Raw genomic sequence first — 57,671 nt, forward strand, 5'->3', positions numbered from 1 at the left:
TCAGGTGATCATCAAGGAGATCGACGGTGTCAAACACGAGCCGGTAGAACAGCTGACAGTGAATCTGCCTGAGGAATGCGCCAGCAAGATCATTGACGTGGTGACGAAGCGCAAAGGCGAAATGATGTCGATGGAAAGCAAGAACGACCGTGTTTTTCTTGTCTTCACCATACCTTCGCGCGGTATCATCGGACTGAACAACCTCGTGCTTACTCTCTCGGCCGGTGAGGCGATCATGGCACATCGCTTCCTCGAGTTTCAGCCGTGGAAAGGGCCTATCGAGCGTCGGCAGAACGGCTCTATCATCGCCATGGAGACGGGCAACGCGTTTGCCTACGCGCTCAATAACCTGCAATCGCGCGGACGATTTTTTATCGCACCCGGCGACGATGTATATGCCGGTCAGGTGGTCGGCGAACATACGAAAGAAGGCGATCTGGTCGTGAACGTTACCAAATCGAAAAAACTGACAAACATGCGCGCCTCCGGCTCGGACGAGAAGGTGGCGTTGGCACCCCCGACCGTATTCAGCCTCGAAGATGCGCTCGAATACATCAAGGCCGACGAATACGTCGAGGTGACGCCTCATTTTATGCGCATGCGCAAAATCCTTCTCGACGAAAACGAACGCAAGCGTCAGCAAAAAGCGTCGGCTGGATAAGTCAAAACACGTCGCGGCAGAAAAGAACTGCACGCGAAGTTCCCGAGACTGTTCGATCGCCGTCGAAAGTCTCCGGGAAATTTGCGAGGACTTTTGATCCTCGGCGAGAGTCTCGGCAAAGTTCGCGAAAACTTCTGTTCCTTGACGGAAGTCTCCGCGAAGCTCGCGCGAATCTCCGATCTTCAACGAAAGACTTCATGCAATGCGCGAGAATGTTTGATCTTCAACGGAGGACTTGGCGAGATTCGCCGGAAATTTCCACCTTAAAAATAACTAAAAAATACTCCATTGTCACATAGGTGACATTTGGAGAACGCGTACATCCGGATATTTGCACCATGAAATTTATAGACGTTACATTGCAAAATTGAAGGATATGGATGCTAAAATGTTTTGTTTCCAATGTCAGGAAACGGCCAAGGGAACCGGCTGCACGGTTCAGGGTGTATGCGGTAAGAAGAGCGATCTCTCCGCTATGATGGATATGCTGATGTTTGCCGTTCGCGGCATCGCTGTATTGGCTACCGGCCTGCGACGGTCCGGAAAGGAAGTGGATCGTGAAGTCGATCACTTGGTGCTCGACGCGTTGTTTTCGACGATTACGAATGCGAACTTCGATAAAACGAGTATCGAGGCTCGGGTAGACCGTGCTTTCGCAGTGCGCGACAAACTGAAACAACAAGCTGCCGATGCGGGATTGCCTTCGTACAATGCCGAAGAGGTCGTATGGACACCTGTAGCCGACGAATATGAGGAGAAAGGGTTTTCCGAAGGAATCTTACGCGAGACGAATGCTGATGTGCGTTCGCTCAAAGAACTCGTGATCTATGGCCTCAAAGGAATGGCGGCCTATGCCGAGCACGCCATGCGTCTGGGCTATGAAGACGACGAGATTTATGCGTTCATGGAACGCGCGCTGAGCGACATAACCATCGGCGAACTCAACGGCGAACAGCTTACGGCACTCGTGCTCGAGACGGGATCGGTGGGAGTCAAAACGATGGCCTTACTCGATCAGGCCAATACTTCGACATATGGCGATCCGGAAATGACGGAAGTTAACATCGGCGTAGGCAACCGTCCCGGCATTCTGATCAGCGGACACGACCTGCACGATATGGAGGCGCTGCTCAAACAGACCGAAGACACAGGCGTCGACGTCTATACGCACAGCGAAATGTTGCCCGCGCACTATTATCCGGCATTCAAGAAGTACAAACATTTCGTAGGCAACTACGGCAACGCGTGGTGGAAACAACGCGAGGAGTTCGAAACTTTCAAGGGCCCGATTCTTTTCACGACCAACTGCATTGTGCCGCCTCTGCCTAAAAACACGTACATAAGTCGTATGTTTACGACCAACTCGTCCGGCTATCCGGGATGTAAACACATCCCCACAGGGCCCGGCGGAGAAAAAGACTTCAGCGAAATCATCGAAATAGCCAAACAATGCGAGCCGCCTGTTCAGATCGAAAGCGGAACCATTATCGGAGGCTTCGCACACCGTCAAGTGTTGCAACTCGCCGACCGGATTGTCGATGCCATCAAGTCGGGCGCACTGCGTAAATTCGTGGTGATGAGCGGATGCGACGGCCGTTTCCCCAACCGTACATACTATACCGATTATGCGAAAGGCCTGCCCAAAGATACGGTTATCCTCACCTCCGGATGCGCAAAGTACCGATACAATAAATTGAACTTAGGCGATATTAACGGCATCCCCCGCGTGCTCGACGCCGGACAGTGTAACGACAGTTATACGTGGGCGGTCGTGGCGCTGAAGCTGAAAGAAGTGTTTGAGCTGAACGACATCAACGACCTGCCGATTGTATTCAATATCGCGTGGTACGAGCAGAAAGCCGTCATTGTATTGTTGGCTCTACTCAGTCTCGGGGTGAAAAATATTCATATCGGTCCCACATTACCGGCTTTCCTCTCACCCGGCGTAACGCAAGTGCTCGTCAACACGTTCGGGCTTGCCGGTATCACCACCGTTGAAGAAGACCTGAAGCTCTGCATCTAAAAAGAAAACAGAAATCACAATAGCCGGAAAGCCGCCTCGCCCGAAAGGAAGAGACGGCTTTCTTCATTATTTTTCCCGGACACACCCTGCCGGGTGTACCGTGCACGTTATCCGTAAACGACTTTTCCGCTCTCGTCGGTAAACTCTTCGAGACCTTTACTGTACTGGTTCATGGCACGGAGGCTCATGCCCATGCTCGAGAATCCACCATCGTGATAGAGGTTTTGCATCGTCACCTTGCGGGTCAGATCGGAGAACAGCGTGATACAGTAGTTTGCGCAGTCGTCGGCCGTTGCATTACCGAGCGGACTCATCTTGTTGGCAAAGTCCATCAGGTGATCCATGCCTTTGATACCGCTTCCGGCCGTCGTCAACGTAGGCGATTGCGAAATCGTATTGATCCGCACGTTCTTCTCCCGCCCGTAGATGTAACCGAAGCTCCGCGCAATCGACTCGAGCAAACTCTTTGCATCGGCCATATCGTTATATCCAAAGAAGGTACGCTGTGCCGCCACATAAGTGAGCGCCACAATCGAGCCGTACTCGGCGATGGCATCCTGCTTTTTGGCTACCTGCAACATTTTATGAAACGAGATGGCCGAGACATCGAGCGTCTTCGACAACAAATCATAGTCGAGATCATCATACGTACGTTTCTTGCGCACGTTCGGACTCATGCCGATGGAATGCAGCACGAAATCGATCGGGCCGCCGAGAATCTTCACCGACTGTGAAAATACCTCTTCCAAATCTTCCACGCTTGTGGCGTCGGCCGGAATTGCTTCTACCTGTAACTTGTCCGACAGAGCTTTGACTTCCCCCATACGAATCGCTACCGGCGTATTCGTCAAAGTAATACTTGCTCCTTCTTCGACGGCGCGTTCAGCCACCTTCCAGGCAATGGACATATCGTTTAATGCTCCGAAGATAATTCCTCTTTTTCCTTTTAATAAATTATGACTCATTTTCTTTCCTATTAAAATCCGAGGCAAAGATAGTGAAAGAACACCAATGCAACAAACGGCCTTCCGTTCCTTTCCTCCTCATTCCGGTACAGATACTCGGACCGATACTGTTTCTCGCCGAAATCATGTACATTTGTACTCAAAACGAATAACAATGAAAAACAATTCTCTTTTACGAACGATCGCAGGAGCTCTGCTCTTACCCTTCTTTATATATGCGCAGACCGAGAAACTACCGCTGCCCGAGCCCGGAGGCAAAACCTTGCTTCACAGCGGTTGGCTGGCACGTCGAACCAACGAAGTAAAGACCGATGGCAACTTGTTGACGAAGCGCCCCTTCTCGAGCGAAGGTTGGATGAAAGCACGCGTCCCCGGCACGGTGCTGACTACGATGCTTGAAAACGGACTGTTTCCGGCCCCCGAATTCAGTTTGAACAACCGTCTGATCCCTGACATCTATGAAGTCGGGAAAGATTTTTATACATTTTGGTTCGTGAACCGGTTTACGACCGACAACTTACCCCAAGGTCGCAAGGTGTGGCTTCATTTCCGAGGCATCAATTACAAAGCCGATATTTATCTGAACGGGAAACGCCTCAATCGCAATACACACGAGGGCATGTTTTTGCGCCAATCCTACGAAATCACACCTTGGCTACATCACGATTCAATCAATACGCTGGCCGTCATCGTATGCCCGCCCGACTTTCCCGGTAATCCGAACGGAGGACAAGGAGGTGACGGCGAAATTGCCCGTAACAACACGATGCAATACACGCCGGGCTGGGACTGGATACAACCTGTACGCGACCGTAATACGGGCATCTGGGACGAAGTTTCAATCACGACGACCGGCGACGTGAAAGTGCAGCATCCCTACGTCGTGACACGTGTGCCGGGTGTACGTCAACCTCAGGGAGTGCAGAAAGAAGCGTATGTACTGACAAGTATCGAACTCGAGAATACTTCGGATGAAACGGTACGCGGTACCCTGATTTGCGAGACGAACGATATACGCCGCACACAAGCTCTGACCCTCGCACCGCACGAAAAACGAACGGTTTCGTTTCCCCGCATAACAATCGCGAATCCGCGCCTGTGGTGGCCGAACGGCATCGGACGGCAAGACTTGTATGACATGTCTCTCCGCTTTGAAACAGGGGGAAGGATTAGCGACAGTCGGCAGTTACGCTACGGCATCCGCGAAATCACGACGGCGAAAGACCCACGTAACGGCGGGCGAAAATTTTATGTGAACGGTCAAAAAATCTATATGACCGGCGGCAATTACATCAATTCCGACTGGCTGCTACGTCTCTCGCCCGAACGATACCGCGCCGAAGTACGTTTCCATGCCGAAATGAATGTACGCATGATTCGTGTATGGGGCGGCGCACTCCTCGAGCGCCCGGAGTTTTACGACGCCTGCGACGAATACGGACTGCTCGTCTTTCAGGATTTGTGGGGGAGCGGCGATTGTAACGGAGCATGGGAAGACCCATATAAGAAAGACTCCCGCGAACGGCGTTGGGAATACCCCGATCATCACGATCTGTTTATTGCCTCGGTCGAAGATCAGGTCAAAATGATTCGTAATCACCCAAGCCTTTGCTTCTGGTGCGGTGCGAACGAATGGCCGCTGGCGAAAGATATCGACGAGAAGCTGAAAAACGAAGTCTTTCCGAGACTTGATCCGGAACGTCTTTTTGCCAGTTATTCGACCGACACGGTCTTTACCCGTAATTATCTCGGCGATAACGGCGACGGCCCTTACGGCATTCAGGAGCCGGAGTGGTTCTTTACCTTTCGTTCTCATCCGTTCAACCCCGAAGCCGGTTCGGTCGGCTCACCCGAGGTAGAGAGCATGCGCGAAATGATGACGGAGACTGAGCTGGCCGCTTTCCCGCAACGTGGAAAAGTACGCAACGAAGCGTGGCGTTATCACAAAGACCTTGGCTACGGCGATCACTTGGAACGCTACGGCGAAGTAACCGACATCGAACATTACTGTAAATATGCGCAAGTCGTTAACTACGACCAATATCGCAGCTACATGGAAGGTTGGGCATCCCATTTATGGGACTGGTACACCGGTATTTTGGTGTGGAAGACACAAAATCCGTGGACATCGTTGAGAGGACAGATGTACGACTGGTTTCTGGACGTGAACGCTTCGCTCTACGGTATGCGGAAAGGATGCGAACCGCTGCATCCGTTTTATAATCTGGTCACGAAGAAAGTACAAATGCTCAATACGTCGTTGATCGACTACACCGGTCTGCGCGTCCATGCGGCGATCTACGATCGGGCTGGAACGATGATCTGGGAAAAAGAAGCGATCTGCGACAGTCCGGCCAATACGGTAGAAGAACTGTTCGATATACCGCAACCGTCCGGTTTGGATGGCGTTTATTTCCTGAAACTGACTCTCTCCGGCGATTCTGCTCCCGATATCGCCCCGAATATTTACTGGCTTACGACACAGCCGAAAGACTATACGACACTGGCACAACTGCCCCGTTCCCGTCCTTCCGCACACCTCGTATTAAGCAAGGAGAAGAACGGATACTCAGCCCACCTAACGCTCTCAGCCGACAATCGTATCTCGTTCTTCAACCGCATTAAAGTGTTCGACCGAAGCAACGGCAAACGTATCCTCCCCGTGCATTATTCCGACAACTACGTGACGCTCATGCCCGGAGACCGTCGATCGATACGCTTGGACATCGTTACGGAATTGCCCGAAGACCGAATCCGGATCGTTATCGACAGCTGGACGCATGAGCGCATCGAGCCGACGATGCAAGAGGGTATCGAAAGGAACGAAGAATGACGAAGAGGTGTATCTTTACGACTTATTGTTCGCTCTTTTTTCAAATTTCCGAAAAGTTTTTTTTCAAAAAGTTTGTAGGGAAGAAAAAAACATCTATCTTTGCAGCGTCTTTCAGAGGAAGGCATTTCTTTTTCTAAAGTTTATTCGGGCGCTTAGCTCAGCTGGTTCAGAGCATCTGCCTTACAAGCAGAGGGTCGGGGGTTCGAATCCCTCAGCGCCCACGAAAAAAAGATATAAGTTTAAGTGTTTTCATAGGACAAATTAATAAATATAAGCCTGCTGATCGATGATGATTCGCAGGCTTTTTTGTTTCTCAATCCCATTCCTCGATATCCGGCAGCGCGAACGATAAAAAACAGTATCTTTGCCGTATGCTTATTCAAGAATTAGTAACATACTGCACGTTGTTTCAAGGCGTGAAACCGGAAACGGTCAAGGACTTGTTCGACCGTTACGGCTATGCGCTCCGCTCCTATCCCGAACAGTCGTTTCTGGCGATGCAAGGCGAAACGTGTCGTTCGTTGTTTATTCTTTGCCACGGTCATATCAACGCTTCCATGATCAATCAGGAGGGACGTCAGATTATTGTCGAGCAATTTACGGATTGGGCAGTGCTTGCACCTGCTTTTCTGCTGGCTACGCACAACGTTTTCCCCGTCAATATCGAAACCACGTCGCCCTGCGAAGTGCTTGTGCTGAATAAGGACACGCTGCTTAAGATGCTGCATGCCGACCTGCGTATGATGGAGAATTACCTGCGCGAGATTTCGGACAAGTGCGCCATATTAACCGGGCGCCTCAACAGTTTCGCTCTTAAATCGCTTCGCGAACAGTTGTTGCAATACCTTCACACGCGAGAGCATTACGGGAAGCAGCAGGAAATCGCCGACCGGTTAGGAGTCGCGCGTCCTTCACTCAACCGCGTGTTACAGGAATTGTGTCACGAAGGAATCGTTAAACTCGAACGCGGTAAAATCACCCTGCTGAAACGCTCGCTTCCGCAACCCGATCCATAAAAAGAGGAGATATGCCGTTCTGACACTCTCTGCAAGTATTCAGCTGTTTAAATCGGTTGATTCTTTGCTGATCGTTAATGACCGAACGTTGTTCTTCGTCCGGTATCTGCCAGTAGGCTTCAGGATCATCATCCGGTTCTTCGTCTTCGCCTTCAAAAGGATCGGGAGGAGGCGGCGGTCCCCAGCGACGCATATAGATGGCCAAAACAATGCCGGATACGAGTCCGGAAAAATGTCCTGCCCACGAGATGGACGTATGTCTGTAGAGCGAAGGAAAAAAGGCCCAGACGAATCCGCCGTACAGAAAAGCGACCAACAGGGCGAAAGCCATCTGGCGCGGCACGCGCCGAATCAGGCCGGTGACAAAATGAAACGCCGCCAGAGCATAAATCACTCCGCTGGCTCCGATATGGATAGAACCGGCCGAAGCGATGCTCCACGTAAACAATCCGCTCATCAAATAGAGATAAGCAAAAATCGTCCGGCTTTTCTCACGGTAGAACAGAATGAGTCCGAAAGTGAGTACCCACAGCGGCGGCATATTGGAAAGTAGATGATCCCATCCGGCGTGCAGCAACGGCATCGTAAGAATGCCGGGCAATCCCCGAAGCTCATGCGGTGCCAGCCCGAAACGTTGCAACCGTAGCGAGAAGCATACATTGACGATATGTACCACACAAGGTACAGCGACCAAAAGACTTGCATACAACGCGGCACGGCGTGTTTCTTTTTTATCGTTGTCTTCCATCACGAAGCAAAGATACGATTTCCGAATCTATTCTCGCACGATCGCAAGTGTCGGATAAGGCTCACGCCTTTGTCTACGATTCATAGCCGAAAGTTATTTTTTCTTTTGTTTCGGAACCGCATGCGGTTATTTCTGTTGAATCCCTTATTTTTGCACCCGGATTTAAATACAATTATATATGAGATTAACACAAACATGGGGGCTGATGTTAAGCATTGCATGGAGCGGGTGTTCCGCAGCAACAGCACCAGAGAAACACGATGGCGAGATGACTGCCCAACATGGGATATCGACTTTCTTCGCCGACCATCTGGCAGGCAAGACGGTAACTTTCGCAGGAGAGAAAACGTTGAACTTGTGGGAGGTCGAGCAGCAGCGTCAATGGGTCTGGGAGATCTGGAAAGCGGCTAACGGAGCCTTTGCCGAAGAAAAACTAATCGATTTGAAGCCCTTGTCGGCAACGTCGTCGGGGCGCTGGGTATTGCCCGAAAGCCTGGAACGTGATGCCATCATGCCCTACTATTGGGGAACCAAAGGAGACAATAAGCCCAAGGAAGGTTTTCCGCTCTATCTGTATCTGCACGGTTCGGGCGATAAGCGTCAGGAGTGGGCAACAGGGCTGACCCTTTGCACCCGGTTCGACGATGCTCCTTCGGTCTATTTCATTCCTCAGATACCGAATGAAGGCGAATATTATCGCTGGTGGCAAAAGGCCAAGCAGTTCGCATGGGAAAAGTTACTGAGACAGGCGCTCGTTTCGGGGCAGATCGATCCCGACCGGATGTATATCTTCGGCATCTCCGAAGGGGGATACGGCAGTCAGCGGCTCGCATCGTTCTACGCCGACTATCTGGCGGGCGCCGGGCCGATGGCGGGAGGGGAACCGCTCAAAAACGCTCCGCCCGAAAACTGCCGTAACATCGCATTTTCGTTACTCACAGGCGCGGACGACAAGGGATTCTACCGGAATACGCTGACATCGTATGTGCAGGAGGCTTTCCAACAACTCCACACGCAAGACCCTGAACATTTCGCGCATCGCATCGAACTGATTCCCGGCAAAGGACACAGCATCGACTACCGTCCTACGACTCCGTGGTTAAAACAACATGTTCGGAACCCGCATCCGAAATATGTAACGTGGGAAGATTACGAGATGGACGGCCGGCACCGTCAAGGCTTTTACAACCTCTACCTTCCCGAACGGACCGATAACACCGGACGGAAACGCTACGAGATGAACATCACGGACAACACGATCGCCCTGCAAATCGACGACGTGGCCTATGAGACGATTGAGACCGATCCGCACTGGGGCATCGAAATGAAGTTCAAGAAACATTATACCCCTTCGAGCAACGGAAAGCTGATGCTCTATTTATCCAATGAACTGGTCGATTTGAACCGCGAAATAACCGTAACGGCGAACGGCAAGCAAGTATTCAAAGGCACGGTGACGCCCGACCTGAAACATCTGGTAAACAGCTGCGCCCGATTCTTCGATCCTCACCGGCTCTATCCTGCCGCGGTCGAAGTCGTATGGTGATCCCGAAGCGAGCGAAAAGCATAATCTGAAAAAAAAAGGACTATTTTTGCGACATGGTTTCCCTACGCAAATCGACATGGACATACTGACGAAAATCATCTCTCCTTTTTTTGCACGACGACAGCGCGTAATCGAATCGTTCGGAAAGCGGGCTGTCGACATCCAGCGGCAGCAGTTACGTTACCTGCTCGACAAGGCGCGCAACACCGCTTGGGGGAAACGTTATGCCTTCGCGGAGATCTCGGGATACGACACCTTTCGCGAGCGTGTCCCGCTGCAGGATTATGAAGACCTGCACCCGTTCATCGAACGGATGATTAACGGCGAGAGAGACGTACTGTGGCCCTCGACCGTGCGATGGTACGCGCAAAGCAGCGGCACAACGAACGACCGCAGTAAATATATCCCCGTCACACCCGACATCCTGCGTCGCTGCCATTATGCGGGAGGCTTCGACACCGTCGCGTTATATCTGCATAACCGCCCCGACACCCGTTTTTTCTCGAAAAAAGGACTGATCCTTGGCGGGAGTCACAGCCCCTCGCCCCTGAACGAGCGGGCACATTGCGGCGACCTCTCGGCCGTGCTGCTGCAAAACCTGAATCCGCTCGTCAACCTGGTACGCGTGCCGCGCAAAGAGATCATTCTAATGGACGAGTGGGAGAAGAAAATCAAGGCGATTGTGGAAAACACATGGAAGGAGGATGTGGTCAGTCTTTCCGGTATTCCCTCGTGGATGCTTGTGTTGATCAAAGCCGTTTTGCAACATGCGGGCAAAGAAACACTGCACGAAGTGTGGCCGAACCTCGAAATCTTTTTCCACGGCGGAGTGGGGTTCGAACCGTATCGGGCACAGTACGAGCGGCTGATCCCGTCGGACCGGATGCACTATATGGAGACGTACAACGCCTCGGAAGGGTTCTTCGGATTACAGGATGACCCGTCGGACAAGAGCATGCTGTTGATGCTCGACTACGGAGTGTTCTACGAATTTATTCCGATGGATGAGCCCGGACGACCGAACGATGGGATAGCCATCCCGCTCGAAGCGGTCGAGACCGGCGTAAATTACGCGATGGTCATCACCACAGCCGGCGGACTGTGGCGCTACCGCATCGGCGACACGGTGCGCTTCACCTCTACTTTCCCGCACAAATTCGTGATCACGGGGCGTACTCGTTTTTTTATCAATGCTTTCGGCGAAGAGTTGATGGCGGACAATACCGAGAAAGGCATCCAGAAGGCTTGCGAAGCGACCGGCGCCGTCGTGAGAGCGTACACGGCTGCTCCCCTGTTCCTGCTCGACAAGGCGAAAGGACGTCATCAATGGATGGTTGAGTTTGAGACACCACCGGCCTCGATCGACACATTCGCCAACGCCTTGGACGATGCCTTGCAAACGCTTAATTCCGATTACGCGGCAAAGCGTTACAAAGAAATATCGTTACAGCCGCTCGAAATCATTCCCGCCCGAGAGCATTTGTTTTACGACTGGCTCAAGAAACGCGGCAAATTGGGAGGGCAGCACAAAGTACCTTGCCTGAGTAACAGTCGGGACATATTGGAAGAACTCTTGTCGATGAACGGCTGATCACGAAGGCAGTACCTCACGTAAATCCGGAAATTATCTGTATTCTTCGAGCAACGTGCGAATATAAGCCATTTTGTTTTCCTGATCCCACGAATAGGTCTTGCTGTTCTGTTGCAGAAATTCGAGCAGAAGCAATGATTTCTCCAGCAGGTCGCACCGCTGAGAGACATCTTTTTTAATCAGCGCATCACGGTAGAGCAATTCCGAGAGCATGCGCGTTTTGGCCATCGCCTTCTGTTCGCTGTTTTCCGCCCACAGATCGTCGAGCAAATCTTCTTTTTCGATTTCATAGAAATGATGTGCCGGACAACGGAAAAACTGCTCATAAATGGCGTCGTAACGCGCCTGCATTTCGGCCGTAGCCGCCTCGTCATCGCCATCGCTGCGCCGTACCACTTTGGCGATGGCTTCGAAAAACTCCTGTAAAATTTTCAGAATGTAATCTTGTTCTATCATTGTCCCTGTCGTTCACCTTATCTATCGAAACACAAAAGTAGGAAACATGGAAAGATCTGCCAAATCCCGGCGCGGCCAATCGGTTTGCCCTTATCGGCATGTCCTCCCGTTCTTTGTGCAACGAAACAGGATGCGGTCGAACGCGAAATACCGTATTTTTTTCTACCTTCGTTGTAGCAAATCGCCCTTGGCCTCGTTATAAGGATGAACAGTCAAACGAATGGATAACGAATACAAAAACCTCATCGATGGCGTGCGAAGACGCGAACAACAAGCGCAGATGGCTTTCTACGACCGCTTCTTCCGACCGGTTTATCAGAGTGCCGCGGCCGTTGTCGGACATCGTGACGAAGCCGAAGAGATTATGCAGGACACCTTGCTGAAAATCTTCGTCCGTCCCGAACTGCTCAACGACGACCCGCGGGCGATGGAACGCATCTTGCGGCGAATCGCAACCAACGCGGCCATCGACGCGGTACGAAAGCAGAAAAACTTTTACGCCTCGATCGACGAAGAGCAGCTGACCGAACCGGCCGACGAAGACGAACCGGCCGACGAACAGCCCGACATCGATGAAATACGCACCGGTATCGGACGCTTACCCGCCGGTTACCGGAGTATCCTCAGTCTGCGCTTGTTCGGCGATATGAGCTTTGCCGATATCGCCGCGAGACTGCAACTCAACCCCTCGACCGTACGTGTGCAGTACACGAGAGGATTGTCCCGATTACGTAACGTATTGAATCAGAAGCAACGGATATGAACAAGAAAAAGAATAGATTAGAACATACGATCAAAACACATTCGCACGAAATTTTTGCGTGTGGCGAACCCAAAGACGGGCACCGCGAACGCTTTGCCCGGCGACTCGAAGCGTTGCACGCCGAAACGACATCGGAAATCGGGACGGATACACACCTAACGCACGAAACGAAAGCGAACAACCGACGGAATCGCATGTGGCGCATCCTGACCGGAGTCGTTACAACGGCCGCCGCCGTAATGGCCGGCATCTGGCTGTTCACTTCACGACCGGAGATGACCGCACCGCTCTCGTCGGAAGACTCGCCGGCCGATGTACAGAACCATTACGCCATGCTGTTTGAAAACGAACTGGAAACGACCAAACAACTGCTTAGCCTGATGGACGGAAACGAACGCGCCAAAGTCCTCGAAGAATTAGAGACGATGGAAGCCGAACAGATGCCGGAAGTTCAGATGACCGACGAGCATAAGATTACGTTGATCGTCAGCGTCTATTCATCCAGAATTACAGCCTTGCAGCAAATACAAATGAATTTAATAACCCGTCAAATAAAAGCATCATGAAGAAAATTCTGTTTATTTTAGCCATCACCTTGTTGGCAACCGAAACCTTCGCCGCTCGGAAAGAGTATAAGAGAGAGATTGTCAAGGATTTTTCCGTCGGCGACAATCCTGTTCTCTCCATCGAAAATAAATACGGCAACATCCGGATCATCGAAGGAACGAACCGCAAAATCACGTTCAAGATCGAAATCAGAGGCGAGGGACGCACCGAAGAAGCCGCCCGAAAATATGCCGAGAGCGTGTCGGTCGATTTTTCCCACAGCGGCAATCGGGTTTCGGCCCGTACCAAGTTCGAACCGATCAACTGCAACAACTGCGGGCGTTCGGTACATTATACCGTCACCGCCCCCAAAAGCGTCATTCCGATGCTGGAAAATAAGTACGGAAATATTTACCTCGATAACCTCACGCAACCGCTCACCGTCGAGCTCAAATACGGAAATCTTTTCGCAAACGCCGTTCATAAGGCGACGATCGACATCGGTTACGGCAACGTGACGATGAACAAATGCAACAATCTTTCCGTCGAAAGCAAATATTCCAGTATCAAAATCGACGAAGCCCAGCAGGTTGTGGCCGATTCGAAGTATGATCATTACCGGATCGAATCGGTGACCGACTTCGAAATCGAAACAGGCTACACCGACGTGCGAATCGGCAAACTGAACAAACGTCTGACAGCCGATCGGTTGCGATACGGCGGACTGAAAATCGCCGAAGTGGCGAACGACTTTTCGGAAATCCGGGTCGACGCGGCCTACAGCAATGTAAAGATCGGAATGACCGAAGAGCATGCTTTCAAAGCCGCCCTTTATACCAACTACGGAAACATCGACACCGGCAACCTTACGTTCCATAACGTATCGCTGAAGAAGAAAGGGTGTATCGTCGGTACGGCGGGCAAAAGCAACAATCCGAGCGCCTCCGTCACTATTTCCGTCTCGTACGGAGGAATCGTATTGAAATAAATCGTCATACTCACCGACCGACAAGCTAATTACTCCTTTCCTTTACACATTCCGATACGTACCCTTAAGCTTGCGGGAGGTTATCATTAAGGTTTTGGATACGTATCTTTAACTTGTCTCACAGTTGTGTTCCAATTGGATCACAATTGTGGGACAATTGGAACACAACTGTCGTCCAATTGGCACACAGTTGTCGTTTAAGTAAACAAAGGTGTCCCGTAGGCTTAATGATCGTTATCGGAAGGCTTAATGATCGGGATTTCTGCCGTTACGTGTCGAGCGAAAACCGGCAGCCGGACGTTTGTTCGGCCGACATACAACCGTCCGTAGGGCTGATCGAAAATGACCGAAGGAGCCATGAAATCGTTTTTTATTCCGAAAAATAACCTACTTTTGTAACTCAAAAATCAAATATTAAAAACAACGTATACTATGAAACAAAAAATTCTCTCTACTTGTCTGTTTTTACTTTTGGCAACCGCCTCGTATGCCCAAAAGAAACCCCTTGATCATTCGGTCTACGACGGCTGGAAAAGTCTCTCGAACATCCGTATCAGCAAAGACGGAAAAATCCTCACGGCACTGATCCAGCCGCAGGAAGGAGACACCACATTGTGGGTCCGCGATCTGATGAAGAACCGGACACTCACGGTCGAACGGGTGAAAACGTACGCCGTTTCGCCCGACGGAATGTTTACGGTAGGCTTGGTAAAAGCGCCCTTTGCCGAACGGCGCGAGGCACGGATTAAAAAGAAAAAGAAAGAAGATCTGCCGAAAGATTCACTCGTCATCGTAGACAACCGGACGTTGGCGGTACGGAAAATCGCGGGAGTGAAAGCTTTCAAGGCGCCTGAAAAGATGAGCGGTCATATCGCTTATACTGTTACAGCGCCCAAAGATACGGCCAAGAAAGAGAAAAAAGAGAAAGACCTGCTGATTCTCCACAATCTGATTACGCAGCACGAAGATACGATTCGTGACGCCAAAAATCATCTATTCAATAAATTCGGAAACGCTTTCGCCGTGAACACCGAGCCGGACAAAAAAGATTCGACCCGAACCCCCGAAATTCTTTTCTTTGATCTGAAGAATCAGGTACGCCGGATTATTTCGAAAGAGAAGGCCGAATACAAATCGTTCGCGTTCGACGAGCAAGGAGAACAACTCGTTTATCTCGCCACGAACGACACGTCAAAGATCGAACAGAAATCGTTCGAGGTGCGCTATTTCAAAAAAGGCGCTGACTCGGCGGTCGTGATCGCCGGCAAGAACGCGTCGGGATTGCCCGAAGGCTGGATCTTCAACGAGTTTTCAGCCCCGCGTTTCAGTAAGAACGGAGAGCGGATTGTAATCGGAGCAGCCCCGAAGCAGGCCCCCAAAGACACAACGATCGTCGACTTCGAAATGGCGAGGCTCGATATCTGGCACTGGCAAGACCCGCTCGTCCAGCCGCAGCAGCTTGTGGAACTGAGACAAGAACTGAACCGCACCTACATGGGAGTCATCGACCCGAACAAACCGGGTGCTTTCCTTGCGATAGCGACGAAAGAAATGCCTTTCTGTAGCATCGCCAACGACAACAACGGCCGCTTTGCGCTCCTCGGCTCCGACAGACCTTACCGGCTGGAAACGCAGTGGGACATCTCGCCCCGGGTCGATGCGTGGACATACGACCTCGAAACCGGCCGTCTGCAACCTGTGGCACGCGCCATCGGAGGCCGTCCGGCACTCTCGTCGCAAGGGAATTATACGATCTGGTGGGACGCCGCCCAACGCCACTGGTTTGCGTTCGATAACCACACCCGCGCCACAGTAAACCTGACCAAAGACCTCGACGTGAATTTCTGGAACGAAGAGCATGACACGCCGTCTCTTCCCGGTTCGTACGGACTCGCGGGATGGGGCCAAAACGATGAATACGTACTGCTCAACGACGCGTTCGACATCTGGAAAATCGACCCGAAAGGCATCAAAAAACCGGAGAACTTCACGCTCGGAAAAGGACGAAGCGACTCCCTCGTGCTGCGCTACGTGCCCACCGACCCGGACAAACGCTTCTTCACGACAAACGACCGGCTGCTACTTTCAGCCTTCGACAAACGCAGCAAAGAAAGAGGATTTTATACGCTGAAAACAAACGGACGCAACTCGCTTCAAAAACGAACGATCGTTCCATATAGCTTTCCGTCGGTAGTCAAAGCCAAAGAAGCCGACGTGTTTGCGTTTCTGAAAGGCAATTTCCAAACATCGCCCGATCTATACGTTACGAGGAACTTCTGGAAATCGGCCGACAAACTGACCGACATCAATCCCCAGATGCGCGATTACAGATGGGGCACGGCCGAACTGTTCGCGTGGACGTCCTTCGCCGGCATCCCCTTGCAGGGCATCGTCTACAAACCCGAAGACTTCGACCCGCAGAAAAAGTATCCGGTCATGATTTACTTCTACGAAAAACATTCCGATGAGCTTTATCGCTACTATCCTCCCGCCCCGAGCCGTTCGATCATTAATATTCCCTTTTTCGTCAGCCGGGGATATGTGGTTTTTGTTCCCGATATTCATTACACGGTCGGACGTCCGGGCGAAGACGCCTACAACGCCATCGTCGCGGGAGCGGAAGCGCTGGCACGGAACGCGTGGATAGACAAAGCGAACATGGCCATTCAGGGACAGAGCTGGGGCGGCTATCAGGTCTCTTACTTAGTGACGCGCACCGATATGTTCAAGGCAGCCGGTGCAGGCGCGCCCGTGTCGAACATGACGAGTGCATACGGCGGCATCCGCTGGGAGTCGGGACGCAGCCGACAGTTCCAGTACGAGCAAACCCAGTCGCGTATCGGTGCGACGATGCAGGACTCGCTGAACCTGTACATCGCTAACTCGCCGGTGTTCTTCGCCGACAAAGTGCGCACGCCACTGCTCATCATGCACAACGACAAAGACGGCGCGGTACCCTGGTATCAAGGCATCGAATATTTCATGACGCTGCGGCGCATGGGTAAACCCGTATGGATGCTCCAATACAACAACGAAGCGCACAATCTGCGCGAACGCCGTAACTGCAAAGACCTCTCCATCCGTCTGCAACAGTTCTTCGACCATTACCTCAAAGGCGACCCCGCTCCGGTATGGATGACGAAAGGACTCCCGGCCACCGAGAAAGGAAAATCGTGGGGATACGAACTGGATACGGCTAAGTAAGAGAAACACATTCGGAGGATATGCCGGAACTTTTTGTTCCGATATATCCTCCGTTCGTCTGTAACAGAGAGGAATGTCTGTCGAAAAGCAAGAACTGATCGCCTTAAAAAATGGCTCGTGTCAAGCGTTCGAAGCCATTTACAAACGATATGCGGGAAAGCTTTACAACTTTATGATGACCCTCTCGCACGGCGACCGCTATATGGCGGAGGAGATCGTGCAGTCGGTCTTCATCAAATTGTGGGAAGTGCATCGTGAACTCGATCCCGAAAAGTCGATTCTTGCTTTCCTTTCCGTGATCGCCAAAAACATGCTGATGAATAAATATCAACGACAGACGATGGAATACTTGTACCAAGAGTTCGTGCTACGTGAAGAACCTGCCTGCGACACCCTCGTGGAAAAAGAACTCGACGCCAAGTGGCTCGAACAATTTATCGATGAGCTGATCGAACAGTTACCTCCGTCGCGCAAAAAAATCTTTATCCTGAGCCGGAAAAACGATCTATCGACCAAACAAATCGCCGAAATCATGCAGATTTCCGTAAGTACGGTAGAAACGCAGCTATGGCTGGCGGTCAAATTCATTCGTAAACATTTTGAAAAGAACTACCATCGATTATTTCTTCTCGGCCTCATTCTGTTAATTTAGTATAATTGTATGATATCGCATTCGGGGAATCGGCGCCGCCGATTGTACTGTGTATATCATCATATAAAGAAAAATGAAAAAAAACGATTATATCCGTCTATTTGAAAAATATATCCGCAACGAAGCCACGGAAGAAGAAAAAGAACGTCTCTTCGACCGGATTCGGGACGATAAACAGATCGACCGACTGATGGAAAAGCGGCTGGAAAGAGCGGCATGTGACATCGATCACGACACGAAGAACCGGATGTACGAACGAATACGCGCGTCCATTCTGCCCGATAGCAAGCCAGTACGCCTTCATCGTTCGTGGCGTAAGGCGATGCGATGGGCTGCCGTATGGATACTCCCTGTCGTATCCGCATGGACAGTCTATGTTTTCACCTCTCGTCCGGTCTCCGCCGACAAGGTCGTGGCGATCACCACCCCTTACGGAGAGAGAGCCGAAGTGCAGCTGATGGACGGAAGCCGGGTCTGGATCAATTCCGGCTCAACGCTTACTTACGACGGCAACTTCAACCGCAACGAGCGGAGGGTCTTCCTCGAAGGAGAGGCCTATTTCGAAGTTCAAAAAGACGCGCGACGTCCTTTTATCGTAACGGCAGGAGAAATGGATGTGCAGGCACTCGGCACAGCGTTTAACGTAACGGCCTACCGCAACGACCAGTATATCTCCTCCGTGCTGTTGGAAGGAAGCGTCCGGGTGAATGCCCAAGGAAAGGAACACGTACTTGCCGAAAACGAACAGTTGATCTTCGACCGAACGAATCATACGTTATCGATGGGAAAAGTGTACGCGGCCGATTTCATCCAATGGAAAGAAGGAAATCTATACTTCGAAAACCGTTCGTTCGACGAGATTGCCCATACGCTCTCGCGCGTTTTCAATGTCGAAATCCGATTCGCCTCCGAAGAGCTGCGTACCGTCCGGTTCTCCGGCACACTGGGCGGAGGAAGTATCCGGAGCGCGCTCGACATCTTATCGCTGACTTCTTCGATGCGGTACGAAATGAACGGTACGACCGTAGAATTGTATTGTAAATAACCGTTCGTGTCGGGAGCTCTCGCGCGCTTTACAGTCTGATCCGCACGTCTGCCGTGATGCTCCGCCCACGTATATGATACGTGTGACTTGTCTCGTTTAACAGCCCGTAATTCGCGTAACCGTAGACTCTTCGATTGAGAAGATTCGTACCCGTCAGACTAAGAGCGGCACGCTTGGATATCGTCCATCTTACCGATGCGTCGAGCAGGATCAGGTTCGTTGTGTTCTCCGAACTGAATCGGGTATGATAATGTTCACCGCCGATACCGATCTGCCAGGCTTTATCCGGTATAATCGTAAAGGTGAGATATTGCTTCCATACATCATAAGCGCTCTTCTCGGAAGATTCGATTGCCAGCGCATTCCTTGTATACGACAGACGATAATCCATCGACACCCCATGGATGAAAAAGCCTTTCAGATACGGTTGCGCAAAAGTCGTCGTCAACACATACGGCGATTCCACATGCTGCTTCATAGAGGTAGCCCAAGTCCGTACATGGCCGGCGTCAAGCCCCAAGGTCAGCCTGCCGGACATTAGGCCTTTACCGATTCTTCCGTTTACCGCTAAATTCCTGCTCTCATTTCGGATCGGAACAAACGAGTGAAGGATATAATCTCCCATAAACAATTGACTCTCCATCGATGGAAAACGATTCTATTCCAGCTTCCCCATCCAATGAAAGAACAACGAAGTAATGGGATTCCGATATCTGAAGTGCAAGGTTGCCGCACGTTCCTCTCTGCGCTCGGGAACATCTTCGAGCACCGTTAAATTTCTAAAATCATTCATCATGACATTCCGGAGATGTATATCCGCTTTAGGCGGGGTCAAAGAATACTTGAGTTGTGCCGTGATGTCCATCTTCGCACTGATTTGATGACGGAGGGAAAATGACGGAGTCAGGGAAACATAATGCTTCGTCAGATTTTCATTGGTCAACTTATTTCGGATATGATGCAAATGATAGCTCACAGGAACAGATAAGGTAAACGACCATCTGTTGGGTTGATACGAAACGTCCGGAGAGAGGTCGGTCTTCAACAAGGAGAAAGCCGTCTCGTTTCGTGTCGGATAAGAAAGCGCTATTCCGTGCAAATCTGCGTCTATGTTATGATGATCGAAATCGATTCCTCCGCGAGCAGCCACTTTCCACCGGTTGAACAGCCAACCGTAGCGAGCCTCCGTAAAGGAGCGAAAATCTGCTGTCGTCACCTTCTGTATGGCGGAATAGTCAGCCGTTACACGCAAAGATTGAGGTTTATACACATAGCTGTTTCGTGAGGAGAGCGTGAGCAAACGTTCATCTATCCGCCTGACTGTCTGCCAATCGTTCGTGGCTCGGAAAGACGGTGTCTCGGCCTTTTGCAAAAGAGAACGTGTACCGCCTATCGTCGAAGCGGCCTCATCCCAATCCGCATCGACGTAGAGATTGTTTTTCAGGAACCATGCAGGACGATTGACCTGTAACGCCCAATGCCCGCCCAAACGGTGTGCCTGCGTCCGCATCGTCTTTCGCTCTATAAACGACGGAATCTTTTCATCAAAATAATTCGTTTCATACGCCGTTCGATGATCCAACCGGTCCCCTTCGTAAGTCAGGTTGAATTTCAGATCTCTGCCTTCACCTGTATGCCACGAGTTCGAGGTATGGGCAAGCATGGAAAAATTGTCGCGGGTTCTCTGCTCGTCGATCGGTGAGGACGACTGACCGACTGTGATATGATCGTCCCAAAGCTGATCGAGATACCCGTTGCCAAAAATGCGATGCTCGATCTGTCGCCGGCTTTGCGAGGCCGGATTCCATCCGGTACGGTTGACACGGACCGTCTCCATACTCTGCCACTTGCCGGCGATACGCATGGCAAACGCGGAAGCATCGTATAAAAGCGGCGACATTCCTACGCCTCCATGAAGTATGGCGATCCATTGACGACGCGCTTCTTCTTTCAGCTTTATATTCAGTCCTGCCTGCCGGGAGAATTCCAATCCCTTCAACACCTGAACGGGCTGATGATTCTCCAGAACGTCGACACTCGCCACATCCGAAGGGGAGATATTTTCGGTTGCCAATCCGTAACGACCATCCATAAAATCGGAACCATCGATATAGAATTTATTAATCGGCTCACCATGGTATTTGATCTGCCCGTTCTCTTCCACTTTTATACCCGGCAGGCGTTTCAGTACATCCGCAAGATGCTTGTCCGCGGGTGTGGCATACTTGCTCATATAATAGGTCAGCGTATCGCTTCGCTGCTCTATGTCCGGCGCTCTGACGATCACATCGTTGAGCCGCGTCGGCCGGGGGACGAGATATACGGTCAGAGGCGAAGATGACACACCTAACTTAATGGTTTGAGGAGCATAACTCATACATTGAAACCTTAAAGACAAGTCCGGGACAGCCGTATGATATCGTATGCCGAACTCGCCTTGATCATTCGTTATCGTGTATTGATATGTATGATCTGATGAATCTTTAACCTGTACGATCACTCCGGCAACAGGAGATTGATCGTCCTTATCGAGCACTACTCCGCGCACTTCCTTCGTCTGAGCATAAACGACAGACAGGCTGAAGAATGCTGCGAACATCGTTGTGATGATTCTCATACGAGCAGTTTTTAATCCTTCCGCCAGTCTGTTTCCATATAATCGTAAGTCAATCCGCGAGGCTTAGCGAGATCGGTTCTTGTCTCTCCGTTATTCGTAACATTCACCTTGATGCCGCTGACTGTTTCGAGATAACCCAGCGGATTGATATCGTAAGTATATTTCGTTTGATAAAATTTCACGCGTGAAGTCTTGTTATAAAGTACATCGGGTATCGTGATACGACGATCGGACTTGGAATTTATTCCCACACAGACAAAGGAATAATGGTTCCTGACATCTTGCACCTCCATGATAAAACCGGGAAGACCGCCGAACTTCCAAGGGCCGTCGGCCACCGGTATTTCATCGGTATAATAAGCGATGTAGTCCCTACCCCTGAAAGAGCATCTTGCGCTTTTACACGGATAACCCAGTATCTCTTTTGTTTCTTCCGTCATCGTCCATGCTTGCTCCGGAACCGGTTCTTCGATAAGGAACCAGTCCGTAGCGATTTTGTCCGTAGTCGTCAACTTACCTGCCGGATAGTTCTTATAGATTGAATAGGTTTGTCCTCCGATATAGCGTCTGGGATCTGCTTGTATCTGGTCGGCAGTCGATACCCGAATCAATGAATCGACCTGCATGGTGCGATAACTGGAAAACTTCGACAAACCCTGCCCCACCTGCAAGATCATGCGGTCCGTTACAGCCGACGACACCTGAGTTGTATCACGCAAATACGTATAATCGAACATAAACTCCATCACGGTCTTGCCAATCTCTTTTTGCTCTGCCGACGCGGCGGAGTTGGTCGATATCTGACTACCCTCCACGCGAATCACCTGCACCTGCTGTGCATAACCTGCGACGATAGCACCGAAGCTAAACGTCATCATCCATACCATGTTTTTCATACGTTATACATTTTATTATTGGGTTTGACTTTTTCGCAAAACTACGAGCGATGCTCTCGCGGAAGAAAAATAATCCTTACTGTAACATTGATAATTATTACTAAATTATTACTGAAGCCGCTATTGGGTTGTTAATCGATTCGTTCAAGCGGGAAATAGACTATTTTTGCAGTATGGAGAAGCGCATTAAAATACTGCATGGACTAACGATAGGAGCCATTCTTGCCTTCTGCACGATGCAGGGCTATTGGCTCTACCATCGTTATTTGTATACCTTGGAAATCCATGAGAACGAATTATATGAAACCGTTCTCGAAGTGATGCGAGAAGAACGGGAGATAAGAAAATTCAAGAAAAGATCGGATATAAACATCCTGACGAATACGAGAATAACCGCATCAGCCCAATCGGGAAAAGCAGGTATCTTAAGCACCGTATTCGATATTTATGCGGTGGATTCAAGCAAACTTGCACTGGAAAATATCAGCAAGAGAGACATCAAAGACATCATCAGCAGGTATCAAACTGCCCCAACAGAGGGCATCACGCATTATCATTTCGACATAACGAATCATCCTAAGTATCCTAACGAATACGACGCATTGGAGCGCTTTATCATCGATTTTCGCAATCCGTTCGAGATCGCGCGCATCGATTCTCTGTTGAACGAAAGAGGAATCACAGCAAAAGCAATCCATGTGGAACGGGCCGATTCGATGGTCTGGTTACCTCTGAGATTCAATCATACTTCGACGTTCGACCCACACATCACCGTATCGTATCCTTACGACATATTCGAGAAAGAGATGGTGAACATTACCTTGCCGGTCGAATTGTCTCCGGTACTGTCCAACATGATGAACCTATTACTCTTATCGACCGTCCTTTCCGTTTTTCTCGTCAGTTGCCTTGTAGCACAGATCGCGACGATACGGAAACAGCGAAAAGTGGAAGAATTGCGAAAAGACTTCATTCATACGATGATTCACGAACTGAAACGCCCCATATCGACCCTAAAGATGTGTATCTCTTTTATGCGTAACGACAAGTTGATGGAAGATCAAGAAAGTAAGGAAGCTGTACTTGCGGATTCCCGTCAGGAACTGAATAACCTGTCATCCTATTTCTCGAAATTACGAGACCTTACCTTCAACGATATAACGGAAATACCGCTCACGTTATCGGCTTTCGACTTGCGGAGTACCCTAACCGACTGTATCGAAAAACTCATCATCCCAAGCGGTAAATCAGCGACCATTCATCTCCTTACCGACGCAAAATTGATGGTAACAGCCGATAAAATGCACCTCAGCCATATCATCAACAACCTTTTGGAGAACGCCATCAAATATTCCGAAGAAAAAGTGGAAATAAAAATCAACTATTCCGAAAACAACCATGAATCCGTCACAATCACTGTTCAAGACAATGGTTTCGGCATTTCAAAATCAGACCGTAAATACATCTTCGACAAGTTTTTCCGTAGCCCGTCCATCACGAACAGGAATATCCCGGGTATGGGACTGGGCCTGGCTTATGTCAGGCAGTTAGTGATGGCTCATGCAGGTTCGATTGAAGTGGAAAGTGAAGAAGGCATCGGCACCGTTTTTACCATTAAACTACCGCAATGACAGACGCTATACAAATCTTATTAGTCGACGATGATGTAAAAAACTCCATGCTTCTGAAAAAATTTCTGGAAGTCGAGGGGTATCGTGTGACATACGCGAACAACGGCGGCGTCGGTTGGGAATTGTTTCAAACCGTTCATCCCGATTTAATCTTGCTGGATGTCAATATGCCGGAGATGAATGGCTTTGAACTGGCCCGCAAAATTCGGGAGATTGATCGGACGGTACTGATTTTCTTCCTGACAGACCGCACAGAGAAGAGCGACAGGCTGAAAGGGTTTAATCTCAAAGGAAACGATTACATTCCCAAGCCTTTCTATCCCGAAGAGCTTATCGCAAAAATCAAAGAACGTTTCGAGCATAGAACGGTGGTAGTTCAGCGGCAATTCGTCATAGGAAAAACGTCGTTCGACAGCAATCGTTGTGCGGTCTCGTATCATGGAGTCTCACACGTTTTAACCGCCAGACAGACCGACCTCCTTCTCCTGTTAGCGCAAAATATGGGAACAATCGTTGAACGTGAACATATTCTCAAAACCATCTGGGGAGATGTCAGCCATGCGAATTCATTGGCTCTGAATGTTCAGATCACCTATCTGAGAAGAATACTTGAAGACGATCGAAGTATTTCGATCATCTCTCTGAAGAAAAAGGGATATATCCTTCAGGTCGCCATATAAAGAATCAACTTGTTGTGTAATCGACGATGTTTTTTACTCGGGCTTTGCATCGAAAACAGACACGGCCGAATGAAAAGCCGACAAGGTTGTCCCGAAATCGCCCGAGCGAGCGCTTCAAGAAGCTCAAACGTGCGTCGAAAACAGACGTCATCGCACCGAAATCGGACGACGTTGCACCGAAATCAGACGATTTTGCCCCCTAATCAGAGAAGCATCTCTGAAAAAAGTACAAGCTTGCAGTAAAAAACGACAAAACGTCAGGAAAACCCTGCGGACGGTTGGTTGTTGATTGGTTCAATCAAACGTCCGAAGGTTCCTTTTCTTTTCGTCTTTTATTTGCCGATAGCCATTTACAATTCATGACCAACATTCGTCGGAAAAAGAGCAACCCGATGTTCAGAACTTCACCTGAAAACGCGTCTCGATAAGGCTCAGGTTGGTATCGTCATAGCCGGCTCTGTCGGTTGCTTTGGTCAGCGAACCTCTGACACGCCAGATCATGTATTTGTTCGGATAATAGTTGAAGGTGAGCGACCAGTCGTTCACCCGTCCGCCGAGAATATTCGCTTTATGATCGGACAAGTCGGTGTAGTTGTATCCTAATACAACCTCCATCGAACCCGGATCAGGCGTGCCGATACCGCTGTCTCCATCCGAGTAAGCGTAGCTTTTGCCTTTTACAAGGCCTCTTAAAAGAGCATACGCGCCGCTTGCCTGATAACGGGGTAATCCCTTTTCACGGTTGACTGTCACGAAATAATACTGCGATTCGATAGCCAGACGACCGATAGCCGCCGTTACTTCGGGCGTAAACTTATAAAGCATCTTCGCCTCGGTGATGTCGGCCTGCTGGGCTGCCACACGTGCGATACGGGTTGGAAACTCCGACTTCAAGGCATACGAGCGATGATTGTCTTCGGGTTTGGAACTGTATCTCGGCGATTCGAAAGCGCCTGAGATACCTACATGAACGATCTTGCCCGGCTCACGCAGGGGACGGTAGACCAGTCGGCTCATCATACCGTATCCTTCGTTCCCCAGCTTGTCGGTCGTCTGTTTAATCGCTTCGTTTTCGGCAAAGAGACTCAATGTCCCGAATAACGGCCCCTTGCTGTGTAGAAACATCAGGCCGACCAGACGAGAGTTGAAAAAGGCTTGGTTGCTGGCCGGCTCCTCCATGGTAATCTTGAATGAAGAACTTGTTGCGCTCTGCAACCCGAACTGATGCACGAAGTATCCTCCGCGAAGCAGATTCTCCTTATTGAAGATATATTCCACATAGATATCTTTCAGCGAGACTTTCGCATAAGCGAATCCCACATCGACCTTACTCTTCCATTGGCCGTACTGCGCTCCAAACCCGATGCGTACATCGGGGATGGCAACTCCGTCATTGAATTTATCGTTGTAATGATCGGCATGGAACGCTCCCGCATCCATCAGGATACGTCCCGAAGGTTTCACCGTTAATTTCTCTTCGTCTTGACTGTAGGCCGTCCCAATCAACATCAGGCTGAGAAGTATGAGAATAAATTGTTTCATTACGCTCAACTATTTTCAGTTTACGTTTATCTCGCTTTTCTTCACTTTGCCTTCTTTGACGAGTGCGGCAAACTCTTTCTTGGCCTTGCCGAGCTGCACCATAAAGTTCTCGTTGGCATGCAAACGGGCAACAACAGCGCTGGCCACCAGACGTGCGGCATCGACATCGCTCTGGAAATGATATCCACAGATGACACGGCTCTGCCCCATCTCATATCCTCTTTTAAGGATTTCGTTCTGACGGTCGACATTGATCTCAGCCAGTACGAGCGCCGTAGCCCAACCGATGGCGGTATGTCCCGAGGGATATGATCCGTTGGTCGAAAGTTCCTGCTGTTGCTGAGGGTTGCACGTGTCTTCGTGATAAAAAGCAAACGGACGCACGCGCATGTAATGTTTCTTGGCTCCGCGTGTAGCGAGATCTCCCGCATCTTCGCGCATGTTCAACACCAACTTATGGATTTCGGGAGTAGTCTCTTTCGAGATACGGACTCCGAAAGCTTCTGAAAAAGCTTGCGGCACTCCATCCCCGTCTACGTTGGCATCCGAAAAAGCCTGCTCGCCGCGTGGGGTGTTTCTCTGCATCTTTCCCCACTGGTATTGAGCCTGATCATGAAGAAAGAGAATGCTGCCCGGTTGCGGAGGAGGAGCCAGAAGGTCGAGGCTGCTTGCTACGTCTTCGATCTGTAGGAAGTAAAGCGTAGGATTCGTCCGCACGTCTTTAATCTTTTCCTGTCCGAATACAGCGACTGAAATAATACTCAGTACAACTGCAATAAAACTTTTCTTTTTCATAACTATAAATCTTTAATAGGATATATAAAATCGTTTAACTGCAAACATAAACAATTTAGCGCTGAAAACAAAAAAACGGTATCCGGAAAATCTCGCGTGTCAATTCAATTAGCGAATACAGCTATTATATGAAATAAGCAAGTATTAGCTTTTTCGGACAAAGGAAGAGAAAAAAGTTCTCTATCCTTTGTTCCGAAGGCATAAAATCTCCATCTTTTCTTTCATTCAAAAAACATTATGAGATATTTAGCTTGAAAGCAAAGGTGCACAATTTCTACCATGTATAAGCAGGGTTGTACTCAGAAAATGATTTCAGAGAGCATCGGTAATGATGAATCGGTAATGAGCCATAAGCTTAAACAAAACCGTAACGAGAAAGAGAAGTACACGTTTTCTTACGCTTGAGGATATGGCCGAGATCCGTAAGAAGCGCACTCGACAGCCCAAGAATCGTGTCGGAGTAGAGCAAAGTCCTCTTGTTGTGAGTCTCTATCGACACTTTGGAGATTGGAAGATGAACACCATCGTCGGGAAAAACGGCAAAGGAGCTATCCTGACCTTTATGGAAAGAACCATAGCTTTTTGCATAGCGCAAAAACTGCCCAAAGGGGAAAAAGGATTGATTGAGAACACAAACAAACTGATCAAGCTGTACATCCCTAAAAAATCAAATCTCAATAAATTTAGCAACAATATAATCAAACAGATACAATACAAAATCAACGAAAGACCGAGATACAAACTCAAATTCTATTCCCCAAAAGAAATCTTTTTCTTAAATTTGAACCAAAAAGTCGCGTTCAATAGTTGAAACTACACTTGTTCGTAAACAAAATACGCATAAACAACAATAAATAATCGATGTCCACGATAGAGAAAGCGATAGAAATAGCGGTCGCAGCACACAAAGGTCAAAAAGACAAATCCGGAGCAGAGTATATTTTACACCCGTTGCGTGTTATGGAACGGGGGAAAAGTGAAATTGAGAAGATTTGCGGAGTGTTGCACGATGTAGTAGAAGACAGCGAATGGACATTTGAAATGCTTAAAAACGAAGGTTTTTCAGATGAGGTGATTGCTGTATTACGATGTGTCACCAAAGAATCGGAAAAAGAAGATTACGACGTTTTTATCAATCGAATCGCTCAAAATCCGATAGCCGTTGAAGTTAAAATAAATGATTTGCTTGATAATATGGACATCACTCGCTTAAAAGAACTTAACGAACAAGATGTAAAACGATTGAATAAGTACTTGAAAGCATTTTGGAAGTTGCAAAAACCAAAAAACAAGTAACAACATAACCTTTTTATTAAGCACATTAGCGACTGCCAAAGTCACTTTGCCGTCATAGAGTGTTACAGCAGCGACTTTAGCATACGTGTCATTAATGCTTTCGAGATTTCTTTATCTTCCTTCAGTTGTCTTTTTTCAAAGGAACTTCCTCAATCGGAGTGGCTTCTTTCCCGATCTTCTTAAATGCCTCGATCAGTTTTTCGGGATTTGTCTTTTGGGGATGATAAGTCACTGTTACATTCTGATTTTCGGAGTCGATTTTCAGGTTTTTCACGCCTTTCTCGTAAGCGATATTCTTTTTAATGTTTTTGACGCAGTTATCGCACATGATTTCTACGGCAAACGTCGTCTGCGCTTCCTTTTTCTTCGCCTCTTTCTGTGCTACCGCATCAATACCGACCAACAGCATCAAACAGCACATCATCCATTGAATTGTTTTCATTTTCCTTCTCTTTATTATGGTTAATACTTGATTATAAATTCCACCGCAGACCACCGTAGACTTTCCGCCCATGCACAGGCCCCCAGACCATGGTCGCATCGAAATCGTCTCCCCACGGATCGGATGAGGCAACGATCGGGTGCGGTTGCGTGAAGTCAAACAGATTCTCTACTCCCACATATAACGATAACTTCTTAAATCGCTTCGTAATCTGCGCACCGACAAGCGTATAAGCATCGAACGTCGCTTTCCACAACGGGTTTTTCGCATCCGGCGTCGGTAGGGTGCCGGGTCCGTTGAATTGCGCCGTCGCATCGAACTGCCACTGGTAAACGGGCGTCCGGTATCCTGCCGTAATCAGTCCTTTATATCGGCTCGTCAACGGCTTTTCCATCAATTGACCGTTATACGTTGTGCGGGCGTCCGTCCATCGCCATGCGCCACGCACATCGAGGCTCTCAAAAAACACGTAGCTCGCTTCCAATTGGATGTTACGCGCATAGGCACGTCCGTCAAGATTATAAAAACGAACGGCATGCGCGTCCGTCATGACATCGGTGACGACCTGCTGCCCGAAATCCGTCTGATAGTACTCGGCCGAGAGCACCAGCTCCTTTCCCGCCAGCGGGATGTATCCCGTGATACTCGCCCCCCAATTCAAGGCAGACTCCATCTTTAAATCGGGTGCAACGGACAGCTTCCTCACGCGGTTCGATGCGAAAAGAAAGTTGTTCTCGACAAACACATTCGCCGATCGGTATCCTTTTCCGACCGAGGCACGCAGATGAAGTTGTTCGATAGGATTATACCGCAGATGCAACCGCGGAGTGACAAAGAAGCCGTATTCGTTATGATAATCGCCGCGAAGACCTGCCATGACCGTCAGGTCACGCAACGGCATCCATGTATATTCCGCAAAAGCGCCGGTAACCCATTCGGTGCGCAGAGGAAGAAATGCCGCGTGAGACGCCAAATACTCCGACTGTTGCTCGGTTCGATCCATATTCATGCTAAGCCCCGTGCTGATTTTGTTCTTTATATCGATATCGGTATCGAAAAGCAGATTGGCATATACGTTCTGCTGTTTCAAATCATATCCGATAAGTCCGTACTCCGAATTCTGACGATGGAACGACCCGGAAAGAATCAGCGCGATACTGCGGTTCATGTCGGCATCAAGCACATAGCCGTTCTTGGTGAATACCTCGCCACGAAGCGTACGAATATCAATTTCATATAGTGGCTTTTCGGGCGATGTTTCTTTCCCATGTGCAGTCTGTCCGTTTTCACGTGCCTCGTGCACCACCTTGATTCCTACCTGTGAGATAAAATTTTTGCGCGTGTAATACCAGCGATTGAAGAAATTAAACTGTTCGAGCAGTGGAAGGTCGAGAAAACCGTCTCCATTCGCGTCATGCACCCGCTTATCTCGCGAGTAATGAGCAAACAGCCCCGTCGACAGGTGCTTCGACAATCGCACTGCCCCATCGAAGTTGCCTTCCATCCGTCCCGCGTCGGACGCGAACAAATTCACCGTCAGCGGACTTGCCGTAATCGGTTTCTTGTATTCGATATTGATCTGTCCCGTAACGGATTCGTAACCATTACGCACCGACGCGCTCCCCTTCGATACCTGAATGCTTTCCATCCATGGCCCCGGAACATAATCGAGTCCAAAGAGCGAAGCCGCCCCCCGAAAGCTCGGCACATTCTCGGTCAGCATCTGCACATACGTACCGGGCAAACCCAGAAGACGAATCTGTTTCGCTCCCGTAGCCGCATCCGAATACGACACATCGACCGAAGCATTCGTTTCAAAACTTTCCGAGAGGTTACAACATGCTGCACGCGTTAATTCATCAGCATTGATCCGCTCGGTCTGCAAGGTGGCAAAGCGCGGCTTCAAGGTTGAGGCTGTACGTCCCGTCACAACCACCTCATCGACTTGCCGACTCGCTTCCCTCAGTACGACCGATAGTGTAGGGTTATTTGTTCTGACAGCAATCGTATCCGACTCGAAGCCCATATATACAATAACAAGCGTATCAGGCGATACATAGCTCTGCAACGTGAATGCCCCATCGACATCGGTAGTGGCTACCGTACGCGACTGCAACAGGTGCAACGTCGCACCCGCCGCTTTATCTCCTCCCTCAAAAAACACCGTACCTTTCACGGTAAATTGGGCATAGGTTCCAGTAGCCGCGACCAACGCGCATAACACACATATATATCTAAAAATCATATCTTTTTATTATTTCAATACTGTTTGTTCCGTTTGTTCTTTTGCAAAGAAAGATTTTTTTTACCGGAAAATCAGGTATTAAATATTTTTTTGTACTTTTGCACGACTTATAACCCATAAAAATAGAGAATAGACATGATTACACAGCAATTGATAAACCCACAGTCTATCGCCGTTGTGGGCGGTTCAAACAACATCAACAAGCCGGGGGGGCAAATGGTAAAGAACATCCTGACGGGAGGATTCGCCGGGAAGCTCCACATTGTCAATCCCAAAGAGACCAAAATTCAAGGCATCAAAGTGACTCCTTCTGTTCATGACCTTCCGCAAGTAGATATGGGGGTATTGGCTGTTGCTTCATCACATTGTAAAGAAGCAGTCGATGTATTGGTACATCAGAAAGGAGCCAAAGCCATTATCATCATCTCTTCGGGTTTCAGCGAAGAGACCCCGGAGGGGGCTGTGATTGAAAAAGAAATACAACAAATCTGTTCACAGGCAGGTGTATCACTGATCGGCCCCAACTGCATCGGGATGGCCAACCGTTATCATCACAGCGTATTCACGGCACCCGTTCCGGAATTTCATCCGAATGGAGCCGATTTGATTTCTGCTTCCGGCGGCGTCGCTTTGTTTATCATGGAATGTTCTATTCCGAAAGGCCTTCGGTTCAATTCGATCTGGTCGGTAGGAAATGCTTCTCAAATCGGCATTGAAGCGGTTTTGGAGTATATGGACGAAAATTTCAATCCGGAAGAAGATTCTAAGATCAAGTTATTATACATCGAAAATATCAAAGACCCCGACAAACTGCTGTATCACGCATCGTCCCTGATACGTAAGGGATGCAAAATCGCCGCCATTAAGAGCGGCTGCTCGGAAAGCGGCATGAGAGCTGCCTCGTCGCACACGGGCGCCTTGGCATCGAGCGATTCGGCGGTCGAGGCATTATTCCGCAAAGCCGGTATCGTACGCTGTTACAGCCGCGAAGAATTGGCAACCGTCGCTTGTGTTTTCACCTTGAAAGATCTTCATGGAAAGAATTTCGCCGTCGTCACCCATGCCGGTGGCCCGGCAGTGATTCTTACCGATGCCCTCTCGCGCGGAGGACTTGGTGTTCCGGCGTATCAAGGCAAAAAATCCGAAGAACTGAAGTCACGTTTGTTGCCCGGATCGTCCGTATCCAATCCGATCGATATTCTGGGGACAGGCACTCCAGCCGACTTAGGACTGGCCATCGACTATGCGGATAAGCATTTCCCCGAAACGGATGCCATCGCTACCATCTTCGGAAGCACAGGACTGGGGAAAATCTCGGATGCGTTGGAAATGATTCGCCAGAAGTCGGAGACATGCAGTAAACCGGTGTTCCCGATTCTTCCGTCGATTGTCAATTCGTCCAGAGAGGTTGAAGACTTTATTCGTGCAGGAGGCGTTAACTTCTCCGACGAAGTAGCTTTGGCAAGCGCCGTATCGCGTGTAGTAAATACACCTAAACCGACGGCTGGACAAATCGAATTGCAAGGAGTCGATATCCCTCTGATCCGCCGTACGATCGACCGGATCGACGAGAACGGGTACCTGCAACCATCCGACATGCAAATCCTGTTGAAAGCGGCGGGACTGGCCATGGTCGAAGAATGTGTTTCGACCAATGAAGAAGAAGTATTGGCCTTCGCACGTCAGACAGGTTTTCCGGTCGTTGCCAAAGTAGTCGGCCCCGTACACAAAACCGATATCGGCGGAGTGGCGCTAAACATCAAAACCGAGGAACATCTGTCGTTGGAGTTCCGGCGCATGATGAAACTGCCGGGCGTTAAGGCTGTAATGATTCAGCCCATGCTGAAAGGAACGGAGCTGTTCATCGGCGCCAAGTACGAAGACCGGTTTGGACATATCGTATTGTGTGGTTTGGGAGGTATTTTTGTCGAAGTGCTCGGCGATGTGGCCTCAGGACTCGCACCGCTCGAGTACGAAGAAGCTTATTCAATGATCCGCTCGTTGAGAGCCTATAAGATCTTCAAAGGAACTCGCGGACAGAAAGGTGTAAACGAGCATCAATTTGCCGAATTTATCGTACGTCTCTCTACCTTGCTCCGTTTCGCGACCGAAATCAAGGAGCTTGACCTCAATCCGCTGCTGGCTACGGAGAAGGGTATCATCGCGGTGGATGCACGCATCCGAGTAGAGAAATGAGCGGGGAGCGGCAGATTCGGATCATTCACACCGCAGACTGGCACCTCGGTCAACATTTTTTTGAATACGACCGCCGGGCTGAACACATGCGTTTTCTGGCATGGCTCAAGAACGTGCTGAAGGCCCGGCAGGCCGATGTCTTGCTGATCGCGGGCGATGTATTCGACAGTCCGAATCCGTCGGCCGACTCGCAGAAGATGTACTATACATTTCTGCGCGAAGTAACGTACGAAAATCCCGAATTGCAGATTATCATCATTGCCGGGAATCATGATTCGGCGGCACGTCTTGAGGCCCCCAGCCCATTGTTTGAGGAGATGCGTATTGATGTGCGCGGCACTGTGCGACGAACACCAGAGGGCGACATCGATTATGCCGGTCTGATCGTGCCTCTCAAAAAAGGAGGATGCTGCCTTGCCGTGCCCTACCTGCGACAAGGCGATTATCCCGATGCGGAAAATTATTCGCAGGCGGTGTGGACCATGTATGAAAACCTGTATGATCTCGTCCCTGATAAACATCTGCCGGTGATTGCTATGGGACATCTACAAGCCACCGGTTCGGAGATTTCGGAAAACGACCGCTCGGAACGCACCGTCATCGGAGGGTTGGAATCTGTCTCTCCCGATGCTTTCGGGCGTGGAATAACATATACCGCATTAGGGCATCTACATCGTGCCCAGCGTATCTCCGGACGCGAGAATGTACGTTATGCGGGCGCTCCCATTCCCATGTCGTTCGCTGAAAAGAACAACAGACAAGGAGTTGTTTTTATCGAGATAGACGGCAATGTCAAAATTGAACACATCGAGTTCGAAGATACGGTCAGACTGATCACCCTTCCACGCGAAGCTCGCACTTTACCCGAAGTATTGGAAGAGATCGGCCGATTACCGTCAGGAGAGGCGGACGAATGGTCTCCCTATCTGGAAATCAAAATACGGATCACAGAACCGGAGCCTTCGCTTCGGCACCAGATCGAAGAAGCACTGAAAGGCAAGGCCGTCCGACTGACTCGCATCGAAGCCGTAACAGCCGTGCGAGAGGATCGCGAAACCCCTCCCGCCACGGAAGATTTACAAACGATCGATCCGATGGATCTGGCCATGAAAGTTTTTAAGCGGCAATATGGCGACGCACCGATGCCTAAAGCCATGCAAAAACTTTTGCGACAGACCCTCCGAGAAGTGGAAGGATCACTTTAAGCGTGTACACCTCTCGGCTTTTTTGCGTATGTTTGTCGATCCGAACGTAAAAAAAAGAGAACAATGAGAATTTTGGCTATCCGAGGGAAAAATCTGGCCTCGCTCGAAAAAGCTTTCGAAATCGATTTCACCGCAGAACCGCTTAAATCGGCCGGTATTTTTGCCATTACGGGAAGCACCGGTTCGGGTAAGTCAACCCTGCTCGACGCCTTATGTCTAGCGTTGTTCGACCAGACGCCACGCACGAGCCATGCCTCAGAGAATATTCCGATCCGCGATGTAGGCGATAAGACTCTCAATCAACGCGACTGTCGTAACATCCTGCGCCGGGGTACGAGCGAGGGCTATGCCGAAGTCGATTTTGTATCGCTCGGTCGAGAGACATTCCGGGCACGCTGGTCGGTCAAGCGGGCTTACAATAGGGCCGAAGGCTCGATGCAAAGCAGTGAGATACGCCTCCACAATTTATCCACAGGCCATGAAGAGCCGGGAAGAAAGACGGAGTTGCTCGCACGCATCGTCGATCTGATCGGACTTACGTTCGATCAGTTTACCCGTTCGGTGTTGCTCGCACAAGGCGATTTCGCCACTTTTCTCAAAGCGCGTCAGCCGGAGAAGGCCGAGTTGCTCGAAAAATTGACCGGTACGGATATTTATTCGCGCATCTCAATCGCCATCTATGAGAAGTCGAAGAATGCCGACGCAGAGTTGGAAGCCGTCACACGACGTATCGAAGGTATCGAACGACTTTCGGAAGAGCAACGAATGACCTATGAAACGGAGAAGTTGACAATAACACACGAGCTGGCGGAACTGAAAGAGACCGTAGACCGATTGACGGCACAGTTGAAATGGCAGACCGAGCACGCCCGCTTATGCGATGAACAGAAGCAGGCCGAACGGCGTCTGGAGCAAGCGCGGCAAGCCATAACGGAAGCGCGTGAACGTTACGAATACATCGTGCAAATCGACCGTGTGCAGGAGATACGTGACACCTTCAAGCATCTGGAGAATCTCCGACAGACCTTCTCCGAGTCACAGGCCAACCTGCAAACAGCCATCCGCCGACATACCGAAAACGAGCCTTTGCTTACCGAAGCCATACGTGCCGTAGCCGACTGCGAACACGAACAAACGCAGCTTATTGAGAAACAACAGCAGATCGCACCGCAAATCGTGCGTGCCCGCGAATTGGACGTCTTGATTGCAAAGGCGAAGAAAGATCTCGAAGAAGCCCGAAAAGAGCTTAAAGATGTTCAAAAAAGAAAAGCAAAGACCGAGGAGAAGTTTCGCAATATACAGGAGGCACTGGCGCAGACCCAAAAGGAACTCATCACACGAGAGGAATGGTTTACGGCTCATCGAGACTTTGAGCTCATCGCGGCACGAACGGAGCTTCTCCTTTCCCTGATCACCGAAGTACAGACCGTGCAGGAGCAAAAACAACGCAACGAACAGACCTTGGAGGCAAGCAAACGCATCGTGTGCGATCAGGAAAAAGAAATGGAACGGCTCAAGCAGGAAGCGGAACGGCTGAACAAGATCATGCCCGCCGAAATCGCGACGTTGCGTGCACAGCTGAAAGAGGGAGCACCTTGTCCGGTATGCGGTAGCCTACATCATCCGGCAGCAAGTCTCGCCGAGACGCAACGCTTGAAAGAGCGAGAGCTGGAACAGGCAAAGGCTGATAATGCCCGGCGATTGGAGACCATAACGGCCGATCTTGAAACACGCAAAAACGAAATAACCAAAATCTCGGCGCTAATAGGCAATTACACTGATCAATACACGGCTACATACCGGAAGTTAGAGGAACATCTCGCCTCCCTCCCCGGCTGGCAAGCCCTTTTCGAACGTGCCGTATTGGCCGAGCATTTGAACACCCGCAAGACGGAGTGGGACAATGCAAGCACAGCCCTGACCGAAGCACAGGAACGATTGAAACGACTCCACATTGATCTTGAAAACGAGCAGACGCGCATACAGGAGACCGATCAAATATGGAGAGTCACGACCGAGAAGAACGAACACTGCCGGAACGTATTGGAACACTTTCTGGCCGAACGACAAACCGTGCTGCGCGGCAAGCCGGCCGACGCTGCTGAGAAATACTTCGCCGACAACTTGTCGCTTATCGCGTCAAAACTGAAAAAGTTGAACGAGAAAAGCAATCTGCTGTCGGCCGAGCAGAAAAGCCTGAACGATCACATCGCACAACGCCGGCAAGACTTGGCTAAGCTCGTCGCCGAAGAGGATATGCTGCAAAAAGCTGTCGAAACATGGATGACCGGAAAAGAAGGGATTACCGCCGAACGACTTTCGGAGCTGCTATCGAAAAGCAACGCATGGATTCAGGCCGAAAAGCAGGCGCTGAACACCCTGACCGAAGCTGAGACAACCGCCCGCGCGACCTTGTCCGAACGAAATAAGAATCTGACAACGCATTACGAATCAAATGATCGTCCAACGGAGCAGAACACCACGAGCGAACAGCTACAAGCCTGTCTTCAAGAAAAAAAGCAGCAGACCGAAGAGCGTACCCGGCGACAGACCGAACTCGAAGTGGTACTGACCACAAACGCTCGTAACGAGAAGCAGGTTGAGATACTGGAAAAAGAACGGCAGGCGAAATATGCACACGCCGAGAACTGGCAAAAACTGAATACCCTGCTCGGCTCGGCCTCCGGCAATAAGTTCAAAGAGATCGCTCAGGGATATACTCTCGATACGCTACTCGGCTACGCGAACAAGCATCTTCGGGAACTTACGTCGCGCTATAAGCTGCAACGGGTGCCCGGATCGCTGGCTCTGCAAGTCGTCGACCTCGATATGCTCAACGAAGTGCGCACGGTACATTCGCTTTCGGGTGGCGAATCGTTCCTCATCTCACTCGCCCTTGCCCTCGGCCTCTCATCGCTGTCGTCGAACCGCATGAACGTGGAGTCCCTCTTTATCGACGAAGGATTCGGATCGTTGGATAACGACACGTTGGGCATCGCCATGGATGCACTTGAACGTTTACAGACACAGGGACGCAAAATCGGCGTGATCTCACATGTTTCGGAGATGACCGAACGGATCGCCGTACGGATAAGCCTCACAAAAACATCGAACGGGAAAAGCGAAATCCGGATCAGAGCAACCCAACCGAAAGATTGAGCGAATTTGCTTTTGTGCCTTTTAAAGCATTTTTTTCAAAGAAAAAATTGTTTTCTTTCACGAAAGCTTATATATTTGCTCACTGAAACAAAAAATAATCATTCAATTAAAAAAACACAGAACTCATGGAGAAGCCTTATGTAATTGGTATTGATATAGGTGGTACGAATACCGTATTCGGCGTAGTAGATGCACGGGGAACCATTTTGTATAGCGGTTCGATTAAAACAGGTCAATATGATGACATTAATGACTATGTAAAAGCCCTTGGCGATGGACTGCAAAACGTCATCAACTCGGCCGGAGGCAAGGACAAGATCAAAGGCATCGGTGTAGGAGCGCCTAACGGCAACTATTTCAACGGTTGCATTGAATTCGCGCCCAATCTGCCGTGGAAAGGGAAGGTACCCTTGGCTCAACTGATCAGTGACCAGACGGGAGGCATTCCGGTCACTTTGACAAACGATGCCAATGCGGCGGCTATCGGTGAGATGACGTATGGTGCGGCTCGCGGCCTGAAAGATTTTATTGTCATCACACTGGGTACAGGCGTGGGCAGTGGAGTCGTTATCGGCGGCAATCTGGTATACGGTCACGACGGATTTGCCGGCGAGCTGGGGCACGTCATCGTACGCCGTGAAAACGGACGTCTGTGCGGATGCGGTCGTCACGGCTGTCTGGAGGCTTATGCCTCGGCCACTGGCGTAGCTCGCACGGCTTGCGAACTGCTGATGACACGTACCGAAGAGAGTCTGTTGCGTGAGTTGGAACCAGACAAAATCACTTCGAAAGATGTGTATGATGCGGCTGTTAAAGGAGATAAACTCTCTCTGGAAATCTTCGAAACGACGGGAGAAATTTTGGGTGAAGCCTTTGCCGATTTCGTGGCGTTCTCGAGCCCGGAAGCGATCATTCTGTTCGGTGGTCTGACGAAAGCAGGCCAACTGCTCATGGAGCCGGTAAAACGTTCTATGGAAGCCCACATGCTGAAGGTGTTCCAGAACAAGACCCGTCTGCTGTTCTCTCAACTGAAAGAAAGCGATGCCGCCGTATTAGGCGCCAGCGCGCTCGGCTGGGAAGTGAAAGAAGAGTTATAAGAAGCATCTTGATATTCATGATAAAGAGGCTGTCTCAAAAACACGGACAGCCTCATTTTTTTTATGCTTATTTCTTTACCATCCGAACATCTTCGGGCCTCTGGACGCAAAATTTACAAGCTGTGGAAAAACCTGTTTTTAAACGTTACGGGAACACGGCAGGGCGGCAGAAAGTTCCGTTTTATGCCGTTGTTGTACAACAACAGGGTCAAAACTGCTGTTTAAGGGTCATTGTTGTACAACAACAGGGCAAAACATGCTGTTTAAGGGGCGTTGTTGTACAACAACGGGGCAAAACATGCTGTTTAAGGGTCATTGTTGTACAACAACAGGGCAAAACATGCTGTTTAAGGGGCGTTGTTGTACAACAACAGGGCAAAACATGCTGTTTAAGGGTCATTGTTGTACAACAACGGGGTCAAATAGGCTTGCGAACACTCGGCTTCCGCCAAAGGGAAATCGACCTATGCAGCGCTTGATCTGAAAAAAGAGCTACCTCATTTTGAGATGACCTCTTTGTCATTTCTCAACTTTATTAAGTGCTATCTTCTTGCGATACGGGATTGAGTAGGAGTTCAGCTCTTTGGATGATCTCCATACACATTCTGCCATTGTGATACGGACACTTCCAGATACCGGCTTTATCCGCACGGCGGTTTACCGAACCATCCGGCAGGATGCTCCAATACCACTCGCCGTGTTGCCGGTCAATTAGATTTTCCTGAATGTATTCCCAGCAATTCAACGTTTTGGCGAGCGATGATTCATTTCCAAAATGCTGGTAATCATTTAGAAAGCCTACTACCGTTTCAGCCTGCACCCACCAATGGCGCTCAGAGTCAAGATGCCCCGAGCGGATATTTTTTTCGTATGCCATGCTTCCGTCGGATTGCAGCCCTTCTCCGGCAGCGTGCAAAAGGAGCGGCAACGCTTTTTCCACCGAATGCACCATCGCATCGTCGGCAAGCGTCGATGCCGCTTCGTGCAGGAGCCATGTGGCTTCGATATCGTGTCCGTAGGATACCGCTTCCGATTTGTTGTTCCAATCCGCATCGAAGAACAGCCGCAAATGATTCGTTTCGGAATCGATCATTTTCATTAAAAAGATTTCGATTAGGTTCTTGAGTTGTCTTTTCAGCGACTCGTCTTTCCAAACCCGAAACAGATGAGTGTAGGACTCCAAGATGTGCAGGTGGGTGTTCATCGTTTTTTGCTCGTTGGCATCTTTCTTGCTCAGGCGCATATCGTCCATGGGTTTCCAGTTGCGTGTAAAGGCTTCGAGATATCCGTTTTTCTCCTCATCGAAACTGTTTTGCTCAATGGAGCGATAGAGTTTCATGGCGTAGATCAACGCTTCTTCGTCGCCCGTAGCGCGGTAATATTCGCATAGCCCGTAAACGGCAAATGCTTGAGCGTATATCTGCTTTTTGGTATCTAACGGACGCCCCTTCTCGTCCAGCAACCAATAAATGCCGCCGAACTCTTCGTCGAAAAATCGGGTTATGAGATATTCTTTTGCCCGTTTGGCCGTTTGCAGGTATTCATTCTTCCCAAACAAACGGTATGCCGCTGTAAACGTCCACAAAATTCGGCTATTCAGCACAGCTCCCTTGGGTGCACTGGGGAACAGTCGATTATCTCCCGAAATACGCCCGTAGAAACCGCCGTTTTGCGTATCGACTGCCTTATCCATCCAGAACGGCAGAATGTTCTCGGTAAGAATGCGTGTAGCGTCTTCTCTCAGTCGTCGTATTTCAGCCTGCATGTTGGCGTTTGAGGTTTAGTTCTTCCGTAATTTCTTTTACTCTTTTATCCGAAAGCGGGTAAAACATCATTCCCACAAATGCCAGCAAACAGCATGTGGCGGGGATTAAACTCATCATAAGATGTTGTCCGAAGAGCGTTTCGGCCGATTGCTGCACGGCATTGGGAGAATAGCGAAAAGCTGCAAGTATCCATCCGCTGAGTGCGGAACCGAATGCCCAACCCAATTTTTGGGACATGGATGACGAAGAGAATATCAATCCCGTAGTTCGGCGACCGGTAGTAAATTCGTGATAATCCACAACGTCGGCAAACATCGACCAGAGCAGAGGCAACACATATCCGGCGAACAGCGAAATAACGAACTGAAACGCCATAATCGGAAAGAAATTTTTAGGGATCAGGTAAAACAGGGCACTGAATATGCCTGCCATGAAAACTGCAATCATGTACGTGCGTTTTTTTCCGTATTTTGCCGACAACGTCGGAGCCAGCATCACGCCAATCAGGTTTGCGCCCTGGCCAACCAGAAAATAAGTCGTAGCCATATCCCATCCTGTTCCCGACATTTTGTAGTTCAGACCTACAAAATCCCTGAAAAAATAAATGGCTACGCTGTCGCGAATGGCGTTGAAAAGCAGTGCGGCCAATCCTGTCGCTACCAGAATCCACCAAGGCCCGTTGCGAAACAACTCTTTTAAGTCCTGTTTCACGGAAGTGCTTTTGTCCGTTTCGATCTGAGTTACGCGCTCCTTGGTCCATCTGAAGCATAATAAAAACAATATCACACAGATCGTTCCGATGGAGGCCACGCCCAGCACCCATCCTACGGCCGATGTACTAACGGAGGAATCGGAGGCTTGCGTTGCGCTGCGGACGTCGAACGTCCTTGCAAAGAAATCGATCAGCGGCTGCAACAACATAAATGTTATAAAACTGCCGATAAAGGCAAAAGACATCCGATAGGAGGAGAGCGTGTTGCGTTGGTTCGGATCAGGCGAAATAACACCGAGTAGCGAAGCGTAAGGAACGTTTACAAAAGAATAAACGAGCATCATCAGCGAATAGGTAACGTAGGCGTAGGTTAATTTTCCGGCTTGCCCGAAATCGGGCGTAAAAAAAGTGATTGTTCCCATTACGGCAAACGGCACGGCAAACCACAAGATATACGGACGATATTTTCCCCAACGCGATGTTGTACGGTCGCTGAGGATTCCCACGAACAGATCGGTTGCAGAATCGATCAGGCGGACAACGAGAAACATGCTTCCCGCCGCTGCCGCGGTAATGCCGAACACATCGGTATAGAAGAACAGAGCATACATTCCGAATATTTTCCAGAACATGGAAGAGGCTGCGTCTCCTAATCCGTATCCGATTTTTTCCCGAAGACTGACTTTTTCGAAAGACATAACGCTACTTTTTGAGGTTTTTGTCGATCAACTTTTTCAGAGTTTCTACCGATGCCGCCGTCGTCAAACCATCTTGGGACGTATTCAAACAATAGTCCACCAAACGGTCAATAGAGCTGGTCGCTACATGTATGCGCGTATCACACGAGGCGTAATAAATGTACACCGTTCCGTCGTTGTCGGCAATCCATCCGTTGGAGAAAAGCACGTTGGAGACATCGCCCACACGCTCTTCCCCCTCGGGTGCCATAAAATATCCGGCCGGCGCGGCAATCGGTTGTGCCGGGTCTTGAAGCGAGGTCATGTACAAATACAATACATATCTCAATCCGGCGGCACAATTTCGCACACCGTGCGCCAAATGCAGCCATCCTTTATCGGTTTTTATGGGCGCGGGTCCTTCTCCGTTTTTCAGTTCTTTGATCGTGTGATAATAACGGCGATCGATGATTCGTTCGTCCGTAATTTGAACGTTGGCGATGTCGTCCGTCAATGCCCAGCCGATACCGAAACCGTTTCCAGCGTTGATAAAGCCATCCTGCGGACGCGTGTAAAGAGCGTACTTCCCGTTCACAAATTCGGGGTGAAGTACTACGTTGCGTTGCTGGCTTTTCGATCTTACATCGGGAAGCCGTTCCCAATTTTTCAAATCTTTGGTACGTGCGATGCCTGCGGAAGCCAGCGCAGACGAGAGGTCGCCTTTGGGTGCGGCGGGATCGAGCTTTTCCACACAGAAGACGCCGTAAATCCATCCGTCTTCGTGCGGGGTAAGCCGCATATCGTAAATGTTGGTTTCCGCGGAATCGTTCACAGGCATGGTTAGGGGATAGTCCCAAAAACGGAAGTTGTCAATCCCGTTGGGGCTTTCGGCGACGGCAAAAAACGATTTTCGATCTGCACCTTCCACACGAACCATCAATATGTATTTCCCGTTCCACTTAATGGCTCCGGCATTCATCACTGCGTTCATCGCTATGCGTTCCATCAGAAACGGATTGCTTTGCTCATTCAGATCATAACGCCAGAAAACAGGGGTATGGGCTGCGGTGAGAACAGGAAATTCGTATCGTGAGAACCAACCGTTAGATTCGGGGAGAGATTTATTGGGACGGGTTATGAGTCGCTCGTGTAGGTGTTGCAATCGTTCTATTTGTTGTTGAAAAGATGTCATAAGAGAGAATCCATATTTTGTTCATCGTCGCGGATGCTTTTATTCCTTCAGGTTCGGCATTTGATCCCGGGTGATTATGCGCGGGTCGTTCATTACGGTTTTCCAATAGGTCGCTCCGTTCCATTTGTTCTCACGCGTGTAAGCATCGTACCAAGACATAAACCAAAGCCACGTATCGCCTTTTTCGAACATTAAGTCTGGCGCGGGAATACCGCCACATTCCGATAACGCGATCATTTTCTTCCCGCCGCCGATGCGCTCTGCCTGTTTAAACCGGTCGATCAGCGACGCGTGCGCATTCTCTTCCCGGTAAATGTCCATACCGATCAGATCCACATATTCGTCGCCCGGATACCAGTCGAGATCGTGTCCTTCCGACGTCCATACCCAGATAAGGTTGTTTACTCCTTTGGCTTCAAACACCTCGAACATCATCTTCCACAGCGCTTTGTAAGGTTCAGGCCCTTTGGCGCCCCACCAGAACCAACCGCCGGAAGCTTCGTGAAGCGGACGCCAGATAACGGGAATCCCTTTTTGGGCAAGCAACAACAAATAATTGGCCACTTTCACCAAATCGAGTCTCAAGGCTAAGTTCTCGTCCGTTCCGTCTTGTACGGCTCGGCTGATGTCGAAATCGGTTTCGGGAGATCCCTGCCCTTTGCCCGGAGCATAAAAAGCGTATTCCGTACTTCCTTTTGTCTGAGGCACATTCCAATGCCACATTCCCGATACCAATCCATGGGCTTTCCACCAGTTTTCGACGGGCGAAATATCTCCGTAATCGATCCATCCCGAGGGGGAATAGCGCAAGTGTATATAATCGAAACCGTTTAAAGCGGGATATTTGCCCGTTTGAGCAAATACCCAGTCGGCCTCGTCGGTATTCCATGCAACGTGGGCCATCGTTCCGGATATGATTTTTTTCCCGTATGTTTCCTGTAAAAACCGAAACAGATTCACGGTTTGAGGCATCGGATTTTTGGAACACAAATCGATCTGTCCGCCTGTTCCCATGTCGGGAGATGGTGTGTTGCATCCATACGAATGGGAGATCGTCAGGAGAGAAAAGAGCAGAACAATGTATTTTTTCATTTCTTTTTTACTGATTGGTTATTTTCTTTTCAATCCGTATGTTTGCAAAACTGTGGTCGACGTTCCAGTCGCTGTTGGGCTGCAAAATCCAGAACATGCCGGTCCATCCCGATTTTAAGCCTTTGGTGGCCACGTCCGTGAGTTCTAAAGAGACGGTGCACCATTTGCCATAGGTATTAAAACTATTTGTTTGAGATGGATTCCATGCATATTGTCCGCCGTTCAACTGAATTAAATATCCGGCCTTACCCGAATCGTAGAACGGATTGCCCGATGCCGAACAGACCTCAAATTTAAACAGGTAGTCCGCCGGATTGGCTGCAATATCGGCGTCCAGATTAAATCCCCCACAAGGCAAGTTGTTCCAGCTCCAACTTTTGAATGAGCCTGCTACGCGGATATATGGCCCGTAAAGAGCTTCCGGATCGTTTGTTCCCGAACCGTTGGTTATATGTTCCGTACCGGCCCAAAATCCGTATGCCGAAGAATTGGATAAATCCCACACAACGCTCTTTGTGAAACGGTAAGGAACTTTCCGGGTAACTTTTGTATTGCCATTCATATACGTAAACGTTATGAGGCTATTATCGGGAGCATTTTCGGGAATGACCACCGACATGTATTTTTCGGTAAGGGAGTCGATTTTCATCGCCGTGCCGTTCATTGAAACGGAAGCCGTAGCATCGGATCCGGTACCGAATCCGTAGAGGTCAAAAAATTCGCCCACCACCTGTACCGAGCTTCCGGGCAGTGCAAACTCGTTGTATAATCGTTCGATTTTCAGTTGCGGAACGGTAACGGAAAAATCTACGGTAGTGCTGCCCAATGCCGTTTCGTAATAGAGTTTGTTGGTTACTTCGGCCGGTATAACTCGCGGGATAGGAAAATAAGCAGCATCGGCACGTGCATAGACTTCCGAAAGAGGAACTTCTACGTTGTTGACGGTAATTTTCTTTACATTGCTTAGATTCTTACCTTTCAGCATAATCATATCGAGGAACGAAGCCTTCGTGATAGGTTCTTGAGCATCGGTGTCGTTGTATTTATAGACTCCCGATACCGAAGGAGCGCCGGTTGATATCGTACCGTCGTCGTATCCGTCGTTGTAGGTAACGATGTCTTGACAGGCAGCAACCGATAGAAGCAGATACGTTACGATTGAATGTATATATAATGACTTCATAGTTTTTTTACTTGTAGATTATTAAAATAAATCAGTTCCATCCGGGATTATTGCCATCGATGGCTTTATTGGTAGCAACTTCTGCCGAAGGCAATGGGAAGAGCAGGTGCCGGTTTTCGCGGTATTTGTTTACACCTGCTTCGTCGTATGTAGTGGTGGTGCCGTCGGTATTTATACCGCCGATGGAATTCATTACATCAAGATAGACCCCCCAGCGAATTAGATCCCAACGTCGGTCGCCTTCCAATGCCAACTCTTTGGCTCGCTCTTCGAAGATCGCGGAGCGCAAAGCGACTTTGGAAGTAATGGCTCCGTCGCCGCTTATGCCTGCCGGATAGGCATTTGAGCGAATCCGCACTTTGTTGAGCGCCTCAATGGCTTCGGGGGAGACGCCCGAACTTAATTCGCACTGTGCTTCGGCATAAATCAGCACTACATCGGCCAAACGGAGAAAAGGCCAATAAGCATTCGAACGCGATTGCGTTTTATCGGTTATGTCGGCGTATTTGGTGGTAAATGCCAAACATTCGTTGGTCGTATTGTAGATGTAGTTTACACCATCGTTGTAAGGAGCTTTCGGTTCGGCGACTTTGTTGCCGTTACTGTCGTATCCGGTGGCCATAAGTGTGTATTCGGGCGTTTTAGGATAGTAGAATCCGTAGTTCCCGTTTGTCTGATAGTAATATCTCCATCGATGCATTACGCCTTTCGTGATGCGGTAATCTTGATGGTCGAAGAGATTGTACCAATGAAAGCGATTGCCGATCCAAAGCCCCGTTTGAATGATGCCCGAAGAGTTCTGTATTCCGCAAAACCATTGATGAATGGTGTTGCCATACTCTTCGTCTCCGGCTTTTGCCCGCAAGGTAAACATATATTCGCTCGCATCCACGCTTGACTGTTTCCACATCTGATCGTAGGGCAAGAGTTCGTATTTCCCGTAAACTCCGCTCATCACGTCCCCGGCATATTTCGCTGCTTTGGTATAGTTCTCGCGCCAATCAAACGGTTTGTATCCTTTTACCTGTTTTTTGAGAAAAGTTTTGGCAACAGGAAGCGTCAGAACCTTTTCGGTTCCGTTCATCCGGTAGGAAGATCCTGTTTTTACAACCATCTCCTCTCCTTCCGGCAAAGCTCCGGAGGCCATCGTAGCATACACTTTTGCAAGAAGTCCGGCAGCTGTACCTGCAGCCACATGTCCGGCTTGATATTCGGAGTCGGTATTCTTGTATAGCAATGGAATGGCCTGTTCCAAGAGGCGGATAATTTCGGCATATACTTCGGAAATAGGTTTTCGAGGTTGATGCTGATTCGCGCCTTCACTGATGGCCACATCAAACAACGGTATTTCGCCGTAAGCCTTCGTAAGCATAAAATAGGCAAACGCTTTTTGAAAATACATTTCGCCCAGTCCGTTGTTTTTGTGTTTTTCCGTGGCACCGTCGATTTTCGATATGTTGGCAATGGCGACATTGGCACGGTTTATCAGGCTATAACATCCTATCCAGATGGCAGCCGATACCTCGTCGCCCTGAAAGTTCCCTGCTCCCAGGTTGCTGAACGCCCAGTCTGGTCCGGTCGTATAATCGCAGTCCATTTCGAGCACGCGCGGGAAATTGCTCCAGCGAAACATATCGTTCGACCATTTGCTGTAAACACCCGTCACCCACTGATTAACGGCTTCGTTGTCGTTCCCGAGCTGTTTAGGCCCGATGAAAGAATAAGGTTTTTCGGCAAGAAAATCGTTGCAGGAAGAAAAAGAGAGGATGCCCGCAAGCAAAAAACCTGAAAGGATAGATATATTGTTGATCTTCATGTTTTATATTCTTTTATCTGTTTTAAAAAGTAATTTTCAGTCCGAGCGAAAAAGTACGGCTGGCCGGATAGGAATAGATGTCGATACCACGCCGGGAGGCATCGGCTCCGAAAGCGTTCACCTCCGGATCGAACCAGCTGTATCCGGTGAGGGTAAACAGGTTTGTAGCACCGGCATACATATTGATCTGAGAGATTCCTTTGAATTTCGGATTCCACATATATCCCAAGCTTATATTTTTCAGTTTCAGATACGATCCGTCTTCCACGTACCTGTCGGAGATGAGCATCGTACGATCGTAGGTCGCAATGGCTTTCGGCCAAGCGGCCTCTGCGCTATTTTCTTCCGTCCAACGCCCGTCATAAGCGGTTTGCGTAATGTTCCCGATATTGCCCATCGAAATATCCATCAGATTGCCGTTGAAGATGTCGTTGCCTTGGCTTCCCTGAAAGAAGAAGCTCAGGTTAAAGTTTTTCCAGATGAGGTTATTGGTGATTCCATACACAAAATCGGGGTTTACATCGCCGATAATAACCCGGTCGGCCGATGTGATAGCCGGATCGTTGTCGAAGTTTCGGTATTTGATTTCTCCAATCATCGCCTTGCCTTTGTTGCGGATTTCGGGATCGGGAGATGCCAGCACTTCGGCCAGGTTGTCGTAGAACCCATCTTCCGCGTATCCGTAGATGGCGCCGATAGGCATTCCGTTGCGTTGCAGGAATACCTCATCCGCCTTATACCAAAGCCTGTTGGCATACTGGTCGGCCTCCAATCCGCCAATTTTATTTCGATTGAAAGCGATATTGGCGTCGATGTTCCATTTGAGCGGCGTATTCTGAAGCAGGTAAAATTTCCCACTGATCTCAAGCCCTTCGTTGGTTACGTATCCACTGTTTATCATCATATTTCGAAAGCCTGTACTGGACGGGATCTGTACCTCCTGCAATAAATCGCGCGTTTTTTTACGGTAATAATCTACCGTGAAATTGATCCGTCCGTTTAAGATACCCAAATCCAAACCGGCATTATATTGCGAGGTCGTTTCCCACCGAAGGTCATCGGCCACGGGACCGCGCCAGTCTACTTGTGCAAAACCGCTGTTCAGTGAACCGTCGAAAGGATAGTTTGCCGTGCTCAACATAGGCAGAGTCCGGTAGCTTCCTATTCCCTGATTTCCGGTTTCTCCGTAACTTAATCGCACTTTCAGATTGCTGAAAACCTTCAGATTTTTAACAAATGTTTCTTCCGAGACACGCCATGCAAACGCCCCCGACAGGAAGCCCGCCCATTTGTTTTTCTGAGTAAATTTGCTTGAACCGTCCGCACGGTATGATGCGGTAAAGATATACTTCTCCATCAAGGTATAATTGATCCGTCCGAGAAATGAAGCCAATGTGGATGCGCCACGATCGCTTATCAGTTTCCCGGGATTAAGTCCCTGACTCATATCGTATTCGTTTGTCAAGTCGTTAGGAAAATTGGTGGCACTCATCGATTTGTTCCCCCAATCGGCCCTTTCGGCCGTAAATCCGGCTACGGCATTCACCGTATGTAGCTGTTTAAAGCTTTTATCGAATGTAACGATCGATTCCGAAGTAATGCCCTGATACCAGTTATCGGCTTGTCCCGCACGGCCGTTGATATTGCTTGATGCGGCCCCCTCCTGCGTGTGGCGGCCGTAATAGGTTCCCCGGTTGTTGCCGTTATAGCTGAATCCGAGATTCTGACGGAATTTCAGGAAAGGCAGCAATTTCACCTCCATATATGAAGAACTGAATATGTTAACGGACTTCAAATGATCTTTCGATGAGTTGATGTAGGCATGCGGATTCGCAGCCAACCAATTCAGCTGATCGGAGGTGGAAGTATCGATGTTCGGATCGTATGTCGGGGGGAAGATCAGCGAGGAGCGGATGATACCGTAATCGTAAGCGCTGGTTTTAGCGAAGTCGGTATCGGTATTGGTGTAAATGATATTCATTCCCATTTCCAGCCAATCGTGTATTTTCCGTCCCAAATTGGTACTTAAGGTATATCGTGTAAATCCCGATTTTTTGATGACACCTGTTTGATTGAGGTAGTTGCCTGAAAAGGAATACCATCCCTTGTCCGAACCGCCCGAAACGTTGATGTTGTATTCCTGCGATGCTCCGTTCTGATAAATCAGATCTTGCCAATCGGCCAATCCCACGGAAGTTTGGTTTCCGTGAGCATCGGTATAGATGCCGGGGTTCAGGAAGTCGGAGGGTTTCGGCTGGTACTTCCCGCTGGTAAAATCCTGTGTACCGTCGGCATTGGTCGGGTAATGCCAGATACCGGGATAAGGAAGAACCGAGTAGGGCCTGTTGCTGTAGCGGTAACTGTTCACATATTGTTCGTTAATATAATTGGCGTAGCCATAGGCATTCAGTACTTCCACGCGCTTGGCGATGCGTGAGGTCGAGAAGTTGGAGGTAAATTCCACCCGAGCCGAACTCGATTCTCCCCGCTTTGTGGTTATGATAACCACTCCGTTTGCTCCTCGCGACCCGTAAATAGCGGTTGCCGACGCATCTTTCAACACTTCGATGGATTGAATGTTGTGCGGATTGATAAATGCCAGAGGATTGGAAGTCTGATTATTATTGTCGTTCGTTTTGCTTGTGGGCGTGGCATTCGTATCAAACGGTACACCGTCTATGATATAGAGCGGTTGCGTACTCGTGGAGAACGAATTGGCGCCGCGCACCTGAATGCTTACGCCGCCTCCCGGTGCGCCATCGCTCTGATTTACAATAACCCCGGCAATTTTTCCTTGCAATCCTTGACTTAAATCCACCGGATTGTTTTTCATAATTTCATCGCCTCTGATTTGAGTTACGGCGCCCGACAGGTCCCTTTTCTTCATGGTACCGTAACCCACAACCACAACTTCATCCAGCAATTCCGTATCTTCTTCCATTTGAAGATTTAGTTTATTACGGGTTCCTACAGGAACTTCAAGCGTGCGGTATCCGATGCTCGATATAACCAAAACCGGATTGGCAGATATTGCATTGAGCGAAAAATTTCCGTTGACATCGGTAATAGTGCCGTTTGATGTTCCCTTTTCCATTATATTGGCTCCGATCATTGCAGATTTATCTTTGCTATCCACGATAGTGCCGGTAATTCTGCGTTGTTGCGCCATGATTTGAAAGCTCATCGTCAGAGCCATACACAACATAAAGATATTCTTCATAAAGATTCTTTTAAAGAATTAAAAAAAACATTGCTTTCTTGAGTGCAAAAATAGAAACTCTTTCATCTATACTTTACATATTATTTTATCAGATCGTCATACTTTTTTATCTTTTTTACTTCCTGTATTTTTTAAAAAATGTACTTCTGTATTGCCACCATTCAGGCCCGACATCGTGCCCGGAAAGAGGAAAAATATGATATTCCTTGGAAGACCGAATGAGGTTGTATCCGGCAAAATTGGTATGCGGCGGACATACCTCATCTTGCAATCCCACTCCCATTATTATGGGACAAGTTATTCTCCGTGCAAAATTCTTCACATCGAAATAGGAAAGTGTTTCATAAAGTTGCTTGTCGGAGATTTCCATCTCAGCTTGTTTCTTGCGGATGGAGTTGGCCGGCCAATCAACAATATCAAAGTAGTCGGGATAATCCGACAGAAAAGGAATAAAAGGCGCAGCCGCGGCAATTCGATTATCCAATGCGCAGGCAATTAAGGAAAAAGCGCCACCCTGACTGCCTCCTTCCACAAAAATATTGCGCACATCGACTTCCTTACGCGACGCTACAAAGTCAATGGCTCGAATCAAATCCATAAAAGCCCCGCGGTAATAGTAGGCCTCTTTCGATTGCAACCCGTACGTTATCCAGTCGCCGTAAATATTTGAGGATTCGTTCAATCCCTGTCCTCGAACCGAAAGGACAAACTCTGCGTGGTCGGGATTACCGTCGGCATCGGGCATCCAGGGTTTGGAACCATACCCCATGTATGAAACAATGACCGGATGTTTGCCTTGAGCTGTCGGGACACAATAGTAACCGGCGATTTCCATATTGCCGAACGATTTCATGGTTACCCGGTACATTTTTCGTTTCCCGGACGAATGTTCGGGTAGCGCAATCAGCGTATATTCGGGGGCTACGGCAGCAAGTTCTCCGAGGGTCGTTTGCCAGAAATCATCAAAATCGGGCTGAGAGTCGGGCAGCGAGACGATCGCCTCCGGCTCGTACCCGATGTTGAATTTTCTGCTTTCGACTGCTCCGCCCAACCATAGGAAACAACGGTAAAATCCGGGATTGGGCAAGGTAAAGGAAAAAGAAAACATGACCGAATCGTTGGCATTTACCGTCACTTGTTGGGATAACGAGTACAGTCGAATCTTTTTATCCGTATCGATCTGTAGCGTAATCTGTTGCGAAACCAAACTGTTGCCTGTGTTCTTAGCAACGAACTGTATTTCCGGTGTTTGAGACGAGTAGAACATTAACTTTTCGGGTTGCAGCAGCTCAACGTCGAGCATTTTATTTTTTGCATCTTGAGCGCTTACATCACACGCTGTACCGGCAATCAGTACGATAAAAACAAAAAAGAGGCGCTTTATATTCATTTTTGAAAAAAATTATTGTTTTAAAAGTTCTTTTCTGACAATTTGTCCCCATTCTTTTATCTCTCGATCATTCCAATTCCCATCTGAAGACGCGGAAGGAAGCATCATCGAGCAGGTTTCATTTTTATCGGAGACAGACCATGCAACCCAGCTGATCTGATTTGGAGACATCCACTCCAACCATTTCTGCCATTCTTCCCGATCGATGGGGCCGTCGCCCGTAGCTTTCATTCCGGCACATTCCGAAACAAAAATCGGGATTCCTTTCGAGATGGCATAATCGCCTCTCTCACGCAAGAACTGATGATGTGTGGCGGCGTAAAAATGCAATGTATACATAATATTGTCGTACTTCGTAATGGGATTGTCGGCAACAATATGGAGATCCTGATCCCAATGAGGCGAACCCACAAGGATGATGTTCGACGGGTCAATGTCGCGAATCTCTCCGATTATCCGCTCGGAATATGCTTTTACGTCTTCCCATGAGTCTCTCTCCGGCTCGTTGAATATCTCGTATATTACGTTGGGAAAGTCTTTGTACCTGCTTGCCATTTCACGAAAGAAACCAATAGCTTCCTCCGTACGAATGGCATGGCTGTGCCAGTCGATGATGACGTAAATTCCGTTTTTGATGGCGGCGTCCACTACACGGGTTACACAATCGAGGGCAAGCTGCGGGTCGGAAAGATAGCCACCCTGAGGGGTAACTCCCATGGCTGCGCGTACTACGCTGCAATTCCAGTCCGAAGCGAATGTGCCGACAGCGCCTTCGTTGTAAAAACGAGGCCACCAGTTGTGCCAACCGAAACTAACTCCTTTCAGCACCACTTTTTCATTTTTTTCATTTACGAGAAATGAGCCGCTTACCGATAGCTTTCCGTGCTTTTCAACGGATGTTTTTCCCGTAAGATCGGCTTTTTTATCATTCGTCTTATCAAACTCCGCTCTACAATGCTGAAAGATAAGGGTAGAGACACAAAAAAATATGACGGTAGCAAGTGTTCTCATAGTGCGCATACTTTATCTATAAATGTACCTGCAAAAATAGGATCGATGGTCGAATACTAATATGTTTCATTTATCAAATAATGATACTATTTTGCAGCGATAAGACAAAATTCCTGCTAAAATATAAACTTCCGTTTCCGGTAATTTTCACGAAACTCTTTCGGTGAGCATTCTTTCTTTTTTTTGAAGATGCGGTTGAAATTCGATAGATTATTGAATCCGCACTGATAGCATATTTCGGCGATGGAATGAGTAGTGTCTACCAGCAGGCGCGAAGCATGCCCCAAACGGATGTCGATGATGTAGTCCGATACCGTTTTTCCCGATCGCAGCTTAAAAAAACGGCTGAAGGCCACCGGAGTCATACCTGCCAGATCGGCCAACTCTTCCAGACGGATCGGCTCCTTGTAGCGGGTGTTGATGTATTCGTGTACTTTCAGTACGCGACGGCTATCGGTTCCGTCGTCGATGTGTGCAAACGAAGAGCTTGCCAGCGTGCGGTAATTCTCCGAAAGCGACAGCTCGTACAAGATGGTCAGAAACTTAACCACCGCATAAAAACCCTCTTTCTCAGAAGAAAGTGTATTGAGCGACGCATATACTTTCATGATGGTTTCCATCGGAAAACTAACTCCCTTCTTGGCATTGTCGAGCATGTGCCGAATGCTGCGAAACTGACTTTTATGAATGAAGTTGCCGAAAAATAAATCGGATGAAAACTGGATGGTAATCTCGCGAATGTTTTTCGACGTGCAGTCGTGTTGCTCCCAAACATGCTCCAAGTCAGACCCCGAAATAAGCGTTAAATCATAGTTTCCGATTATTTCCACCGAATCGCCCACAATCCGGCGTACTCCTGCCGCATTCTCCACATAATTCAATTCATATTCGGCATGCGAATGTAAGGGATAGGTAAATTCCGATTTCCGGCGATCGGCAATGTAAAAACAATCTTTGTCCGAGAGCGGTGTTATTTCTCGAATAATATAATTTGAACAAGATTTCATTTTGTATTATTTTTTTCCAAAAATAATACTTTTTCGGCCGTTTGAATAACTTTTTATCTATATGAAACAAATAGCATTTTTTTCCTTCTGCAAGAAGAAAGAAAAAATCGGCATATCTACCTTAAAAACAAAGCTATAACAAACCCAACATAGAATACACTGGATCAATACAATCAACCTCTAAAAGAAAGATATCTACTATTTCTTCAAAAACAGATCCATCATTTCGCGGGCTGCGACGAACGAACTGACCTCGTTATTCAGTACCTGTCGTTCGATGACGGGTAACCGCTCTTCTACACGCGGATGATGATAGAACGCGTCATTCAGCATATCGTGAATACTCTCGTACATCCAGTATTTGGCTTGCTCGTTACGTTTCTGATCGAAATAACCATTCGCTTTCGTGAACGCCATATATTCCTCGATCATATTCCAAACTTCTTCTATGCCCAGATTGTAATATCCCGAATACGTCAGCACCTTAGGAAACCAGCCTGATGCTGTAGGCGGAAAAAGATGAAGCGCGTTGCGGAAATGTCCGGCGGCCATCTTCGCACGTTCGATATTATCTCCGTCGGCTTTATTGATTACGATTCCGTCGGCCATCTCCATAATCCCTCGCTTGATGCCCTGCAGTTCATCGCCCGTGCCGGCCAACTGGATAAGCAGGAAAAAGTCGACCATCGAATGTACGGCCGTTTCGCTCTGTCCCACACCTACCGTCTCGACGAAGACAGTATCAAATCCGGCCGCTTCGCAGAGGATAATCGTTTCGCGTGTCTTACGGGCTACTCCGCCCAATGAGCCGGCCGTAGGAGAAGGACGGATAAACGCGTTACGCTCGCGCGAAAGTAGCTCCATACGCGTCTTGTCGCCGAGGATACTCCCTTTCGAACGCTCGCTGCTGGGGTCAATGGCCAACACGGCCAGCTTGTGTCCCTTGCGCACCATGTGCATCCCAAACGCATCGATCGATGTACTTTTTCCGGCGCCGGGCACTCCCGTAATCCCGACGCGAATAGACTGTCCGGTATGAGGCAAACATTTCTCGATAATCTCCTGCGCTTGTTGCTGGTGTTCATGTCGGGAACTCTCGACCAGCGTCACCGCCTGACTAAGTATCGATGTATCTCCGCGCAAGATACCTTCGACAAACTCATGCGTCGTGAACGAACGCGTTTGTTTACGCATTTCTCGCAAGTAAGGGTTGACTGTCGGCGCACTCGCCACGCCACTATTCACTTTCAGTCCTTTATATTTTCCGTCGTTTTCGGGATGATCCATTGTTTTATCTATCGTTTAAAAAGCAAGAGGGAAATCGTTTCATCTCCCTCTTGCGCCATGATTCAATTCATTTATTCTGCCGTGATTTTCACTTGACGAACCGGCCCTCGAGGGTCGTTGCAGACCACATAAAGCATGGTCTCCATCGGCTCCTTCACCTCTTTAGGTCGGATAAGCAGTGTCAGGGTTATCGATTCTCCCGGACGGAGCATCCTCCGGTTGAATCCGGTAACGTGTACCCGCCGATCGTCGCACGATACGCTATGCAGTTCGAGCAGTTCTTTGCCTTCGTTCGTAAGGGTCACCTGCCTCGAAGCACGCTTGTTACCGATACCGAAAAGTCCGCCTCGTTTCATTCGGCCGAATTCCAGCAGGGTCGTCGAGAGCTCGATCGCTGCTCCATACGTTTTCTGCATGGGCGAAAGCGTACTGAAATCGTCGATGAAGTTGACGGAAACAGGTATTTCGTGCGAAACAACTTCTCCGGAGGCGCTACGCGCCATCCATGTAAACCCGCCAAGCATCCGTCCTTTCGCCGTCACTTTCGTGCCGTCGACGGTTACCTTCATCCGTTCGGCCTTACCGGGCGCTAATTCGGCAGGAGCTTCCACCTGAATATGTGCCGGCATATTAACGAGAGAAAGCGTTTGATTTACATCGGAAAAGTTACGAATCCATATCTCTTGCGTCGCGATTTCTTTCGGACGGATAGTATGAAACATAAACGTTTTACTCTCCAACTGTATCGTTCCGATCGTATCTTGATATACGACCGGTAATTCACTCGGTTTGGGGATTACCTCGCCCATAATGGAGAGTCGTTGCCTCCCTCCTTTCGCATTCGTGTAGACGGTGATATGCTTTTTAAACGGCCCCGGACGATTCTTCGCCGAATACGTGATCACCACATCACCGACTTCACCCGGAGCAATCGGATCGGCTGTCCATTCCGGCTCGGCACATCCGCACGAAGATTGCACATGCGAAATAATCAACGGAGCCGTCCCGGTATTCGTAATCTGAAAGATATGGGTATAGTAATTCTGCTCCTCATCAATCTTGCCGAAATCGTGTGTCCACGCGTCGGGCGTAAAATCGGGTTCTCCGACCACAGCCCCCGGCACAGCGTGCACATCGCCCTTGACTGTTAAGACAAGCGGAGCTTCCGAACCGTTACTGAAGACCTGCATGCTGTGGCTAAAAGCGCCGGACTGTCCGTTTGGGTTGTACGTCACTTCAAGTCTTGCCGTCTCACCCGGCTCTACCGTCTTCTTCGACCATTTGGCCGAAAGGCAACGGCACGAAGAAGAAACACGAATCAATTCCAAGGTTGCCTTTCCATCGTTTCTGACGGCAAAGACATGTTCCACCGGTCCATTTGCGCCTTCGATCCGGCCAAAGTCATGAGCGGTTTCGGGCATGACAATTTTAGCCTCTTCCCGGGCAGATAAACATTGCACCGAAAAGAGGCAGAGAAATAGGGATAAGCCGACGACGCAGATTCTTCCGCTCATCGGTTTATGAGTTCTTCTGTACGACATTTCCGCGGATCGTCAGAACATAATTCCCGTCGGCTTTGCCGTTGCTGTACACGGAAATCGTTTTGACAAATTTACCCGGGCGTCCGGCCGGATTATATGTAACCTTGATCTCGCCCGTCTTTCCCGGAGCAATCGGTTCTTTCGTCCAATCAGGAGTCGTGCATCCGCAAGAAGCCACAACACGCGAAATCACCAGCGGCATTTCTCCGTTGTTCATCACCGTGAAAACATGGCTTGCAGGGCCTGATGTTTCAACGATATCGCCGAAGTCATACGTTGCGCTGCCGGTTACCGTAATCGAAGCACTTTTTTCCTGTGCGCAAACCACGCCTGTCGTCATCATCAAGATGGCCGTTAAAACAAATAAGATACGTTTCATTTCACTTTGCTTTTAAGTTAATAACGCAACAAAAGTAATACATTTATCACGAATAGTACGCCATGCCGGGTTATTTTTTTCGAACGTACGTTAAAAAGCTGTGCTCATAAGGATTTTTCTCGTCCTTCGGCGCATCGGTACGAGCGACTTCTTCCCAGACCTTCGGGTCGACAGGAGGAAAAAACGTGTCGGCTTCGGAAAACGTATGATGCACGATCGTAAGATAGAGTTTATCGGCCACTTCCAAGGCCTGCTCATAGACATTTCCTCCGCCGATGATAAAGACTTCGTCCTCTCCCTTCGTAGCCATAAGCGCGCCCCACAGCGTATTATATACCACACAATCGTCGAAACGGGCACCCGGTTCGGTGGTAAGGACAATATTTTTGCGGTCGGGCAAGGCGCCTTTGGGCAGAGATTCGAACGTTCGCCGCCCCATGATGACGGTATGTCCGATGGTCAGTGCGCGAAAATGTTTCATATCGTTCGGGAGGCGCCAGAGCAATCCGTTGTCTTTGCCTATCGCTCCCCGTTGATCTGTGGCTACTATAATCGATATC

The 57,671-nt window shown here is 49.1% G+C and carries 44 protein-coding genes and 1 tRNA gene (2 of these 45 cut by a window edge); 20 read left to right on the plus strand and 25 right to left on the minus strand.

The genetic code is table 11. The features are described 5' to 3' along the window. Positions 1 to 661 carry the 3' portion of a translational GTPase TypA gene (gene typA, locus EII41_RS02075; RefSeq protein WP_124750895.1) on the plus strand. It extends 1,148 nt beyond the left edge of the window, so only the last 661 of its 1,809 coding nucleotides appear in the window; its start codon lies off the left edge, out of view; the stop codon is at positions 659 to 661. Positions 662 to 1,037: 376 nt separating this feature from the next. After that, positions 1,038 to 2,684, plus strand: coding sequence for a hydroxylamine reductase (gene hcp, locus EII41_RS02080; protein ID WP_124789229.1), 1,647 nt, complete (start codon positions 1,038 to 1,040; stop codon positions 2,682 to 2,684). A 107-nt stretch (positions 2,685 to 2,791) separates the two neighbouring features. On the opposite strand, the gene EII41_RS02085 is transcribed toward hcp, so the two are convergent. Next, the gene (locus EII41_RS02085; RefSeq protein WP_124789230.1) at positions 2,792 to 3,649 is read right to left on the minus strand and encodes an enoyl-ACP reductase; all 858 of its coding nucleotides are present in this window, start codon (positions 3,647 to 3,649) and stop codon (positions 2,792 to 2,794) included. Positions 3,650 to 3,803: 154 nt separating this feature from the next. Here EII41_RS02085 and EII41_RS02090 point away from each other — a divergent pair, with 154 nt between their 5' ends. The 3 genes from EII41_RS02090 to EII41_RS02100 all read left to right on the plus strand — a co-directional run bounded on the left by EII41_RS02090 (position 3,804) and on the right by EII41_RS02100 (position 7,498). Beyond that, positions 3,804 to 6,482, plus strand: a complete 2,679-nt coding sequence (locus EII41_RS02090; RefSeq protein WP_124789231.1) for a glycoside hydrolase family 2 protein — start codon at positions 3,804 to 3,806, stop codon at positions 6,480 to 6,482. Positions 6,483 to 6,628: 146 nt separating this feature from the next. Further along, positions 6,629 to 6,703: transfer RNA gene (locus tag EII41_RS02095), tRNA-Val, on the plus strand. Positions 6,704 to 6,853: 150 nt separating this feature from the next. After that, complete coding sequence (locus EII41_RS02100) at positions 6,854 to 7,498, plus strand: Crp/Fnr family transcriptional regulator (protein ID WP_124789232.1); 645 nt, start codon at positions 6,854 to 6,856, stop codon at positions 7,496 to 7,498. Here EII41_RS02100 and EII41_RS02105 read toward each other — a convergent pair. After that, complete coding sequence (locus tag EII41_RS02105) at positions 7,458 to 8,246, minus strand: rhomboid family intramembrane serine protease (protein ID WP_260425444.1); 789 nt, start codon at positions 8,244 to 8,246, stop codon at positions 7,458 to 7,460. The two genes, EII41_RS02100 and EII41_RS02105, sit on opposite strands and share 41 nt — an antisense overlap. Before the next feature lie 205 nt (positions 8,247 to 8,451). On the opposite strand from EII41_RS02105, the gene EII41_RS02110 reads away from it, so the two are divergent. Together EII41_RS02110 and EII41_RS02115 are read left to right on the plus strand one after the other, a co-directional pair. Further along, positions 8,452 to 9,792 carry a hypothetical protein gene (locus tag EII41_RS02110; protein ID WP_124789234.1) on the plus strand — a complete coding sequence of 447 codons (1,341 nt, stop codon included), beginning with the start codon at positions 8,452 to 8,454 and terminating at the stop codon, positions 9,790 to 9,792. Between the two features lie 76 nt (positions 9,793 to 9,868). Then, positions 9,869 to 11,383 carry a GH3 auxin-responsive promoter family protein gene (locus EII41_RS02115; protein ID WP_124789235.1) on the plus strand — a complete coding sequence of 505 codons (1,515 nt, stop codon included), beginning with the start codon at positions 9,869 to 9,871 and terminating at the stop codon, positions 11,381 to 11,383. 33 nt (positions 11,384 to 11,416) lie between these two features. Here the strand turns inward: EII41_RS02115 and EII41_RS02120 are convergent, their stop codons facing one another. Further along, the gene (locus EII41_RS02120) at positions 11,417 to 11,839 is read right to left on the minus strand and encodes a hypothetical protein (RefSeq protein WP_124750888.1); all 423 of its coding nucleotides are present in this window, start codon (positions 11,837 to 11,839) and stop codon (positions 11,417 to 11,419) included. Positions 11,840 to 12,059: 220 nt separating this feature from the next. Between EII41_RS02120 and EII41_RS02125 the strand changes: the two genes are divergently transcribed. Genes EII41_RS02125 through EII41_RS02135 form a run of 3 tightly spaced genes read left to right on the plus strand, consistent with a single transcriptional unit; the run spans position 12,060 to position 14,136 of the window. Then, positions 12,060 to 12,602 carry an RNA polymerase sigma factor gene (locus EII41_RS02125; RefSeq protein ID WP_124789236.1) on the plus strand — a complete coding sequence of 181 codons (543 nt, stop codon included), beginning with the start codon at positions 12,060 to 12,062 and terminating at the stop codon, positions 12,600 to 12,602. After that, positions 12,599 to 13,168 (plus strand): hypothetical protein, encoded by a 570-nt coding sequence (locus EII41_RS02130; RefSeq protein WP_124789237.1) that lies wholly within the window; start codon positions 12,599 to 12,601, stop codon positions 13,166 to 13,168. The genes EII41_RS02125 and EII41_RS02130 overlap by 4 nt, the downstream gene beginning before the upstream one ends. Continuing rightward, entirely contained in the window at positions 13,165 to 14,136 is a 972-nt protein-coding gene (locus EII41_RS02135) for a hypothetical protein (protein ID WP_124789238.1), read from the plus strand. The genes EII41_RS02130 and EII41_RS02135 overlap by 4 nt, the downstream gene beginning before the upstream one ends. A 224-nt stretch (positions 14,137 to 14,360) precedes the next feature. On the opposite strand, the gene EII41_RS14465 is transcribed toward EII41_RS02135, so the two are convergent. Further along, positions 14,361 to 14,495, minus strand: a complete 135-nt coding sequence (locus EII41_RS14465) for a hypothetical protein (RefSeq protein ID WP_260425438.1) — start codon at positions 14,493 to 14,495, stop codon at positions 14,361 to 14,363. 73 nt (positions 14,496 to 14,568) lie between these two features. Here EII41_RS14465 and EII41_RS02140 point away from each other — a divergent pair, with 73 nt between their 5' ends. The 3 genes from EII41_RS02140 (at position 14,569) to EII41_RS02150 (ending at position 19,037) form a co-directional block, all read left to right on the plus strand. Next, a complete protein-coding gene (locus EII41_RS02140) occupies positions 14,569 to 17,340 on the plus strand; it encodes an alpha/beta hydrolase family protein (RefSeq protein ID WP_124789239.1) in 2,772 nt (923 codons plus the stop codon). A gap of 73 nt (positions 17,341 to 17,413) precedes the next feature. Continuing rightward, positions 17,414 to 17,992, plus strand: a complete 579-nt coding sequence (locus EII41_RS02145; RefSeq protein WP_124750883.1) for an RNA polymerase sigma-70 factor — start codon at positions 17,414 to 17,416, stop codon at positions 17,990 to 17,992. A 73-nt stretch (positions 17,993 to 18,065) separates the two neighbouring features. After that, a complete protein-coding gene (locus tag EII41_RS02150; RefSeq protein WP_124789240.1) occupies positions 18,066 to 19,037 on the plus strand; it encodes a FecR family protein in 972 nt (323 codons plus the stop codon). A 28-nt stretch (positions 19,038 to 19,065) separates the two neighbouring features. Here the strand turns inward: EII41_RS02150 and EII41_RS14470 are convergent, their stop codons facing one another. From EII41_RS14470 to EII41_RS02160, 3 genes are read right to left on the minus strand one after another with little or no spacing between them, the layout of a single operon-like run. Then, on the minus strand, positions 19,066 to 19,680 hold the full coding sequence (locus tag EII41_RS14470; RefSeq protein ID WP_260425439.1) for a TonB-dependent receptor: 615 nt from the start codon (positions 19,678 to 19,680) through the stop codon (positions 19,066 to 19,068). Between the two features lie 15 nt (positions 19,681 to 19,695). Further along, positions 19,696 to 21,654: a carboxypeptidase-like regulatory domain-containing protein gene (locus EII41_RS02155; protein ID WP_260425440.1), complete on the minus strand. Its 1,959-nt coding sequence runs from the start codon at positions 21,652 to 21,654 to the stop codon at positions 19,696 to 19,698. A gap of 11 nt (positions 21,655 to 21,665) precedes the next feature. Further along, a complete protein-coding gene (locus EII41_RS02160) occupies positions 21,666 to 22,550 on the minus strand; it encodes a GLPGLI family protein (protein WP_124789241.1) in 885 nt (294 codons plus the stop codon). Positions 22,551 to 22,723: 173 nt separating this feature from the next. Between EII41_RS02160 and EII41_RS02165 the strand changes: the two genes are divergently transcribed. Both EII41_RS02165 and EII41_RS02170 read left to right on the plus strand, forming a co-directional pair. Next, positions 22,724 to 24,181 carry a sensor histidine kinase gene (locus EII41_RS02165; RefSeq protein ID WP_124789242.1) on the plus strand — a complete coding sequence of 486 codons (1,458 nt, stop codon included), beginning with the start codon at positions 22,724 to 22,726 and terminating at the stop codon, positions 24,179 to 24,181. Continuing rightward, the gene (locus tag EII41_RS02170; protein ID WP_124789243.1) at positions 24,178 to 24,861 is read left to right on the plus strand and encodes a response regulator transcription factor; all 684 of its coding nucleotides are present in this window, start codon (positions 24,178 to 24,180) and stop codon (positions 24,859 to 24,861) included. Before EII41_RS02165 ends, EII41_RS02170 begins: the two co-directional genes overlap by 4 nt. A 396-nt stretch (positions 24,862 to 25,257) precedes the next feature. Here EII41_RS02170 and EII41_RS02175 read toward each other — a convergent pair whose 3' ends face one another. Both EII41_RS02175 and EII41_RS02180 read right to left on the minus strand, forming a co-directional pair. Beyond that, complete coding sequence (locus EII41_RS02175) at positions 25,258 to 26,403, minus strand: OprO/OprP family phosphate-selective porin (protein WP_124789244.1); 1,146 nt, start codon at positions 26,401 to 26,403, stop codon at positions 25,258 to 25,260. 15 nt (positions 26,404 to 26,418) lie between these two features. Beyond that, a complete protein-coding gene (locus EII41_RS02180) occupies positions 26,419 to 27,198 on the minus strand; it encodes an acid phosphatase (protein ID WP_124789245.1) in 780 nt (259 codons plus the stop codon). An 861-nt stretch (positions 27,199 to 28,059) separates the two neighbouring features. Between EII41_RS02180 and EII41_RS02185 the strand changes: the two genes are divergently transcribed. Beyond that, positions 28,060 to 28,494 (plus strand): phosphohydrolase, encoded by a 435-nt coding sequence (locus EII41_RS02185; protein WP_124789246.1) that lies wholly within the window; start codon positions 28,060 to 28,062, stop codon positions 28,492 to 28,494. A gap of 121 nt (positions 28,495 to 28,615) precedes the next feature. Here EII41_RS02185 and EII41_RS02190 read toward each other — a convergent pair whose 3' ends face one another. Next, complete coding sequence (locus EII41_RS02190) at positions 28,616 to 28,936, minus strand: heavy-metal-associated domain-containing protein (RefSeq protein ID WP_260425441.1); 321 nt, start codon at positions 28,934 to 28,936, stop codon at positions 28,616 to 28,618. A 31-nt stretch (positions 28,937 to 28,967) separates the two neighbouring features. Beyond that, positions 28,968 to 31,181, minus strand: coding sequence for a TonB-dependent receptor plug domain-containing protein (locus EII41_RS02195; RefSeq protein ID WP_124789247.1), 2,214 nt, complete (start codon positions 31,179 to 31,181; stop codon positions 28,968 to 28,970). 135 nt (positions 31,182 to 31,316) lie between these two features. Here EII41_RS02195 and EII41_RS02200 point away from each other — a divergent pair, with 135 nt between their 5' ends. The 4 genes from EII41_RS02200 to EII41_RS02215 all read left to right on the plus strand — a co-directional run bounded on the left by EII41_RS02200 (position 31,317) and on the right by EII41_RS02215 (position 38,838). Continuing rightward, complete coding sequence (locus tag EII41_RS02200; RefSeq protein ID WP_124789248.1) at positions 31,317 to 33,377, plus strand: acetate--CoA ligase family protein; 2,061 nt, start codon at positions 31,317 to 31,319, stop codon at positions 33,375 to 33,377. Beyond that, the gene (locus EII41_RS02205; RefSeq protein ID WP_411292571.1) at positions 33,374 to 34,582 is read left to right on the plus strand and encodes an exonuclease SbcCD subunit D; all 1,209 of its coding nucleotides are present in this window, start codon (positions 33,374 to 33,376) and stop codon (positions 34,580 to 34,582) included. Before EII41_RS02200 ends, EII41_RS02205 begins: the two co-directional genes overlap by 4 nt. 63 nt (positions 34,583 to 34,645) lie before the next feature. After that, positions 34,646 to 37,741 (plus strand): AAA family ATPase, encoded by a 3,096-nt coding sequence (locus EII41_RS02210; RefSeq protein ID WP_124789249.1) that lies wholly within the window; start codon positions 34,646 to 34,648, stop codon positions 37,739 to 37,741. A gap of 125 nt (positions 37,742 to 37,866) precedes the next feature. Then, positions 37,867 to 38,838, plus strand: a complete 972-nt coding sequence (locus EII41_RS02215) for an ROK family protein (RefSeq protein WP_124789250.1) — start codon at positions 37,867 to 37,869, stop codon at positions 38,836 to 38,838. Positions 38,839 to 39,373: 535 nt separating this feature from the next. On the opposite strand, the gene EII41_RS02220 is transcribed toward EII41_RS02215, so the two are convergent. The 14 genes from EII41_RS02220 to EII41_RS02285 all read right to left on the minus strand — a co-directional run. Next, positions 39,374 to 40,603, minus strand: coding sequence for an AGE family epimerase/isomerase (locus tag EII41_RS02220; protein ID WP_124789251.1), 1,230 nt, complete (start codon positions 40,601 to 40,603; stop codon positions 39,374 to 39,376). Beyond that, the gene (locus tag EII41_RS02225; RefSeq protein ID WP_124789252.1) at positions 40,593 to 42,014 is read right to left on the minus strand and encodes an MFS transporter; all 1,422 of its coding nucleotides are present in this window, start codon (positions 42,012 to 42,014) and stop codon (positions 40,593 to 40,595) included. The genes EII41_RS02220 and EII41_RS02225 overlap by 11 nt, the downstream gene beginning before the upstream one ends. 4 nt (positions 42,015 to 42,018) lie before the next feature. Further along, positions 42,019 to 43,185: a glycoside hydrolase family 130 protein gene (locus EII41_RS02230; RefSeq protein WP_124789253.1), complete on the minus strand. Its 1,167-nt coding sequence runs from the start codon at positions 43,183 to 43,185 to the stop codon at positions 42,019 to 42,021. Positions 43,186 to 43,224: 39 nt separating this feature from the next. Next, positions 43,225 to 44,277, minus strand: coding sequence for a glycosyl hydrolase (locus tag EII41_RS02235; RefSeq protein ID WP_124789254.1), 1,053 nt, complete (start codon positions 44,275 to 44,277; stop codon positions 43,225 to 43,227). 7 nt (positions 44,278 to 44,284) lie between these two features. Then, positions 44,285 to 45,460 carry a glycan-binding surface protein gene (locus tag EII41_RS02240; protein WP_124789255.1) on the minus strand — a complete coding sequence of 392 codons (1,176 nt, stop codon included), beginning with the start codon at positions 45,458 to 45,460 and terminating at the stop codon, positions 44,285 to 44,287. A gap of 31 nt (positions 45,461 to 45,491) precedes the next feature. Continuing rightward, positions 45,492 to 47,276, minus strand: a complete 1,785-nt coding sequence (locus tag EII41_RS02245; RefSeq protein WP_124789256.1) for a RagB/SusD family nutrient uptake outer membrane protein — start codon at positions 47,274 to 47,276, stop codon at positions 45,492 to 45,494. Positions 47,277 to 47,298: 22 nt separating this feature from the next. Continuing rightward, positions 47,299 to 50,496: a SusC/RagA family TonB-linked outer membrane protein gene (locus EII41_RS02250; protein WP_124789257.1), complete on the minus strand. Its 3,198-nt coding sequence runs from the start codon at positions 50,494 to 50,496 to the stop codon at positions 47,299 to 47,301. A gap of 115 nt (positions 50,497 to 50,611) precedes the next feature. Further along, the gene (locus EII41_RS02255; RefSeq protein ID WP_124789258.1) at positions 50,612 to 51,886 is read right to left on the minus strand and encodes an acetylxylan esterase; all 1,275 of its coding nucleotides are present in this window, start codon (positions 51,884 to 51,886) and stop codon (positions 50,612 to 50,614) included. 12 nt (positions 51,887 to 51,898) lie between these two features. Then, positions 51,899 to 52,897 carry a glycoside hydrolase family 5 protein gene (locus EII41_RS02260; RefSeq protein ID WP_124789259.1) on the minus strand — a complete coding sequence of 333 codons (999 nt, stop codon included), beginning with the start codon at positions 52,895 to 52,897 and terminating at the stop codon, positions 51,899 to 51,901. Between the two features lie 116 nt (positions 52,898 to 53,013). Beyond that, complete coding sequence (locus EII41_RS02265; RefSeq protein ID WP_124789260.1) at positions 53,014 to 53,904, minus strand: helix-turn-helix domain-containing protein; 891 nt, start codon at positions 53,902 to 53,904, stop codon at positions 53,014 to 53,016. Between the two features lie 198 nt (positions 53,905 to 54,102). Further along, on the minus strand, positions 54,103 to 55,191 hold the full coding sequence (meaB, locus tag EII41_RS02270; protein WP_124750517.1) for a methylmalonyl Co-A mutase-associated GTPase MeaB: 1,089 nt from the start codon (positions 55,189 to 55,191) through the stop codon (positions 54,103 to 54,105). A 71-nt stretch (positions 55,192 to 55,262) separates the two neighbouring features. Continuing rightward, complete coding sequence (locus EII41_RS02275) at positions 55,263 to 56,705, minus strand: DUF1573 domain-containing protein (RefSeq protein WP_185711802.1); 1,443 nt, start codon at positions 56,703 to 56,705, stop codon at positions 55,263 to 55,265. Positions 56,706 to 56,709: 4 nt separating this feature from the next. Continuing rightward, on the minus strand, positions 56,710 to 57,111 hold the full coding sequence (locus EII41_RS02280; protein ID WP_124750515.1) for a DUF1573 domain-containing protein: 402 nt from the start codon (positions 57,109 to 57,111) through the stop codon (positions 56,710 to 56,712). A gap of 70 nt (positions 57,112 to 57,181) precedes the next feature. After that, positions 57,182 to 57,671 carry the 3' portion of a dihydrofolate reductase gene (locus EII41_RS02285; RefSeq protein WP_124789262.1) on the minus strand. The gene runs 2 nt beyond the window's last position, so 490 of the gene's 492 nt are visible here — the last part of the coding sequence; its start codon straddles the right edge of the window (only 1 of its three bases is visible, at position 57,671); it ends in the stop codon at positions 57,182 to 57,184.

The sequence above is a fragment of the Tannerella forsythia genome (assembly GCF_003860135.1).
Taxonomy (GTDB): domain Bacteria; phylum Bacteroidota; class Bacteroidia; order Bacteroidales; family Tannerellaceae; genus Tannerella; species Tannerella forsythia_A.

Excerpts from the sequence above, each read along its gene's own strand:
- EII41_RS02110 (WP_124789234.1), top strand. The coding sequence starts at position 8,452 with ATGTTAAGCATTGCATGGAGCGGGTGTTCCGCAGCAACAGCACCAGAG.
- EII41_RS02215 (WP_124789250.1), top strand. The coding sequence starts at position 37,867 with ATGGAGAAGCCTTATGTAATTGGTATTGATATAGGTGGTACGAATACC.
- EII41_RS02195 (WP_124789247.1), bottom strand. The coding sequence starts at position 31,181 with ATGATTTTTAGATATATATGTGTGTTATGCGCGTTGGTCGCGGCTACT.
- EII41_RS02210 (WP_124789249.1), top strand. The coding sequence starts at position 34,646 with ATGAGAATTTTGGCTATCCGAGGGAAAAATCTGGCCTCGCTCGAAAAA.
- EII41_RS14470 (WP_260425439.1), bottom strand. The coding sequence starts at position 19,680 with ATGGAGAGTCAATTGTTTATGGGAGATTATATCCTTCACTCGTTTGTT.
- EII41_RS02115 (WP_124789235.1), top strand. The coding sequence starts at position 9,869 with ATGGACATACTGACGAAAATCATCTCTCCTTTTTTTGCACGACGACAG.
- EII41_RS02120 (WP_124750888.1), bottom strand. The coding sequence starts at position 11,839 with ATGATAGAACAAGATTACATTCTGAAAATTTTACAGGAGTTTTTCGAA.
- EII41_RS02150 (WP_124789240.1), top strand. The coding sequence starts at position 18,066 with ATGAAAAAAAACGATTATATCCGTCTATTTGAAAAATATATCCGCAAC.
- EII41_RS02265 (WP_124789260.1), bottom strand. The coding sequence starts at position 53,904 with ATGAAATCTTGTTCAAATTATATTATTCGAGAAATAACACCGCTCTCG.
- EII41_RS02130 (WP_124789237.1), top strand. The coding sequence starts at position 12,599 with ATGAACAAGAAAAAGAATAGATTAGAACATACGATCAAAACACATTCG.
- EII41_RS02175 (WP_124789244.1), bottom strand. The coding sequence starts at position 26,403 with ATGAAACAATTTATTCTCATACTTCTCAGCCTGATGTTGATTGGGACG.
- hcp (WP_124789229.1), top strand. The coding sequence starts at position 1,038 with ATGGATGCTAAAATGTTTTGTTTCCAATGTCAGGAAACGGCCAAGGGA.
- EII41_RS02085 (WP_124789230.1), bottom strand. The coding sequence starts at position 3,649 with ATGAGTCATAATTTATTAAAAGGAAAAAGAGGAATTATCTTCGGAGCA.
- EII41_RS02160 (WP_124789241.1), bottom strand. The coding sequence starts at position 22,550 with ATGAAAAACATGGTATGGATGATGACGTTTAGCTTCGGTGCTATCGTC.
- EII41_RS02105 (WP_260425444.1), bottom strand. The coding sequence starts at position 8,246 with ATGGAAGACAACGATAAAAAAGAAACACGCCGTGCCGCGTTGTATGCA.
- EII41_RS02235 (WP_124789254.1), bottom strand. The coding sequence starts at position 44,277 with ATGAAAAAATACATTGTTCTGCTCTTTTCTCTCCTGACGATCTCCCAT.
- EII41_RS02280 (WP_124750515.1), bottom strand. The coding sequence starts at position 57,111 with ATGAAACGTATCTTATTTGTTTTAACGGCCATCTTGATGATGACGACA.
- EII41_RS02125 (WP_124789236.1), top strand. The coding sequence starts at position 12,060 with ATGGATAACGAATACAAAAACCTCATCGATGGCGTGCGAAGACGCGAA.
- EII41_RS02220 (WP_124789251.1), bottom strand. The coding sequence starts at position 40,603 with ATGCAGGCTGAAATACGACGACTGAGAGAAGACGCTACACGCATTCTT.
- EII41_RS02165 (WP_124789242.1), top strand. The coding sequence starts at position 22,724 with ATGGAGAAGCGCATTAAAATACTGCATGGACTAACGATAGGAGCCATT.
- EII41_RS02240 (WP_124789255.1), bottom strand. The coding sequence starts at position 45,460 with ATGAAGTCATTATATATACATTCAATCGTAACGTATCTGCTTCTATCG.
- EII41_RS02190 (WP_260425441.1), bottom strand. The coding sequence starts at position 28,936 with ATGAAAACAATTCAATGGATGATGTGCTGTTTGATGCTGTTGGTCGGT.
- EII41_RS02185 (WP_124789246.1), top strand. The coding sequence starts at position 28,060 with ATGTCCACGATAGAGAAAGCGATAGAAATAGCGGTCGCAGCACACAAA.
- EII41_RS02205 (WP_411292571.1), top strand. The coding sequence starts at position 33,374 with ATGAGCGGGGAGCGGCAGATTCGGATCATTCACACCGCAGACTGGCAC.
- meaB (WP_124750517.1), bottom strand. The coding sequence starts at position 55,191 with ATGGATCATCCCGAAAACGACGGAAAATATAAAGGACTGAAAGTGAAT.
- EII41_RS02260 (WP_124789259.1), bottom strand. The coding sequence starts at position 52,897 with ATGAGAACACTTGCTACCGTCATATTTTTTTGTGTCTCTACCCTTATC.
- EII41_RS02135 (WP_124789238.1), top strand. The coding sequence starts at position 13,165 with ATGAAGAAAATTCTGTTTATTTTAGCCATCACCTTGTTGGCAACCGAA.
- EII41_RS02275 (WP_185711802.1), bottom strand. The coding sequence starts at position 56,705 with ATGAGCGGAAGAATCTGCGTCGTCGGCTTATCCCTATTTCTCTGCCTC.
- EII41_RS02145 (WP_124750883.1), top strand. The coding sequence starts at position 17,414 with ATGTCTGTCGAAAAGCAAGAACTGATCGCCTTAAAAAATGGCTCGTGT.
- EII41_RS02140 (WP_124789239.1), top strand. The coding sequence starts at position 14,569 with ATGAAACAAAAAATTCTCTCTACTTGTCTGTTTTTACTTTTGGCAACC.
- EII41_RS14465 (WP_260425438.1), bottom strand. The coding sequence starts at position 14,495 with ATGGCTCCTTCGGTCATTTTCGATCAGCCCTACGGACGGTTGTATGTC.
- EII41_RS02180 (WP_124789245.1), bottom strand. The coding sequence starts at position 27,198 with ATGAAAAAGAAAAGTTTTATTGCAGTTGTACTGAGTATTATTTCAGTC.
- EII41_RS02230 (WP_124789253.1), bottom strand. The coding sequence starts at position 43,185 with ATGACATCTTTTCAACAACAAATAGAACGATTGCAACACCTACACGAG.
- EII41_RS02100 (WP_124789232.1), top strand. The coding sequence starts at position 6,854 with ATGCTTATTCAAGAATTAGTAACATACTGCACGTTGTTTCAAGGCGTG.
- EII41_RS02170 (WP_124789243.1), top strand. The coding sequence starts at position 24,178 with ATGACAGACGCTATACAAATCTTATTAGTCGACGATGATGTAAAAAAC.
- EII41_RS02155 (WP_260425440.1), bottom strand. The coding sequence starts at position 21,654 with ATGAGAATCATCACAACGATGTTCGCAGCATTCTTCAGCCTGTCTGTC.
- EII41_RS02200 (WP_124789248.1), top strand. The coding sequence starts at position 31,317 with ATGATTACACAGCAATTGATAAACCCACAGTCTATCGCCGTTGTGGGC.
- EII41_RS02245 (WP_124789256.1), bottom strand. The coding sequence starts at position 47,276 with ATGAAGATCAACAATATATCTATCCTTTCAGGTTTTTTGCTTGCGGGC.
- EII41_RS02255 (WP_124789258.1), bottom strand. The coding sequence starts at position 51,886 with ATGAATATAAAGCGCCTCTTTTTTGTTTTTATCGTACTGATTGCCGGT.
- EII41_RS02250 (WP_124789257.1), bottom strand. The coding sequence starts at position 50,496 with ATGAAGAATATCTTTATGTTGTGTATGGCTCTGACGATGAGCTTTCAA.
- EII41_RS02090 (WP_124789231.1), top strand. The coding sequence starts at position 3,804 with ATGAAAAACAATTCTCTTTTACGAACGATCGCAGGAGCTCTGCTCTTA.
- EII41_RS02225 (WP_124789252.1), bottom strand. The coding sequence starts at position 42,014 with ATGTCTTTCGAAAAAGTCAGTCTTCGGGAAAAAATCGGATACGGATTA.